We start from the raw sequence: 55,922 nt of genomic DNA on the forward strand, positions 1-55,922 counted from the left end.
GACCGTCCTGTCCCTGGCGGTCTTCGTCGGCCTCGGCTTCGGCGCAGAGAAGCTCTATTGGTGGCTGTCTGCCAGCTTCCGCCGTCGGCTGATCGGCACCCAGCTCGATACCCTGCATGGCCGGCTGCAGGCGGTGTGGCTGCGCTCGGTCTATGGCCTCGGCCTGATCTTCGTCTTCGCCCTGGCCAGCATCGGCGCCTTCCTGCTGTTCGACTGGCCGCCGTTGCTGCAGGAGATCGTGCTGGCCTACCTGCTGCTGGTGCTGATCGTCCGGGTGACGGTGGTGCTGGGGCGCATCATTCTGGCCCCGGGGGCGGAGAAGTTCCGGCTGGTGCCGATGGCGACGCCGACCGCGCATTTCTGGTTCATCTGGTCGGCGATCCTGGTCGGCTGGTTCTTCTTCGTGCAGTTCACGCTCGATGTCCTGGCGACGCTGGGGCTGCGACTGGAATCCTGGTACCTGGTCGGCCTGGCCTGCGGCGTGGTGCTGCTGGGCCTGACCCTGACCGCGTTGTGGCGCGCCCCGACCTTCGACGGGCGCGACCGGATCGGCCACGACCACCGGATCGGCACCTGGCTGCTGACCCTCTACATCGTCGGGGTCTGGCTGGCGCTGTTCACCGGCTCGGTCGCGCCCTTCTATGTCGGCGTCATCCTGTTGCTGCTGCCGATCGCGATCCGCGGCACCCATCTCGCGGTCAAGCATGTGCTGCGCCCGCCGGGCGCGGCGGCGGCGGAGGAGGTGCCCTCGGTGCTGGCGGTGTCGCTGGAGCGCGGGCTGCGCGCGCTCCTGGTGATCGGTGGGGCGCTGGCCATCGCCGGCGTGCTCAGGCTCGACCTCAGCGCCCTGACCATGCGCGACACGCTGACGACGCGGCTGCTGCGCGGCGCCATCAACGCCGCGATCGTATTCCTGGTGGCCGATTTCGCCTGGCACCTGCTGCGCGCCTGGCTGGACCAGCGCATCGTCGCCGCCAATTCGGCCGGCCATGGTACCGGCGACGACTCCCGGCGCAGCGCCCGGCTGCGCACCCTGCTGCCGATCCTGAAGAACGTGCTGTTCGTGGTGCTGGCGGTGATGGCCGGGCTGATCGCCCTGGCGGCGCTGGGGGTGGAGATCGGGCCGCTGGTCGCCGGCGCCGGGGTGGTCGGCCTCGCCGTCGGCTTCGGCGCCCAGACCCTGGTGAAGGATGTCATCTCCGGCATGTTCTTCCTGTTCGACGACGCCTTCCGGATCGGCGAGTACATCGAGAGCGGCAGCATCCGCGGTACGGTCGAAGGGTTCTCGCTGCGCTCGCTCAAGCTGCGCCACCACCGCGGCGCGCTGCACACCATCCCGTTCGGCGCGCTGGACAAGATCACCAACTATTCGCGCGACTGGGTGATCGACAAGATGACCATCAGCGTCACCTACGACACCGACCTCGACAAGATCAAGCCGATCGTCAAGGAGATCGGCAAGGCGCTGCTGGCCGATCCGGAATTCGCGCCGCACATCCTGGAGACGCTGAAGATGCAGGGGGTGGAGCAGTTCGGTGACTTCGCCGTCCAGATCCGGCTGAAGATGATGACCAAGCCGGGCGAACAGTTCGTGATCCGGCGCCGCGCCATGGCGATGCTCAAGAGAGCCTTCGACGCCAACGGCATCGCCTTCGCCTTCCCGACCGTCACCGTGGCCGGCGGCGGGGGCGCAGCGACCTCGGCCGTGGCCCAGCACGCCCTGGACCGCGCCAAGCCGGCAGAGGAGGCGCGCTGAAAGGACGGGGCTCGTTGCGTTCCTCCCCCCGCAAGCGGGACTCTTTCAGAACAGCAACTCATCCCTTTGCCGTCATTCCCGCGAAAGCGGGAATCTCTGTCCGGTCAAAGCGTCACAAGATCCCCGCTTTCGCGGGGATGACGGATTGTGGGATTTTGTGAAGGTCTCGGAGGCCTCAGAAGAACGTCGACCGGGCGCTGGCGGAATGCTCCTTCAGCACGGCGTTGCTGGCCGGGTCGATCTCCTTCAGCAGCACGTCGTAGCCCCACAGATCGGCCATGTGCTGCAGCACCTGCCTGGTGTCGTTCTCGGCCAGCAGGATGCCGTTCACCACGCTGTGGTGCACGATCAGGCGGCGGTCGCCGGCGAGGTCGACATCGACCACCTGGATGTCCGGGTCGATCCAGGCAACGTCGTAGTGGCGGGCCAGCGCCCGGCGGATCCGGCGGTAGCCGTGCTCGTCGTGGATCGCGTCCACCCGCAGCTCCGGCTGGCCGGAATCGTCCTGCAGGTGAAACATCCGCCACTGCCGGATCAGCCGCGGGCTGAGGAACTGCGACACGAAACTCTCGTCGCGATAGTTCGCCCAGATGTCCTGCAGCACGCCGGTGGCGTCGCCCTTGCCGGCGATGTCCGGGAACCACTCGCGGTCCTCGTCGGTCGGGTCGACCACAATCCGCTCGATGTCCTGCATCATCCCCAGGCCGAGGGCGTAGGGGTTGATGCCGTTATAGTGCGGGTCGTTGAACTCCGGCTGGTACACGACATTGGTGTGCGACTGCAGGAACTCCAGGAAAGCGCCGTCGTTCAGGGCGCCCTGCTCGTGCAGCGTGGTCATGATCTTGTAGTGCACCCAGCAGGCGCAGCCCTCGTTCATCACCTTGGTCTGCGACTGCGGATAGAAGTACTGCGCCACCAGCCGGACGATGCGCAGCAGCTCGCGCTGCCAGGGCTGCAACCGTGGCGCCGATTTCTCCAGGAAATAGAGGATATTCTCCTGCGGCAGCTCCAACAGGGCACGGCGGCGTTCCTCGCTCAGCACCGGCCCTGACTTGGTCGGCGCGGTCGGCAGGGTGCGCCACAGGTCGTTGAACACCTGCTCCTGGTATTGCAGCCGCTCCTTGGCCCGTCGCTCCTCGGTCTTCAGGTCCGGCCGCCGCGGCCGCGGATAGCGGTGCACGCCGTGGCTCATCAGCGCATGGGCGGCATCCAGCAGCTGCTCGACCGCCACCTGGCCGTAGCGCTCCTCGCATTGCGCGATATAGCTCTTGGCGAATTCGAGATAATCGAGGATGCCCTCGGCGTCGGTCCACTGCTTGAACAGGTAGTTGGTCTTGAAGAAGGTGTTGTGGCCGAAGGCGGCATGGGCGATCACCAGCGTCTGCAGGGTCGCGGTGTTCTCCTCCATGATGTAGCTGATGCAGGGGCTGGAATTGATCACCAGCTCATAGGCCAGGCCGCGCAGCCCCTTGCGGTACAGCACCTCGTTCTGGGCGAACTGCTTGCCGAAGGACCAGTGCTTGTAGAACAGCGGCATGCCGATCGAGGAATAGGCGTCGAGCATCTGCTCGGCGGTGATCACCTCGATCTGGTTAGGGTAGGTGTCGAGCCTCAGCTCCTTGGCCACCTGTCCGACCCGGTCGTAGATCCGCTGGATCGTGCCGAAGTCCCAGTCGGTGCCCGGGAAGAGCAGTGCATCATCCGTCATTCGGCCCCCGCGGTCTGCACGTCCCGGCGCTGGAACAGCTCGCGGAACACCGGATAGATGTCACGGCGGTGCCAGACCTTGCGCATGGCGAAGGGCGCATCAGCCTTCCGCACCCGGTCGTAGGTCTGCCACAGGTCGGTCTGGCGCGGCACCACGCCGGAGGACATCGGGTCCTCGTCGCGGCCGACCTCGAGATAGGCGAAGTACTGGCACAGCGGCAGGATCTCGTCGCCCAGCAAGGCCGCGGATTTGGCGCTGTCGCTCGACAGGTTGTCGCCGTCCGAGGCCTGGGCGGCATAGATGTTCCAGTCCTCCGGCCGATAGCGCTGGGCGACGATCGACGCCATCATCTCCAGCGCGGTGGAGACCACCGTGCCGCCGCTCTCGGTCGAGTAGAAGAACGTCTCCTCATCCACCTCCTCGGCCTGGTGGGTGTGGCGGATGAAGACGATCTCGACATGCTTGTAGCGGCGCTTGAGGAACAGGTGGAGCAGGGCGAAGAAGCGCTTCGCCAGGTCCTTCATGTGCTCGGTCATCGAGCCGGACACGTCCATCAGGCAGAACATCACCGCCTGGGCCACCGGCTTGGGCGTTGCCTCGAGCCGGCGGTAGCGCAGGTCGACCGGGTCGATATAAGGGATGCGCCGGGTGCGCCGCAGCAGATGGTCCAGCTGCTCCTGCAACTGGTCGATCTTGTCCTGGTCGGTGTCTTCCCCGCCCTCCAGCGCCGCGATCTCGGCTTCGACGTCCTTGATCTCGCCCGGCTTCGGGCGGCGCAGCGCGATTCGCCGGGACATCGCCCGCTGCATGGTCCGGGTCACCGCCAGGCTGGCCGGGGCGCCGGTGGTGGAATAGCCGGCCCGCCGCCAGCCGACGCTCTCGGACGCGACCAGCTTGCGCTTGGCCAGGTCGGGCAGCTCCAGATCGTCGAGGAAGAGCTCGAGATACTCCTCCTGCGACAGCACGAAGCGAAACTCGTCCTGGCCGTCGCCGTCAGGCGCGCCCTCGCTGCCGCCACCCCCACCGCCGCGCTTCGGCCGCTGCAGGGTGTCGCCCTCGACGAACTCCTTGTTGCCCGGCAGCACATGGTCGCGCAGGCCGCCGGAATTGGAGCGGTGCAGCCGCGGCTCGTTCACGCCGGTGACCGGGATCGAGACCTCGCCGCCCTGCTCCAGGTCCTTGATGCTGCGCTCGCGCGAGCTGTCGCGGACCGCCCGCTGAACCAGGGCCTTGGCCCGGCGCAGGAAGCGCTGGCGGTTGACGAGGCTCTTTCCCCCCGGATTGAGCCGCCGGTCGATGATGTGCATGGACATCGTGTATCGCTTCCGACCTCCGTCTTCAGCCTGCCTGCTTCACCCGCATGTACCATTCGACCAGGCGCCGGACTTGCCGCTCGGTGTAGCCGCGGCTGACCATGCGCAGGACGAACTCCTCGTGCTTCTTCTCGGTGTCGCCGTCCTTCTTCGAGCCGAAGCTGATCACCGGCAGCAGCTCCTCGACCTGGCTGAACATCCGCCGCTCGATCACGTCGCGGATCTTCTCGTAGCTGGTCCAGCTCGGGTTGCGGCCCTCGTTGCCGGCGCGGGAGCGCAGGGCGAACTTGACCACCTCGTTGCGGAAGTCCTTCGGGTTGGCGATCCCGGCCGGCTTCTCGATCTTGGTCAGCTCCTGGTTCAGCAGGTCGCGGTTCAGCAGCTGGCCGGTGTCCGGGTCCTTGAAGTCCTGGTCCTCGATCCAGGCATCGGCATAGTCGACATAGCGGTCGAACAGGTTCTGGCCGTAGTCGTGATACGATTCCAGATAGGCCTTCTGGATCTCGTGCCCGATGAACTCGGCGTAGCGCGGCGCCAGCTCGGCCTTCAGGAACTCCAGGTAGCGCTTCTCGGTCTCGGCCGGCAGCTGCTCGCGCCGCACCATCTGCTCGACCACATAGATCAGGTGCACCGGGTCGGCGGCGACCTCGTTGGTGTCGTGGTTGTAGGTCGCGGCCAGAGCCTTGAAGGCGAAGCGGGTCGAGACCCCGTCCATGCCCTCGTCGACGCCGCCGGCGTCCTTGTACTCCTGCAGGCTGCGGGCGCGGGGATCGACCTCGCGCAGGCTCTCGCCGTCATAGACCCGCATCTTGGAATAGACGTTGGAGTTCTCATGCTCGTGCAGCCGCGACAGCACCGAGAAGCGGGCCAGCATCTCCAGCGTGCCGGGGGCGCAGGGCGCGTCGGCCAGCTTCGAGCTGCGGATCAGCTTGTCGTAGATCTTCTGCTCCTCGGTCACCCGCAGGCAGTACGGCACCTTGATCACGTAGATCCGGTCGATGAAGGCTTCGTTGTTCTTGTTGTTCTTGAAGCCCTGCCACTCGGACTCGTTGGAATGCGCCATGATGATGCCGGTGAAGGGCAGGGCGCCGATGTTCTCGGTGCCGACGTAATTGGCCTCCTGCGTCGCCGTCAGCAGCGGGTGCAGCATCTTGATCGGCGCCTTGAACATCTCGACGAATTCGAGCAGGCCCTGATTGGCGCGGTTCAGGCCGCCGGAATAGCTGTAGGCGTCCGGGTCGTGCTGCGGCAGCGTCTCCAGGCTGCGGATGTCGACCTTGCCGACCAGCGAGGAGATGTCCTGGTTGTTCTCGTCGCCCGGCTCGGTCTTGGCGATGGCGATCTGGCGCAGCCGCGACGGCTGGAGCCGCACCACCTTGAAGCGCGAGATGTCGCCGCCGAACTCGTCCAGCCGTTTCAGGCACCAGGGGCTTACCAGCCCGGTCAGGCGCCGCCGCGGGATGCCGTAGCGCTCCTCGAGTTCGGCGCCCATCGTGTCGGGGTTGAACAGTCCGAGCGGGCTCTCGAAGATCGGGCTGATGTCGTCCCCGGCCTTCAGCGCGTAGATGGGGTGCACCTCCATCAGCGCCTTCAGCCGTTCGGCCAGCGAGGACTTGCCGCCGCCGACCGGGCCGAGCAGGTACAGGATCTGCTTGCGCTCCTCCAGCCCCTGGGCCGCGTGCAGCAGGAAGCTGACGATCCGCTCGATCGTCTCCTCCATGCCGTAGAACTCGGAGAAGGCCGGATAGACCCGGATGGTGCGGTTCATGAAGATCCGCCCCAGCCGGGCGTCGCGCGCGGTGTCCACGATTTCCGGCTGGCCGATGGCGTTGAGCAGCCGTTCCGGCGCGCTCGCATACATCATCGGGTCGCTGCGACACCCCTTCAGGAAGTCTTCGAGGGACATCTCCGCCGCGCGGCGGGCCTCGTAGGATTTCGCATAGCTGGTGAAGAGATCGTCGGTCGGTGCCATTGCCACCCGCCAAAGGTTGGAGGATCGAGACTCAACCTAGTCCGTCGTTTCTACCGCAGCTCCTGGGCGTTTGTTGCCGGCCCATGATGGTCCGGGATTTGCGGCGAGATTCGGGTGGCCGATGGGGTCCTGCACCATCCCTCCCGCCCGCAGGCCCGCGGAGGGCTGCGCAGTCGGGAACCGGATGAGGCGCAATATCTGACACTACCCCTTCTCCACCGCTCGCTCTGGTTATCAATATAGGATCGAAACTGACCGATAATACTACTGCCTTAATTTTTATCTGGTCCCGGTGCCTCGTCGATCGAGGTCTTGGCGCGGCCTGTCATCCAGGCCCCACGTCGCATCAGTGGTACCAGGGTATGCCCAGTTCGCGAGAAAGGCGATGCGGCTTTTCAACCGACTCGCCCTAAGCATGATATATGTCGCTGCATGATCGAAAAAGCCGATCGATTCGGCATTTACACATCGTCGGAACGATTGATCACAGGGTGCGCGAGGCCTGCGCCGCGGTCGCCATGACGCCCGTGGCCGCCATGGACTCGGATACCGATTCGCGTGCAGGTGGCCCGTCCGGCTGCGCTGAGAGCGTCGCATGACTCTGGAGCAGCTCCGGATCTTCGTCGCCGTCGCCGAGCATCTGCACGTCACCCGTGCGGCGCAGGCGCTGAACCTGACCCAGTCCGCCGCCAGCGCTGCGATCCAGGCGCTGGAGGCGCGCCATGCCACCAAGCTGTTCCACCGGGTCGGCCGCGGCATCGCCCTGACCGATGCCGGAACCGCCTTCCTGCCGGAGGCGCGGGCGGTGCTGGCCCGCGCCGCCCTGGCCGAGCGCGCGCTCGACGACCTGTCCGGGCTGCGCCGCGGCCTGCTGGCGCTGCACGCCAGCCAGACCATCGGAAACTATTGGCTGCCGGCGCTCATGCACCGGTTCCGGACGGTGCATCCCGGGCTGCAGCTCGACCTCACCATCGGCAACACCACCCAGGTGGCCGAGGCGGTGCGCGAGGGCCGGGCCGATATCGGCTTCGTCGAGGGCGATCTCGACCTCGCCGGCTTCGAGCATGCCAGCGTGCCGGGCGACCGGCTGGTGCTGGTGGTCGGGGCCGGCCATCCCTGGGCCGGGGAGAGGATGATCGCGCCGGCCCGCTTCGGCGACAGCGCCTGGGTGCTGCGCGAGCGCGGCTCCGGCACCCGCCAGGTGTTCGAATCGGCCCTAGGGCGGCTCGGCGTCGACCCCGCCACCCTGCCGGTGGCGCTCGAGCTCGCCAGCAACGAGGCGGTACGGGCGGCGATCGAGGCGGGGGCAGGGGCGGGGGTGCTGTCCAGCCTGTCGGTCGAATCGGGGCTGCGCTTCGGCACGCTGCACCAGCTCGACCCGCCGTTCCCGGCCCGTCGCTTCCGGGTGCTGCGCCACCCGGACCACTACCGCAGCAAGGCGGTGGAGGCCTTCCTCGACATGCTGGATCTCGGCTAGGCGGGGGGTGCCGCGCCGCGGACCCTCCATGCCGGATCGGCATGCCGGCGGGGTTTAGCCCTTCGCCTGCTGCGCCGTGGCGCGGATCTGGCTCAGGCTGGCGCGCGGGGTGATCGCCTCGGGGTCCAGCTTGATCCAGATCAGGGCCGGCCGGCCGGCGGCGACCGCGCGCTCGAAGGCCGGCGCGAACTCCTCGGTCCGGTGCACCGTCTCGGCATGGGCGCCATAGGCCAGGGCCAGCTGCGCGAAATCCGGGTTCTGCAGGCCGGTGCCGCTGATCCGGGCCGGATAGTCCCGCTCCTGGTGCATGCGGATGGTGCCGTACATGCCGTTGTCGATCACCAGGAACACCACGGCGGCGTTGTACTGTGCCGCGGTCGCCAGCTCCTGCCCGTTCATCAGGAAGCAGCCGTCGCCGGCGGCGGCGATCACCACCCGCTCCGGATGCTGCAGCTTGGCGGCGACGCCAGCCGGCACGCCGTAGCCCATCGACCCGTTGGTCGGCGCCAGCTGGGTGCGCCAGCCGCGGTAGCGGTAGAAGCGGTGGAACCAGGTGGCGTAGTTGCCGGCGCCGTTGCAGATCATGGCATCGGCCGGCAGCCGGTCGACCAGCCAGCGCACGATCTCCGACATCTGCACCGAACCGGGCGACACCACCGGCTGCTGCCACGCCTCGTAATCGGCGCGGGCGCCGCGCACCCAGTCCTGCCGGGCCTGCAGGTCGCCGGCCGGGGCCAGGCCAGCCAGCGCCGCGGCGACGGCGGCGGAGTTGGCATTGATCGCCAGCTCCGGCTGGTACACCCGGCCCAGTTCTTCCGCCCCGGCATGGATGTGCACCAGCCGTTGCGCCGGCACCGGCAGGTTCAGAAGGGTGTAGCCGCCGGTGGTCATCTCGCCCAGCCGGGCGCCCAGCACGACGAGCAGGTCGGTGGTCTTCACCCGCTCGGCCAGCTTCGGGTTCGGGCCGATGCCGACGTCGCCGGCATAGTGGGTGTGGTCGTTGTCGACGTAGTCCTGGCAGCGGAAGGAGACGGTCAGCGGCACCTCCCAGGCTTCGGCGAAGGCCTGGATGTCGGCGCGGGCCTGGGCGCTCCATCCGCCGCCGCCGATCAGCAGCAGCGGCCGCTTCGCCTCGGCCAGCAGGTCGCGCAGCCGGGCCAGGGCCCCGACCCCGATGCCGGTCTCGACCGGGACGGCGGGGCGGGCGTCCGGCGCGTCGGTCTCTTCGACCAGCATGTCCTCCGGCAACGCCAGCACCACCGGGCCCGGGCGGCCGGAAGTCGCCGTATAGAAGGCGCGGGAGACCAATTCCGGCACCCGGTCGGCGTCGTCGATCTGCGCCGCCCATTTGGTCATCGATCCGAACACCTTGCGGACATCGACCTCCTGGAAGGCTTCGCGCTCGAACATGTCGCGGCCGACCTGGCCCATGAACACAATCACCGGCGACGAGTCCTGCTGCGCCACATGGATGCCGACCGAGGCGTTGGTGATGCCCGGGCCGCGGGTGACGAAGCAGATGCCGGGCTTGCCGGTGGCCTTGGCATAGGCGTCGGCCATGTAGGCGGCGCCGCCTTCCTGGCGGCAGACCACCAGCTTGATCTCCGGCACGTCGTGCAGCGCGTCGAGCACCGCCAGGTAGCTCTCGCCCGGGACGCAGAAGATGGTGTCGACGCCGTTCAGGCGCAGGGTGTCGACCAGGGCGCGGGCTGCGGTGCGGGACATGATGGGGCGACCGTTTCTTATGGGCGTTGCGGCTGCCGGTCTAGCATGCGGCTTGCGCCCGTCCAACCCGCCCCGGTCTTGCCGCCTTGCCGCCCTCGTGCTCTAACGACGCCGTCCCCCGCGACGAGCCGTGTCCATGAGCCTCGAGACCCTCGCCGACCATGCTTTCGCTCCCGTGGCCCTGGCCCTGGAGGACGGCCGGATTCCGGGTGCGGCACTGGGCATCGCCACGGCGGACGGCCAGCGCGCGCTGCGCTGGGGCGGCGTCGCCACCACTTTGCCGAAGCCGGAGCCGCTGGCGCGCGACACTTGGTTCGACCTCGCCAGCCTGACCAAGGTCATCGTCACGGTGACCGAGATCCTGCGGCTGGTGGAGGAGGGGGTGCTGGACCTCGACGACCCGCTGGCCAAGCATTTGCCGGATGCGGCGCCGCTGCACGGCGCCATCACGCTGCGCCGGCTGATCGACCATTCCAGCGGCCTGCCGGCGCAGGAGCGGATCTATCTCTGGCCCGGCCCGGCCGACCAGCGCCGTACCGCGGTGATCCGCAAGCACTGGCCGGTGAAGGCCGAGCCCGTCTATTCCGACATCAACTACATGCTGCTCGGCTTCGTGGTCGAACGCTGGCGCGGCGTCGCCTTCAACCAGCTGCCGGTCGGCACCGGCCTGTCCTTCACCCCGGTGCCGGCGCAGTCGGCGGCGACCGAGGTCTGCTCGGTCCGCAATCGCCTGCTGCGCGGCGAGGTGCATGACGAGAACGCCTGGTCGCTGGGCGGCGCCGCCGGCCATGCCGGGCTGTTCGGCACCGTGCGCGGCGTGCTCGACTTCGCGCTGGAGTTGCTGCGCGGCCGGCTGCTGAGCCCGGCGGCGATGGTCGAGCTGTGCGCGCCGCAATCGATCCCCGGCCGGGCGCTGGGGTGGGAGCGGCGCCACCCCGGCTGGAAGGGCGGCAGCCTGTGCTCGCCGCGCACCATCGGCCATCTCGGCTTCACCGGCACCGGGCTGTGGATCGACCTCGACCGCGGCATTGCCTGGACGCTGCTGACCAACCGGGTGCATCCCAGCCGCGAGGTCGACACCGGCATCCAGGACCTGCGCCTGTCGGTCGGCAACCGCATCGCCGCCCGCTGGCGCGACTGGGCCTGACGGTCCCGCGATTTCCGATCATCAGGGTCCCGTGCCCCAAACCAACGGATAGGTTGGAACTCGCGGCGGGGGATTCCATTCTATGAACCGTAGCGCCGGACCTGAGTCAGGGCCGGATCGCTCCCCAAAACGAGGAGAAGGGTGATGAGCAAGGCCTCCAATACACCGGTCGTGGACGCGCTGAAGCAGGTGCTGGCCGATACCTACGCCCTCCAGATCAAGACCCAGAACTATCACTGGAACGTGGAAGGCCCGCAGTTCCGCTCGCTGCACCTGATGTTCGAGGACCAGTACAAGGAGCTGTTCGCGGCGGTGGACGAGGTGGCGGAGCGGATCCGCGCCCTGGGCGAGCCTGCGCCGGGCAGCTTCAAGGCCTTCTCCGAGCTGACCAAGGTGTCGCCGCCCAAGGACGGGATCGAGGGCTCGGCCATGGTCAAGGACCTGCTCAAGAGCCATGAGCTATTGTCGGAGCAGGCCAAGGCCGCCCTGGCGGTCGGCGAGAAGGCGGGCGACGATTCGACCGTCGACCTGCTGACCGACCGGATCACCTATCACGACAAGACCGCCTGGATGCTGCGCTCCACCGCGGCGTAAGCAGCCCGGCATCGGTCGGAGACGAAAGGCTCGGATCAGAAGGTCCGGGCCTTTTCTGTTGTAGCCGATCTTCCGACCATCGGCATGCTGGGCGGAGCGGGGGGCGTGATGCGGCGTGCGTCGATTTGTGGATTTCTGATGCTGGCGGCGCTGGCGGAGCCGACACGCCTCGCCGCCGCAGCGCCGGCTGACCCTGTGGATTGTCGGGTCTACTCATACAGCGACCAGCGGGATTTGCTGGTCCGGAAGCTCGGGCAGGACGGGTATTCGGCCGAGCAGTCGAAATTCCTGATGTGGCTGTCCGACCTGAAGGCCCGCAGCATCAAGCAAAGCTGCCTGACCGATGAGGGCCGGCAATGCGGGGCGGGCGGCATCAAGGGGATGATGCTGGAGTGCACTCGGAAGCTTCTCGACGAGGCCGTGGCCAAGGCCGGGATGACGCCGGCCTCGCCGGGGTTGGATCAAATAAAGCCGACGGCCCTGTATGGCAGGACCCAGTTTGCGGTTCGCGAGCTGTTGGCCCTGTCGATGATGGAGGCGTGCTCCGCCAGCGCTAAGGAGCGGTTCTTCAGCACGCCTCAGAGGGGCGATTGCCTGACGGACGTGAACGCCACGCCACCCTGACGGGCGCTGTGGCGCCCGTCTTGCCGGAGAACGAGGTGTCGGGCTTCGGGCGGGACCTCGCCGCTACAGCACGAAATCGGCGGCAGTCAGCGCGGTCGCCGTGACCACGTCGATCGCCATGTCCGCGACTTGGTCGCCCTCGCGGTCGCCATAGACCGTGGTCACGCCGCCATCCGCGACCACGATCAGCTCGCCGGCGAGGCCGGTGAAGGCGCCGCTCCCGGTGAAGGTGAACCTGCCGTTCCAGGAGCCGTCGGCGCCGATGCTGTGCAGGTTGATGCTGTCCCCCTCGGCCGCGGAGAAATCCTCGATCCGATCGCGCCCGGCGGCGTCCACGGTGCTGTCGCTGAACGCCCGGTAGATGAACCTGTCGGCACCGGCGCCGCCGGTCAGCACATCCGCGCCATACTCGGCGTCCATGCGGTCGTCGCCGCTGCCGCCGAGAAGCGTGTCGTCGCCGCCGGCGGCGACCAGCCAATCCGCGCCGTCCCCGCCTTCCATGCGGTTCGCGGCCCCGGTGCCGCCGAGCGTGTCGTCGAAGGCAGACCCGATCAGGTTCTCGACCTCCCGGATCTCGCAGGTCCGATAGGTCGGTTCGCCGCCGATCCGGACATGCACCCCGGCCGTCGCGTCGGCGAAGGTGACCGTGTCGATGCCGTCCCCGCCGATCAGCAGGTCCTTGCCGCCATGGCCGTCGAGCAGGTCGTCGCCGGCCTGGCCATAGAGGATATTGACCCCGGCATCGCCCGACAGCACGTCGCCATGGGCCGACCCGCGGAGATTCGCGATTCCGGCATAAGTGTCGCCCGCCGCATCGCCGCCCGACGCGGCACCGGTCGCGAGATCGATCGTCACCGCGGCGGCCGAATGCCGGTAGGACGCCACGTTGCTGCCGGCGCCGCCGTCGAGCGTGTCGGCCCCCGCTCCGCCTTCGAGGATGTCGTTCCCGGCGTCGCCGAGCAGGGTGTCGGCGCCGGTGCCGCCATAGAGCGCGTCGCTGCCGTCCCCGCCGGAGAGCGCGTCGTCGCCCGCCGCGCCCTGGATCCGGTCGCCGCCGCCGCTGCCGGTCAGGGTGTCGTCATGGGCCGATCCGAGCACCCTCTCGATCCCGGTCAGGACGTCGCCGAGCGCGTCGCCCGCGCTGCCTGTTCCGGTCGCGAGATCGACGCTCACCCCGGTCGCGCTGGTGTGGTACGAGGCCCAGTCCGCCTGATCGGCGCCGCCCACCAGCGTGTCGGCGCCCGGGCCACCGACCAGGATGTCGTCGCCCCAGCTGCCCTCGAGCCGGTCGTCGCCGCTGTGGCCGTAGAGCACGTCGTTGCCGACGCCGCCCAGGAGGGTGTTCGCCCCGGTGTCGCCGGCCAGCCTGTCGTCGTAGTAGGACCCCGTCAGCCCTTCGATGCCGCTGAAACTATCGCCCTCGGCATCCCCGCCGGTCGCGGTCCCGGGCAGCAGGCTGACGGAAACGCCGCCGCCGGATTGCTGATAGGACAGCATGTCGATCCCGGCCCCGCCCTCGACCCGGTCGGCGCCCGCGACGCCGTCGAGCGTGTCGTCGCCGCCATAGCCGTAGATCGAATCGTCGGTCTCGGTGCCGGTCAGGATATCGTCCTGCTCGGTCCCTTCGATAATCGCCATGCCGGTCCTCCCTTCGCAGGGCAGCGCCGGATATCATGAGACCCCAGCGCCGCTGAAATCCTCGGAGAGGATTTTGCAGAAGATTCTGCCAGGAGTCTTGAACTTAAATTCTTTCGACGGGGATCGGTAATTCTGTATCGAACAGGTTCTGCGACGACGCTCGGACGTTTCGACTGAGCGCCTCTCCTCCGGACTCTCGGCTGCGGCGGAGAGCGCCTGGCGGCGGTCGCGGGCGAGCTTGGGGCGACATTCCCAGGGAAATGCTGTTTCATGCATATCCGCATACGATCGTCGGAAGGGGGAATTGATGGTCGATATCGCCAAAGGAGCCGGCAGCACGCCGGCCGTGGAGCCGAGCCTGCATCGGGTGATGGGGCCCTGGCTGCTGCTGCTGTTCATCGTCGGCGACATCCTCGGCACCGGCATCTACGCCCTGACCGGGCAGGTGGCGAAGCAGGTCGGCGGCGTGGTCTGGCTGCCCTTCCTGGTGGCCTTCGCCGTCGCCCTGGTCACCGCCTTCAGCTATCTCGAGCTGGTGACCAAGTACCCGCGCGCCGCCGGGGCTGCGCTGTACACACACAAGGCGTTCGGCATCCATTTCATCACCTTCATCGTCGCCTTCGCGGTGATGTGCTCGGGCATCACCTCGGCCTCCACCGCCTCGCGCGCCTTCGCCGCCAACCTGTCGAGCGCCTTCAACCTTGGCCTGGGGGGCGGCGGCATCACCCTGATCGCCCTGGGCTTCATGGCGGTGGTCGCGGTCGTCAACTTCCGCGGCGTCGGCGAAAGCGTGAAGGCCAATGTCGTGCTGACCCTGGTCGAGCTGACCGGCCTGCTGATCATCATCTGCATCGGGCTGTGGGCAATCGGGATGGGCCAGGGCGACGTCTCGCGCGTCACCCAGTTCGCCACCACCGACCGCGGCGTGTTCTGGTCGGTGATCGCGGCCACCACCCTGGCCTTCTTCGCCATGGTCGGCTTCGAGGATTCGGTCAACATGGCCGAGGAGTGCCGCGAGCCGAGCAGCATCTTCCCGAAGGTGCTGCTGGCCGGGTTGTTCATCACCGGCGCGATCTACGTGCTGGTCTCGATCTCCGCCATCACCCTGGTGTCGCCGGAGCAACTGGGCGAGGGCGAGACGCCGCTGCTCCAGGTGGTACAGGCCGGCGCCCCCGGCTTTCCGCTGGAGATCTTCGGCTTCATCACCATGTTCGCGGTCGCCAACAGCGCCCTGATCAACATGCTGATGGCCAGCCGCCTGGTCTACGGCATGAGCCGCGAGCGGGTGCTGCCCGGCGTTCTGGGCAAGGTCCATGCCACGCGGCGCACGCCCTATCTCGCCATCGGCTTCACCACCCTCCTGGCCTTCGGCCTGATCGGCTTCGTCGGCGGCGTGCCGGCGCTGGGCGGCACCACGGCGCTGCTGCTGCTCTGCGTCTTCACCGTGGTCAATGTCGCCGTGCTGGTGCTGCGCCGCGACCCGGTCGAGCACAGCCATTTCCGCACCCCGACCGTCCTGCCGGTGGTGGGCGCCGTGACCTGCGCCTTCCTCGCCGGCCCCTGGACCGGGCGGGCGATGGAGCAGTACGCAATCGCCGGGGTGCTGCTGGCGATCGGCGTCGGGCTGTGGGTCGTGACCGTGCTGGTCAACCGCGCCACCGGCCAGACCGCCGCGGACCCGGCGATGGAGGATCTCGGCGGGGACGGGGCGGTCAACTGAGGCCGGCTGGGCTCAAGGGGTAAGCGGTCCCCGTCGCAGGTCGAAGCCCTTGGCGGCGACCGCTTTCGCTACCGCGTCGGAGACGGCTTCGGTCGCCGCCCTGGTCTGCTCGAAGGTCGCTGTGTAGAGGACGCGCAGCAGCGCGGTCTGCAGATGCAGGGCGTAGCCGAGGTCGCTGCGCTCCTCCGGCGTCATTCCGGCCACCGCCGGATCGCAGCGCAGCGCGGCGCGCAGCCGGGCCGCGAGCGGGCCGAGCCGGGCCTTGGCCGTCGCGACCGCCGGATTGGTGTCCGGCCATCCCAGCAGCGAGAACACGGTCAGGGTTGGGGCATGCCGGTCGTTGGTCGCGATCTCCTGCAGGCTCTGCCAGTAGACGGCGGCGGAATCGGCCAGGTCCTCGGCCTGCAGCCCCAGGGCCTTCATCGGCGCCGCGTCGGTGGCGATCGCATCGTGGACCGTCGCGACCCGATAGGCGCGGGCGGCGGCGTCTGCGGCCGCCCGGTCGGCCAGGGCGGTCAGCGCGATCAGATGCTGCCAGGCGCCGCGGCTGCGGCTGTCGTCATGATCGAAGGCCAGCGCCGCGCCCGGCGCCGGCGACCCGGCGGGGCAGGCGGTGCAGCCCTCCACGGTGCAGGCGGCCTTCAGGGCGGGGACGCCGGCCGGGCCGACCAGCGTCGCCTCCGCCGCGTCCATCACGGCGTCGATCGTGGCGGCACGCGCCGCGACGAGAGGGGCCGGGGCGAAGGGCAGGGCGAGCATCGCCAGGGCGAGAGCGAGGAAAYGCGGCCTCATAGAGCCTCCTGGATCGGATTCGCCGCCATTCTGCGGCCGATCGATGACAGGATGGTGGCAGCCGCCTAGGACGGCTCGTCCGGCGCGGCGGCGAGGAAGTCGCCGAGCCGGTCGAGCTTGCGATCCCAGCTCAGCCGCCGCTCGCTGAGCCATTGCTCGGCCGTGTGCAGCGCCTCCGGCTGGATCCGGCAGGTGCGCACGCGGCCGACCTTCTCCGACCGCACCAGGCCGCTGGCCTCCAGCACCGCCAGGTGCTGGACCACGGCCGACAGCGACATCGCGAAGGGCTTCGCCAGCTCGCTGACCGAGGCCGGGCCGCGGCTCAGCCGCTCCACCATCACCCGCCGGCTGGGGTCGGCCAGGGCCTGGAACATCAGGTCGAGCGGCTGCGGATGCTGAAGCATATGCTTCAGTACGCCCGATCGGCCGGTACCGGCAAGGTGCCGCGCATCAGGTCTATTGGCCGGATCGTTCTATGATCTTGTTGACGGTCTCCGATCCGAACAAAAGAACGGCCGCAATCAACATGACTATGCACGCATAGGGGATCAGAAGCAGGGCGTAGTCCAGCCCATACTGATATTCCGTCATATAGAATACGGCGCCCTTGAAGCTATAGGCCATGATCTGGCCGGTGACGGCATCTGGCTCCTTGGGCAGATAGATGTACTGGGTTTGCAGCCCCCATCTATAGAGGAACGCGGCAGCCCCGATCACAACGAGCAGCCAGTTCGTCACCGTCAGGGCGGTCCGCCACAATTGGCTTCTGATCCTGATCGCCATAGGCAGGTTCCTGCGCTGTCGGCACCGAGCCGGGTGGTTCTCTCAGCATAGCAGAGAACCACTCCGACGCCCTGCCGGGGCTCATCGTCTAGCGCCGGGTCCGCATCCTTTCGCCGCGGCGGCGCAGCGCCTCGATCGCGACCAGCATCAGGGTCGAGACCACGATCAGCACGCTGGCGGCGGCGGTGATGGTCGGGCTGATGCTCTCGCGGATGCCGTTGAACATCTCGCGCGGCAGGGTGCGCTGGCCCGGCCCGGCCAGCAGCAGCGCCACCACCACCTCGTCGAAGGAGGTGACGAAGGCGAACAGCGCCCCCGACACCACGCCGGGCAGGATCAGCGGCAGCGTCACCTTGAAGAACACGGTGGTCGGCCGGGCGCCGAGGCTGGACGCGGCACGCGGCAGGTTGCGGTCCAGCCCCTGCAGCGTGGCGCCGACGGTGATCACCACGAAGGGCGCCGCCAGCGCGGTATGCGCCAGGATCAGCCCGGCATAGCTGTTGGTCAGCCCGACCGCGGCGAAGGCGAAGTACAGGCCGACCGCCACGATCACCACCGGCACGATCATCGGTGACAGCAGCAGGCCGGTCAGCAGCCCGCGGAAGCGCAGCGGCGCATGGTTCAGCCCCAGCGCCGCCGGGATGCCCAGCGCCGTCGCCAGCACCGTGGTGGCGCCGCCCACGATCAGGCTGTTGGCCAGCGCCCCCATCCAGCGCTCGGAGCTGAAGAACTCCGCGAACCAGCGCAGCGACACGCCGTCCAGCGGATAGACCAGGAACGACCCGCCGTTGAAGGACAGCGGCATGATCGCCAGGATCGGCGCGATCAGGAACAGCAGCGTCGCGCCGCCGGTCAGCCACAGCAGGGCGCGCCAGAAGGCCAGGCTTTCGAACAGTCTCATGGCGTTCAGCCCAGCCGCATGCGGTCGGCGCCCACCAGCCGGGCATAGACCGAGTAGAGGGCGAGGGTGGCGACCAGCAGCAGGAGGCCGAGCGCCGAGGCCATGCCCCAGTTGACGGTGCTGGTGGTGTAGAAGGCGATGAACCAGCTGATCATCTGGTCCGCCGGCCCGCCGACCAGCGCCGGGGTGATGTAGTAGCCGAGCGCCAGGATGAAGACCAGCAGGGCGCCGGCGCCGATCCCGGGCAGGGTCTGCGGCAGGTACACCCGCAGGAAGGCGCCGACCGGCCGGGCGCCGAGCGAATAGGCGGCGCGCAGATGCGCCGGCGGGATCGAGCGCATGACGCTATACAGCGGCAGGATCATATAGGGCAGCAGCACATGGGTCATGGCGATCAGCACGCCGACCCGGTTGTAGACCAGCTGCAGCGGCTCCCCGGTCAGCCCCAGCCCGGTCAGGATCTCGTTGACCACGCCGTTGGTCTGCAGCAGCACCACCCAGGCGGTGGTGCGGACCAACAGCGACGTCCAGAACGGCAGCAGCACCAGGATCATCAGGATGTTGGCGATGCGCGGCGGCCGGGTCGCCAGCAGATAAGCCACCGGGAAGCCGATCACCAGGCACAGCGCGGTGACCGACAGCGCCACCAGGAAGGTGCGCAGGAACACGTCGCGGTAGATCGCCTCGTCGGGCGGGGATTGCAGGATCGTGCCGGCGGCGTCGCGGCGCAGGTCCAGCGCCGCCAGCAGGTAGAAATCGGTGGTCGGCCCGGCGGCGCGGGCGATCGCGCCCCAGATCTCGGTTTGGCCCCAGGCCGGGTCGAGCGCCGTCAGCGTCTCCCGCCAGCTGCCCTGCGGTTGGTCGGGCAGCTTGCGCGCGGTGTTGGTGATGACCGTGCGATAGCCGTTGCGGTCGTAGTTCAGCCGCCGCGCGGCCGCCGGCAGGGATTTGTCGGCGCGCGCCTGCGCCAGGTCGGCGGCCAGCGCGGCGAAGGCCGGTTCGCCCGGCAGCCCGTCGCCCTGCCAGCCGGCCAGGGCGGCGACGGTGCGCGGCATCACCGGGCCCACGTCGCGGTCGTCGATGGCGCGCCACAGCATGCCGCCGATCGGCGCCACGAACACCAGCAGCAGGAAGACGACCAGCGGCGCCAGCAGCAGCCACGCCTCGATCCGCCGCCTGCGCCCGGCCCGCCGCAGCGACCGGCGGATGGTGGTGCCGTCCTCGGCGAGAGTCGCGCTCACCATCGTTCGGTCCTCCCCCTCCCCTTGCGGGAGGGGGGCGGGGGGAGGGGGCTGTCGATCGAAGAGAGCAGACCCGACCGGATCGAGTGCACCTGCGGCGCCAAACCCCTCCCCCTACCCCCTCCCGCAAGGGGAGGGGGAGGACAGAAGGAGCGGCCGCCCCGAAGCTTCGGGGCCATCCCGCCTACTTCGCCGCCCAGGTGTTGAAGCGCTCGGTCAGGCTGTCGATGTTCTCCAGCCAGAACTCGGCGTTCAGCTGCACCGCCTGGGACATGTTGGCCGGGTTGGTCGGCAGGCCGGGCAGGTACTCGGTCGCGATCAGCGGCGTTGCCGCCTTGTTGGTGACGCCATAGGTGATCTTGGTCGGCAGCTTGGCCTGGTTCTCAGGCTTGCCCATATAGGCCAGGAACTTGGTGGCGGCGTCGACATTGGGCGACCCCTTCAGGATCACCCAGCTGTCGATGGTGAACAGGCTGCCGGTCCAGACGATCTTGAAGTCCTTCTTATCGGCGGTGTTGGCGGCGGCGATGCGGCCGTTATAGGCGGTGGTCATCGCCACGTCGCCGGCCGCCAGCATCTGCGGCGGCTGGGCGCCGGCGGTCCACCAGATCAGGTTCGGCTTCAGCTCGTCCAGCTTGCGGAAGGCGCGGTCCACGCCCTCGGGCGTTCCCAGCACCTTGTAGACATCGGCCGGGGCGACGCCGTCGGCCATCAGCGCGATCTCCAGGTTGGTCTTCGGCCCCTGGCGCATCGCCCGCTTGCCGGGGAATTTCTTCACGTCCCAGAAATCGGCCCAGCTCTTCGGCCCGTCTTTGAACTTGGCGCCGTCATAGGCCAGGATGAAGTTGTAGACGATGGCGCCGACGCCGCAGTCGTTCACCGCCGCCGGCAGATAGGCGTCGCGGCCGCCGATCGCGTCCCAGTTCAGCGGCTGGAACAGGCCTTCCTCGCAGCCCAGCGCCAGCTCCTCGGATTCGACCTGGACCACGTCCCAGCTCGAATCGCCGCCCTCGACCTTGGCGCGCAGCACGCCGATGCCGCCGTCCCAGCTCTCGTCATGCATCGGGTTGCCGGCGGCCTTGAACGGCTCGAAATACAGCGCGCGCTGCGCGTCCTGATAGGCACCGCCCCAGGACACCACGGTCAGGTCGCGGGCCATGGCGGGGGCAGCCAAGCCGGCCGCGAGCACCACTGCCGCGGGCAGGAGGCGGGTGAAACGGATCATGACGGAAACTCCCTGTTTTCTTGTTCCGCCGAGGCGGGCGGCTCAGCGCCTAGACATGCTGGCCGCCGTTGATGTGCACCTCGGCCCCGGTAATGTAGGACGAGCCGGAGGTGCAAAGGAACATGATCGTTGCGGCGACCTCTTCCGGCTTGCCCAGCCGCTTCATCGGGATCTCGCTGTCGACCATCGCCTCGGTGCCCGGCGACAGGATCGAGGTGTCGATCTCGCCCGGCGCGATCGCGTTCACCCGCACGCCATGGGCGCCGAACTCATGCGCCATCTCGCGGGTCAGCGCCGCCAAGGCGGCCTTGGAGGTGGAATAGGCGGAACCGGCGAAGGGGTGCACCCGGCCGCCGGCGATCGAGGTGACGTTGATGATCGATCCCTTGGCCGCCTTCAGCGGCTCGAACAGCCCGCGGGCCAGCAGCGCGGTGGCGAACAGGTTGACGTTGAACACGTGCAGCCAGGTCGCGTAGTCGGTGGCCATCACCCCCATGCGCTTGCCGCCGGGCAGCTTGGGCGAGATGCCGGCATTGTTGACCAGCGCGTCCAGCTTGCCCAGCGGCAGCCGGGCCCGCAGCTCGTCCATGCCGCGCTCCAGGTCGCCGACGTCGGACAGGTCGAGCTGGACGTGATCCTCCTCGCCGGCATGCCACGGGCATTCCTTGGAGAAGGCCTGGCGCGACACGGTGATCACCCGCCAGCCGGCGGCGCTGAAGCGCTTCACCGTGGCGTGGCCGATGCCGCGGCTGGCGCCGGTCAGGATCAGGGTCTTCGGCTCTTCCGTCTGGGCCGTGTTGGACATGACTGTACCCGGGGTGGAGGGATCGATCCTGAGAACGGATCGCGATTGCGATCATGCGGCGCGGCGCCGCATCCGTCCAGGGGCGGGAAGGTGCAACAGCCGCTACCCCATGCCGCAGCGGCCCTCAGGGCTGGGCCAGGACGAGGCCTGGCGTCGCCTCCTTGGCATTCGGCAGGCGCGCCAGCTCGGGCAGCTCAGGCAGCGGCGCCTCGTCCTCGGCGTCGATGGCGCTCACCAGGCCCAGCGGGTGGTGGATCGTCTCGATCCCGGGCGCAGCCAGCAGGATCGGCGGATCGCCCTCGATCGTGAAGCCCGAGCGCCACAGCCGCAGCACCTGGCGGCTCGCGCCGCCGGCATCGGGCCGGATCAGGGTCAAAACCGGCATCCGCCCATCCTGCAGCACCGGCGGCACCGGCAGGGTCCGGGCGTCGGCCGTGCCGTCGAGGAACCGCACCGCAGTGGCGATGCTCCAGCCCGGCGGGGCGGTCCAGCCGGCCGGGGCGAGGGCGGCGGCCAGCGCCTCCGGCGGCCCGGCCCATTGCAGCCGGAAGGGCTGCTCGGACTCGCCTTCGAGGTCGACGCGGCGCTGCGGCAGCCGGCGCCAGCCCTCCACCCGCCACTCCGCGGCCGGCAGGGCGACCGTGGTGTCGCGGATCACATACATCGCCGCGGCGCCGTGATAGCCGGTCGCGACATGGGCGCCGCCGGCGACGGCCAGGGCCACCAGCAGCGCCACGGCGAAGCGGCGCGGCCGGATCCGCTGCGGGTCGGCCCGGCGGAAGGCCATGGCGAAGGCGATGGTCATGCCCAGGCCGAAGAGCAGCCCGGCGGCGACGTCCGACGGCCAATGCGCCGCCAGGTACACGCGTGAGGCGCAGACCAGCCCGATCAGCGCGGCGGCGACGCTCAGCGGCACCAGCTGCCAGCGTCCGGGCAGCCCGCGCGACAACAGCCAGCCCAGGATGCCGTACAGCACGGCGGAGAAGGCGGCGTGGCCGCTGGGGAAGCTGAAGGCGTCGGCGCCGCTGTACAGGTCGGTCGGCCGGGCGATCTGCAGCCGGCCCTTCACCAGCGGCACGAAGGCGGCGGTGATGGCGATGGCGATGGCCACGCCGCCGGCCCGGTGCCAGGCGCGGTACAGCAGCAGCCAGGCGACGGCGGCGATCACCAGCGCGGTGATGGTGATGCTGTCGCCGAGCATGGTGACGACGGTCAGGGCCGCATCGCCCCACGGCGTGCGCAGCGCCTGGACGAAGGCGCTGATCGCAGCATCGGCGCGGGCCATTCCGCCATGCGCGGCGACCAGGCGCAGCAGATTGACGAAGCCGGCGACCAGCACCAGCATCACGATGCCCAGCGCCGCCATGACCCGCAGATCCGGTTCCTCCGGATCGGCCAGCCGGGCCAGCAGGCGGGCCGGACGGCTGCCGCGGGCGGCGGCCCAGCGGTGGATCGCATGCTGGGCCCGGCCCAGCAGCGGCAGCAGCCGGCGCCAGACCCAGCGGGTGACGACGACCAGCAGCCACAGCGTCAGCGCCAGCACGGCCAGCAGCGCCACCAGCCGACCGCTGACGGCGCCGAGCGCACCCAGCGAGGCACCCAACACCGCGCCGCCCAGGATATGGGCCGGCGCCCAGACGATCGCCGAGGCGATGTTGACGATATAGAACAGCCGCGGCCGCAGTCCCAGCGCGCCAGCGACCATCGGGATCATCGGCCGCAGCATCGGCAGGAAGCGGCCCAGCGCGATGCTCTTGCCGCCATGCCGCCGGAAGAAGGCCTCGCCGCGCGCGACCAGCCCTGGATACCGGCTCATCGGCCAGGCGCCGAGAATGGTGCCGCGATGGCGCCGCCCTAGCTCGTAGGAGACGCCGTCGCCGATGATCGCCCCGGCGGTGGCCCAGACCAGCATCGGCCAGAGCGGCAGGTGGCCGAGTCCGACCACGGCGCCGATTCCGATCAGGATCGGCGAGCCGGGGATGAACAGCCCGACCACCGCCACCGATTCGGTCAGGGCGATCAGGAAGATCAGGATGCCCGCCCAATGCGGGTGCTGGCCGATGAACTCGATGACCGACTGCGCGATATCGGTCATGCCCCTGCCGTTCCCCTCGTCATTCCGACTCCATGCTTCGAACCGGTGTCATAGCTCGTGGTTTCCATGGTCTGGCGCAACCCCGGCGGTCGCCGCGGCGAAGCGGTTGCCGTCGGCGGCGAAGGCTGCCACATGAGACTGGTGTCGGATTGAGCGGAAGAAATGGCGATGAGGGGGAGGATCCTGACCCTGGCGGTGACGGGCCTGCTCGGCTGGTCCGTGGCCGGCTGCGCAGTGGCAACCGCCCCGGTGCGGCCCGCCCCGGCCCGGCCCGACGGCGGCGTCGTCCTGCTCGGCGAGACTCATGACCGCGTCGCCGATCATCACTGGCAGCTGCAGCGGATCGCGGCGCTGCTCGAGGAGCAGCCGGACCTCGCCATCGGGCTGGAGATGGTGCCGCGCAGCCGCCAGGCCGCGCTCGATGCCTGGACCGCAGGCCGGCTCGATGAGGCTGCTTTCCTGCGCGAGGTTGATTGGGACCGGTCCTGGGGCTTCGATTTCGGCCTGTACCGGCCGATCTTCGCCTTCGCCCGGATGCACCGCATCAAGCTGATCGCGCTGAATGTCGACCGCGACGTCGTGCGCGCGGTCGGGCAGGACGGCTGGGCGGCGCTGGAAGCCCGGCCGGACCTCGATCTCGGCCGGCCGGTGGCGCCGTCGCCCGACTACAACCGCTACCTCGCCGCCGCCTTCGCCGGCCATGGCCGTGGCGCGGAGGGCGACGCCCTCAACCGCGGCTTCCGCCGCTTCGTCGACATCCAGCTGCTGTGGGACCGGGCGATGGCCGCGCGCATCGCCGCGGCGCGGGCGGCCGGGACGCCGCTGGTTGTGGTGCTGGCCGGCAGCGGCCATGTCCGCGACGGCATCCCGCGCCAGCTGCGCGATCTCGGCTATCCCAGCACCGCGCTGGTCGCTCCGGGTGCCGGAGATGGGATCTGAGCCCACTTTGCGCCGATCGGGACGCATCCTCTTCATCGTCATGGCGCGGAGCGCAGCGACGTGGCCATCCGGAGTTCCGTACCGCTGGATGGCCACGCCCCTGCGGGGCTCGCCATGACGGCTTTGGGTTGGCGAAGATCGCTCATCACAGAATCCGGCGTCCGTACCGTCCATACTGCCTGAATTGTGACATGAAGTTGGGAGATCGTCCGGTCCAGTTGTTCTGAATATTGAAAGGCGACTGGCTTGATTACCCTCCGTCGTAGTGAATCCGATTCACTTTTCAGCAGGACGACTATCTCAATTCGACCGAAAGGCCTGGCCGTTCTGGCCGCCGCCGCCCTGGCCCTGCACCTGACGGCCGCGCCGGCCATGGCCGCGACGCCGTTGGAGCTGACGCAGAAGCATCTGTATGCCGGCTCGATCGCCGAGGGCGAGAAGGCGCTGGCCGCGATCCTGGCGAAGAAGCCGGACGATGCCGAGGCGATCGCCGGGCTCGGCCTGATCCGCCTGGCCAAGGCGACGGAGCATTTCAGCCAGACCCTGTACCGCTACGGCTACCGGCCGCCGGACGACCCGACGATATCGGTGCCGCTGCTGACCATGCCGGTGCCGCCGAACCCGAACCCGGAGGTGATCCGCTACGAGGACGCCCGCGCCATCCTGCAGGCGCTGGTCGACGACCTCGACGCGGTCGACCGCACGCTGCAGCCGCTGGGCGACCGGCCGGTGAAGCTGCCCATGGCGATGGGCCGGGTGAAGCTCGACCTCGCCGGCAACGGCCGGGGCCAGGCCACGCTGTACGACGTCTACAGCGCCGTGCTGCTGGGCGGGCAGGGCGATCCCGCCAATGCCGGCAAGCTGGTGATCGCCTTCGACACCGGTGACGTGCTGTGGCTGCGCGCCTACACCCATGTGCTGCGCGCGGGCGCCGAGTTCCTGCTGGCGCGCGACTGGCACCGCAGCTTCGACGCCGCCGCGCATCTCCTGTTCCCGCGGCCGGACTCGCCCCTCGCGGCGGCGCTGACCCTGCCCACCCAGGGCATGTTCCTGGGGGAGGAGGACGGGCGGATCGCCGACGGCATCGCCTGGATCCATCTGCTGAACTGGCCGGTGGCCGAACCCGACCGGCTGCCGCGGACCCGCGAGCACTTCCTGGCGGCGGCGAAACTCAGCCAGGAGATGTGGGCGTCGATCCGGGCCGAGACCGACGACGACCGTGAATGGCTGCCGAACGCGAAGCAGGCCAGCCTGATCCCGGGCATGACCATGACCGATGATCGCATCGACACCTGGCTGGCCTTGATGCAGGAATCCGAGGCGATCCTGAACGGCGAGAAGCTGCTGCCGCATTGGCGCTTCGATCACGGCTTCAACCTGCGCCGTCTGATGGAGTCGCCGCAGCCCTTTGACCTGGTGCTGCTGCTGACCGGCACCGACATGGTGCCCTATCTCGAGGACGGCCCGGTCAGCGACCGCTCGTTCTGGGAACAGGCCACCGGCGCCTTCGAGGGCGAGTTCCTCAGCTTCGCGGTCTGGATCAACTGACCCGGCTCAGTGCTGCAGGATGTTGACCAGCCGGCCGAACGGGTCGCGGACATAGAACCGGCGCACGCCCCAGGGCTCGTCGGCCGGGCCGTATTCGATCGCGAGGCCCATCGCCACGGCCTTGCGGTGCGTGGCGTCGACATCGTCGACCTCGATCGAGAGATCCGGAACCGGGGTGCCGGAGCCGCCTTCGGTCATGACGCTGAGCTGCGGCGTCATCGTCGCGTCGGCGGTGAAGGTCAGGATCCAGCCCATGTCCATGGCGAGGTGCAGCCCCAGCAGGTCGCCATAGAAGGCCTGCGCCTTGGCAACGTCGCCGGCGGCGATGTTGGTGACGATCCGCTTCACGGCCATGGGGTTCCTCCTGTTGTTGTCGCACACGGGCTCGATGGCTCAAGGCGATACCATACGCGTAGCCTCTCCCGCTTGCGGGAGAGGCTACGCTTTATCATTGACGCCTGTTCTGACGATCTGCCGCCACCGCATCACGCCCCCGCCGGCCTTCCAGCAGGTCGCGCTGGCGGGCCAGGGCGGCGGCCATGAATTCGGTGAAGGCGCTGACCCGGGCGGTGCGGCGCAGATCCTCATGGGTCAGCACCCACAGCGCCGCCTCCTCGGGCACCGTCGGCATGGCGATCCGCACCAGCCCGTCGGTGGCGTCGCCGAGATAGCAGGGCAGGGCGGCCAGGCCGATCCCGGCGTGGGCCGCACGGCAGACCTCGACCAGCGAATCCGCCCGCAGCGCAATCGCGGCGTCCGGCAGGGCCCGGCGCATCCAGCGGGCGACCGAGGTGCCGGCCAGGCTGTCGTCCGGCGTCACCCAGGGATGGGCGGCGACCGTGCCCGACCGCGCCGCCGGGTGGCTGGCCGCGGCATAGACGGCGAAGGCGATGCCGGCGACGCGGCGGCCGACCAGCGTCTCCGGCGGGTCCAGCACCGGCCGGATGGCGACATCGGCGTCGCGCCGGGTCAGGTTCGCCATCAGGTTGGCGGTCGTGACCTCCAGCACGATGCCGGGATGCAGCTCGCGGAACTGGGCCAGCAGCGGCGGCAGCAGCGATGTCGTCAGCGTGTCGGCCGTCGCCACCCGCAGCGTGCCCTCCAGGCGCAAATCCTGGCCGGCCAGGCGGCGCTCCAGCGCCTCGACTGTCGCGGCCATGCCGCGGGCCGCCGCCGCCAGCTCCTCGCCGCCGGCGGTCAGGGCATAGCCGCCGGGCAGCCGGTCGAACAGCCGCAGGCCCAGCCGCTGCTCGAAGCCACCAATCCGGCGCAGCACCGTGGTGTGGTTGACGCCGAGCCGCCGGGCCGCGCCCGCCAGCGAGCCGCAATCGGCCACCGCCAGCACGGTGTGCAGGTCCTCCCAATCAAGCCGGTTGTCCATGAGTTGGCCTGTGCGTGGACGCAGATGATCGCTGCAGTATCACAGATCGAACTGCGGCGATGCACGGATCATCTTCTCGGCAACGGCGGGGCTGGCCCGCCTTCCGGAGACACAACATGACCCCGATCCAACTCTACACTTGGCAGACTCCGAACGGGCACAAGGCCTCGATCATGCTCGAGGAGACCGGCCTGCCCTATGAGGTCCACCCCGTCGACATCGAGAAGGGTGAGCAGCGCGAGCCAGCCTTCCTGGCACTGAACCCGAACAACAAGATCCCGGTGATCACCGACCCCGATCGCGGCCGCACCGTGTTCGAGAGCGGCGCCATCTTGACCTATCTCGCCGAGCGCTCGGGCCGCCTGCTGCCGGCCGATGCCGGGGAGCGGCTGACGGCGCTGCAATGGACCCTGTTCCAGGCCGCGCATCTCGGCCCGACGCTCGGCCAGCTCTGGAACTACAAGGTCTTCGCCTCGGAGAAGATCCCCTATGTCATCGGCCGCTTCGAGGCCGAGGCGGCGCGGGTGTTCCGGGTGTTGGACGGCACGCTCGGCCGCCGCAGCCACCTGGCGGGCGAAGCTTACGGCATCGCCGATATCATGAGCTGGCCCTGGATCCATGCCGGGCTGGTGCATATCGGCCTCGACCTCGATTCCAACCCCAACCTGCGCCGCTGGTACGACGCCGTCGCCGCCCGGCCCGCCGTGCAGCGCGGACTGCGCGTGCCCGTCCTCGGCACCCGGGATTGACCGAACGATCGGTCGGAGAATTCGCCATGGAAACCCTGTTCGTCCCGATCTCGCTGCTGGCCGGCGGGCTGCTTGCGGTGCAGGCCGGCGCCAACGCCCAGCTCGCCAAGGCCACCGGCAGCCCCTTCGCCGCCACCACGCTGCAGCTCTCGGTCGGCAYCGCGATCCTGCTGGCCGCGGCACTCCTGACCGGCACGGTCTCGGCCCTCGCCGCCCTGCCAAGCGTGGTCTGGTGGCATGCGGTCGGCGGCGTCGGCAGCGCCGTCTATGTGGTCTCGACCATCCTGCTGTTCCCGCGGCTCGGCGCCGTGGTCAGCGTCGGGCTGTTCATCGCCGGCCAGATGCTGGCCTCGCTGGCGCTCGACGGCTTCGGCCTGCTCGGCGTCCCGGCGGCAGGCTTCGCGCCCGCAGCCTTGGCCGGAACCGCGCTGGTGCTGGCCGGGGCAGCGGCGATCGTGCTCGGCCAGTCCGGCGGCAGCGCCATCGCGACCCTGTCGCGGGCCGGCTGGATCGTGCTGGCGCTGGTGGCCGGCGCGGTGCTGCCGGTGCAGGGCGCGGTCAACGCGCTGCTGCGCCGCGACCTCAGCGCGCCCTTCGCCGTCGGCGCCGTCAGCTTCCTGGTGGCGACGATGGCGATGGCGGCGGTGGTGCTGTTGGTGCTGGCCCTGCCGCGGCAGCCGCGGCCTCGCCTGGAGGGCGTCGGGGCGATGCCATGGTGGGGCTGGCTCGGCGGCGTCGCCGGCGCCACCTACGTCACCACCGTCTTCACCGCGATCCCGGTGATCGGCGCCGCCGCGGCGGTCGGGCTGACCGTCGCCGGCCAGCAGGTCGCCTCGGTCTTCGTCGACCGCTATGGCTGGTTCCGCCTGCCGCGGCGCCCGGTCTCGGCCCTGCGCCTGGCCGGGGTGGCGGCGCTGCTGGCCGGCGTCGCCGCGATCAAGCTCGGTTGAGGAGGCGTCGATGTCGAACTCCCTCGCCTGGGCGATGCTGGTCCTGTCCGGCATCGCCGACGTGGTCTGGGCCGTGACCACCAAATACTCCGACGGCTACAGCCGGCTCGGCTGGACCGCGGCCTCGGTGGCGGCCCTGGTGGTCTTCCTCGGCCTGCTGACCCAGGCGCTGAAGGTGCTGCCGCTCGGCACTGCCTATGCGGTCTGGACCGGCATCGGCGCGGTCGGGTCGGTTACCGCCGGGCTGCTGCTGTTCGGCGAGGCGCTCGGCCCCGCACGCCTCGCCGCGATCCTGGCCATCCTCGCCGGCGTGGTCGCGCTCAAGCTGCTGCCGGGCTAAGGGTGCCCCAATTGGCCCACCGACTGGCGCAGTGTCTCGGCCAGCGCCCAGGCCGGCTCGGACGGGCCCGCGGTGCAGACCAGGAATTCCACCTCCGGCAGCGGCGGCAGACCGTCCTCCGGCCCCAGCACCCGCAGCCCAGGCCCGATCGCGCTCAGCGGCAGCGGCGTCACCGCCAGCCCGGCCAGGGCGGCGGCGCGGACGCCGGCGACGCTGGGGCTGACATAGGCGATCCGCCAGGGCCGCCGGATCCCGGCCAGCCCCGCCAGCGCCGCCTCCCGGTACGGGCACGGCTCGGGGAAGAAGGCGAGGGGGATCGGGTCGGGCAGGGCACCCAGATCCTTGGCGGCGGCCCAGGCCAGCGGCTCGCGCCACAGCGTCCAGCCGCGGCCGTCGCCATGGCAGCGGCTGCACAGGATCAGGTCCAGCCGGCCGGCCTCCAGCGCCTGGAACAGCGTGGTGGCGATGCCGACCTCGACCTCGATCCGCACCGCCGGATGCTGCGCCCCGAAGCGCCGCAGGATCTCCGGCAAGCCGGAGCCGGCGACATCCTCCGACGCGCCGATCCGGATGCCGCCGGCCAGCGACGAAGCCGACAGGCTGGCCCGGGCGTCCTGGTTCAGCCGCAGGATGCTGCGGGCATAGCCCAGCAGCGTCTCGCCGGCCTCGGTCAGCGCCACCGACCGGGTGCTGCGCCGCAGCAGCGGCCGGCCCGCCTGGTCCTCCAGGCGGCGGATCTGGGCGCTCACCGTCGACTGGGTGAGGTGGAGATGCTCCGCGGCGCGGGTGAAGCCCTGCAGCTCCGCCACCGTCACGAAGCTGCGCAGCAGCTCGGTCTCGAACATGACGGCAATCTATCGCAGTTCGCGCTCAATCATAGAGAATCTATTCGTTTATCCTCTGAACGACGAGCCGCTAGGTTGAGTCCAATTCCAACAGGAGATCCTCCATGACACGGCTGCTCTACGTCGAAGCGTCGCCCCGCAAGCAGCGCTCGGCCTCGATCGAGGTCGCGCAGGCCTTCCTCGCCGCCTATCGGGCGGCCCATCCCGCCGACGAGATCGAGACGCTCGATCTCTGGGCCATAGACCTGCCGGAGTTCGACGGCGCGGCGCTGGAGGCGAAATATGCCGGCCTCTCCGGCACGGCGCTGACCGCAGCGCAGGAGACGGCGTGGCACCGGATCCGCGCGCTGGCGCAGCCTTTCCTCGCGGCCGACCGGCTGCTCTTCGCCGTGCCGCTGTGGAATTTCGGCATTCCGTACAAGCTGAAGCACCTGATCGACGTGATCTCGCAGAAGGATGTGCTGTTCTCCTTCACCGAGCAGGGCTTCTCCGGCCTGCTGCCGGGCCGCAAGGCGGCGGTGATCTACGCCCGCGGGCTCGACTACGGCCCCTCGGCCTTCACCCCCGCCGCCGGCTTCGACTTCCAGCGGCCCTATATGGAAATGTGGCTGCGCTTCATCGGCATCACCGACATCGCCGCGATCACGGTCGAGAAGACGCTGTTCGGGCCGGAGGTCGACACCGAGGCCCGGGCCGAGGCGAAGCGCCGGGCGGAGGCGCTGGCGAAGGACTTCTGAGGCGGCCTCTCCGGATGGTTGCGGTGCCGAGCGCTCCGCTTGCGGTAGAATGGACGGAACGACAATCCGGGGAGGGCGGCATGGAGACGGAGCAGCAGGTCGCGCGACACTATAGCCGCAGCGGCATTGAGCAGGCGGTGATCGAGGTGCTGCGGGCGAGCGGCAAGGATGTCGACCGGCTCGCGCCCGGCGACTTGTCCGGAGCCGACGAATTCCATCTCGGCTGGCACGCCGCGACGGCGGAGCTGGCGCGGGATCTGGGCCTTGGGCCGGACCTGCATGTACTGGACGTCGGCTGCGGCATCGGCGGGCCGGCCCGCCATTTCGCCGCGGCACATGGCTGCCGCGTCACCGGTATCGACCTCACGGCGGAGTTCGTCGAGGCGGCCGAAGCCCTGACCCGGCGCTGCGGCTTGGCCAGCCTGGTGTCGTTCCGCCAGGGTAGTGCTCTGGCCATGCCGTTTCCGGATGCCGAGTTCGATGCCGCAACCCTGATTCATGTCGGCATGAACATCGCCGACAAGGCGGCGCTGTTCGCCGAGGTGCGGCGTGTGCTGAAGCCCGGGGCACGCTTCGGCGTCTACGACATCATGCGAATGGCGGAGGGCGAACTGCCCTATCCGATGCCCTGGGCGGCGACGCCTGACACCAGCTTCGTCGAACCGCCGGAGACCTATCGCCGGCTGTTGGCGGAGGCCGGCTTCGCCATCGAGGCGGAGCACGACCGCAGCGGCCTGGCGCTGCGTCTCGGCCGCGAGATGCGGGAACGCGCGGCCATTGAGGGCGCCCCGCCGCTCGGCCTGCACCTCCTGATGGGCCCAGCGACTCGGGAGCGCATCGGCAACGTCATGGCCACTCTGGAGCGCGGCCTGATCGCCCCGGTCGAGATGGTGGCGCGGGCGGGCTGAGGCCGGATCACATCCCGCCACGGGCGCAGACGGCTCGCACCAGGCGGTCGATCACGGCCGCTGTGTCGTTCTCGTCGCGGACGAACGGGACCGCCCAGCCGCAGCCCGCCAGCTCGAAGTGGGCCTCCCACTCCGGCCGGGCCTGCAGCGCCGCCAGGTCGAAGAACCGCGATCCGCCCATCTCGCCATGGCCGCCGCCGATCGACTCGCCCAGCGCGAAGGGCCGCGCCGTGAAGGGGTACAGGTGAACGGCGTAGACGTGATGGGTCGGATGCTGCGGCGTCGGCGCGCGGTTGCGGTAGCCGACCAGGAGGGCGTGACCGCTTTGCTCGGCCTCCGTCATCGGGTGCGACTCCCGGTGCAGGAAGGCGGCATCCAGCTCTCCGATCCCGGCCCAGCGCACCGCCTTCGCGTCATATGTCAGCGCCTTGAGCACGTCCGGGCGGCCGAGTGCGGAGAAGGGTCCCTGGCGGTAGACCCGCTCGGCCCGGAACAACCGGAGGCCTTCGCCGGCGAACTCGATCGCCAGCCGCCATTGCTCGTCCGGCACCACCCGGCGGAGAACGGGGGGCCGGCCAGCCGGCGCGAAGGGAAAATGGCGGAGAAGACGGTCCACTGATTGTCCTCGATCCGTGACCGGCCGACCTTCGCCTGCCCGCAAGCCGTCGGCAAGGGGAAGGTGCTAGCCCCGCAGGGCGGGGTCGGCCCGCAGCCCCTCGGCCAGAAAGTCGACCAGTGCCCGCACCCGGGCGGAGGCGCGGCGGCCCTCCTGGTGCACGACGTGGATCGGGATCGGCGGCGGCTCGAACTCCTCCATCAGGACCACCAGCTCCCCAGCCCGGATGGCGGCGGCCGCCTGGTAGGACATCACCCGGGTCACACCGCGCTCCGCCACGGCCGCCGCCACCGCGACATCGGCCTGGTTCACGATCAGCCGGGACCGCGGCGTGATCGTCTCGGTCTGAGGGCCGCGATGGAATGTCCAGTCCCGCATCGTCGAGCCTTGGAAGAACGGGATCGCCTCATGCTCCGCCAATTCGGCCGGGCTGCGCGGCGTGCCGTGCGCCGCCAGATAGGCGGGGGCGGCGCAGACGACCCTCCGCACCGAGCCGACGCGGATGGCGCTGAGGCCGGAATCCGGCAGCTCGGCGATGCGCACGGCGACGTCGTAGCCTTCCTCGGCCAGGTGGACGATGCGGTCGATGAAGAAGCTGCGCACCACCAGCCCCGGATAGCGGCCGGCGACGTCGAACAGCACCGGCGCCACATGCAGCCGGCCGAACAGCACCGGCGCGGTGACCGCGACCGGGCCGCGCGGCTCGGCATGCAGCCCGGCCGCGGCGGCCTCTGCCTCCTCGACCTCGGCCAGGATGCGGCGGCAATCCTCCAGGAAGCGGGTGCCGGCCTCGGTCAGCCGCACGATCCGGGTGGTCCGATGCAGCAGCCGGGCGCCGATCCGCTCCTCCACCGCCGCCACGGCACGGGTCACGGCGGGCGGCGACAGGGCCAGACGCCGGGCGGCCGGGGCGAAGCCGCCGGCCTCGGCCACGGCGACGAAGATGCGCATGCTGTCGAGCCGATCCATCCGATTATTCCGCTGGTTGAAATGGTGATCTGTCAAGCTTGCGCATTCTCCTCGAACCGAGGAACGGTCATCTTGGCAGTGTCAACTCTCTGCGAAAGGCCGCCGCCATGCCCGTTCCCGCCCAGCCCATCCGCCTCTACCGCTTCGGCCTGTCCGGCCACTCCCACCGGGTCGAGCTGTTCCTTTCGCTGCTGGGCCTGCCCTTCGAGGCGATCGACGTCGACCTGAAGGGCGGCGAGCACAAGACCCCGGGCTTCCTGGCGCGCAGCCCGTTCGGCCAGGTGCCGGCGATCGAGGACGGCGACGTCGCCCTGGCCGACAGCAACGCCATCCTGGTCTATCTCGCTGGCCGCTATGACGAGACCGGGCGCTGGCTGCCGCGCGACCCGCTGGCCGCGGCGGAGGTGCAGCGCTGGCTGTCCGTCGCCGCCGGCTTCCTGGCCTATGGCCCGGCGGCGGCGCGCCTCGTCACCGTGTTCAAGGCCCAGCTGGACCATGAACGCGCCAAGGCGATCGCTGCTCGCCTCTATGGGGTGATGGAGGTGCATCTGGCCAAGGGCGGCTTCCTGGCCGGCCCGCAGCCGACCATCGCCGACGTCGCGAACTACACCTACACCGCGGTGGCGCCAGAGGGCGGGGTGTCGCTGGAGCCTTACCCGGCGATCCGCGCCTGGCTCGCCCGGATCGAGGCATTGCCCGGCTTCGTCCCGATGCCGCGCGCCGCCGTGGCCGCCTGAACGCCATCCGCCTCATCGAGGTCGTCATGCCCAACACCATTGCCGCTCCCGCGCCGCTGCCCGGCTGGCCGCACGAGGCGCCGCCCTTCCATCCCGGCGAGGTGGCCGCCCAGACCCGGGCCGGGGTGCGCGAGCGCATGGCGGTGGGCGGGCGCCGCGCGATCCGCGGCATCATGCCGGACCAGCATCGCGAGTTCTTCGCCATGCTCCCCTTCATCGTGGTCGGCAGCCTGGACCGGCAGGGGCGGCCCTGGGCCTCCATCCTGTCCGGCCGGCCGGGCTTCCTGCAGTCGCCCGACCCGCGCACCCTGACCGTGGCGGCCCGCCCGGCCTATGGCGACCCGCTGGGTGACAACCTCGCCACCGGCGCGCCGGTCGGGCTGCTCGGCATCCAGCTGGAGACGCGGCGGCGCAACCGGATGAACGGCACCGTCAGCGAATGGTCCGATGGCCGCTTCGCCGTGACGGTCGGGCAGAGCTTCGGCAACTGCCCGCAATACATCCAGGCGCGCCGGCCCAGCTTCGTCGCCGAGCCGGACAGCCTGGGTGCGCCGCGTCCGGTGCATGCCGAAGGGCCGGTGCTGTCGCCGCGGGCGGCGGCGCTGGTCGCGGCGGCCGACACCTTCTTCATCGCCACCCGTTCGGCCGGAGCAGAGCAGGGCGAGGTTCCCTCCGAGGGCGTCGACGTCTCGCATCGCGGCGGCCGGCCCGGCTTCGTCCGGGTGACGGAGGAGAGCGGGCGCACGGTGCTGACCGCGCCGGACTTCGTCGGCAACTTCTTCTTCAACACCTTCGGCAATCTCGAGGTCGACCCGCGCGCCGGCCTGGTCTTCGTCGATTTCGACACCGGCGGCGTGCTGCTGCTGACCGGCACCGCCGAGGTGGTGTGGGACGGGCCGGAGATCGCGGCCTTCGCCGGGGCGGAGCGGCTGCTGCGCTTCCGGGTGGAGGAGGGGCGGTGGATCGAGGATGCGGTGCCGCTGCGCTGGTCGGCGCCGCAGCAGGCGGCGCAACTGGCCGCCACCGGCACCTGGGACGAGGCCGGCCGGGTGGCGAAGGCCGAGGCTTCGCGCAACACGCTGCGGCTCTTCACCGTGGCCGGGATCGTGGACGAGAGCGCGACCATCCGCTCCTTCGTCCTGGAGCCGGCGGATGGCGGCGGCGTGGTGCCGCACCAGCCCGGCCAGTTCCTGCCGATCGCACTCGACATCCCCGGCCGTGACCGGCCGATCCGCCGCACCTACACCCTCTCGGATGCGCCGGACGGGCGGACCTACCGGATCAGCGTCAAGCGTGAGACCGGGCTTGGCGGTCAGGCGGGCCTGGCCAGCCATTGGCTGCACGACCAGGTGCGGGTCGGCGACACGATCCGCGCCTTGGCGCCGCGCGGCGACTTCGTGCTCGACACGGACAGCCGCCGGCCGGTGCTGCTGCTGTCGGCCGGGGTCGGGGTGACGCCGATGATCGCCATGCTGAACGATCTCATCGGCCGCAACCCGGACCGGCTGCGTCATCCCGGCCGCGGCATCTGGTTCGTCCACGCCGCCCGCGACGGGGCCGAGCATGCCTTCGCCGCTCATCTGAAGGCACTCGAGGCGCGGGCGCCGACGCTGACCACCCATATCCGCTACAGCCGGCCGCGGCCGCAGGACGTGCCGGGGCGCGACTTCGACGACGCCGGCCACATCGACGCCGCGGTGCTGCGCCGGCTGCTGCCGCTCGACGACTACGACGTCTATCTCTGCGGCCCCGCCGGCTTCATGCAGGCGATGCGCGAGATCTTGTCGAATCTCGGCGTGCGGTCGGAGCGAATCCGCAGCGAGGCTTTTGCCGCCGGTTCGGCCGCGCCGATGGACCCGGCCACGCTGGCGCTGCCCGTGGCCGAGGCCGAGGTCGAGTTCCGCACCTCCGGCCGCCGCGCCGCGTGGGATCCATCGAAGGGCTCGCTGCTCGACCTCGCCGAGGCGGCCGGGATCGAGGCGCCATGGAGCTGCCGCACCGGCCTGTGCGGCACCTGCGCCGCGCGGGTGGCGGAGGGCACGGTGACCTATGCCGAGCCGCCCGCCGGCGCACCCCGACCGGGCGAGGCGCTGGTCTGCTGCGCCGTCCCCGCCAGCGGCCGCGTGGTGCTGGAGCTATAGCAACGCTTCATCGTCATCCGGCGCGCTGCGGCGCGAAGTGCCGCAGCGCCCGGGATGACGGCGCAAAGGTGATGTGGCCTGCGGGTTTCGTCGGACGGAACCAAATCCTGTCTCATGCGTTCGATCGGTCCTGTGGGTGGGGGAGCGCTTCGGCGCATCGGGATGTCGTTCGGACAGCGGCTTGGCGGACTGAAGGGCAGGACCGTGGTCTGGCTGACCACGAGCATCGGCGGCTTGCTGGCTGCCGGGCTTGCCCTGGGCATGACCATCGCCTCCTACCGCACCGACCAGCCGGTGCCGCGCTTCCCGGCCGGTGCGCCGATCGAGGCCGGGGAATGGCGCGTCGTGCCGCTATCCGCGCGGATCGACAGGGCCACTCCGGACGGCCGGCCGATCCGGGACGGTCAGAAGGCCCTGGTGGTCGAGGTCGAGCTCACCAACCGCACGGCTGCCTCCAGCAACAGCTTCTATCGTCTGCTGACCCCGGACCCGCCGGTCGGCGAGGGCCAGCCGGATGTCTTCCTGCTGCGCGACCGCGCCCGCGCGGCGGAGCTGCACCCTGACATGACGGAGCGGCTGGCGATGGTCTGGACCGTGCCGCAGGACGCGGCGGTGCCCCCGGTGCTGAAGCTGGCGGTCCATGCTTCGGTCTACAAGCGGCGCGACAATCTCTGGGGCCATTCCGGCTGGTACAATCCGCATGTGCTTGGCACCGTCGACATGCCCGTCCAGGCGCCGGATCCGGCATGATGCGGTGGCTCGGCCGTCTGGCGGCGCTGCTGATCGCCGGCCTCCTGCTGCTGGCGATGCAGTGGACCACGCCTCTCTATGACGAGATGATCGCGGCGATCCCGTCCGGCGGGCAGATCGGCGACACCGTGGCGGCGCGGAAGTTCACCATCCGGATCGAGACGATCCAGTTCGCCCGGCAGCTGCGCTTCAAGGCCTATGGCAAGGAGGAGGTTCGCGAGACCTCCGGTCTCTGGGTCGTCGTCACCGCAACCCTGGCCGCGCGGTCCGAGACCACCCTGGTGAACGACGCCTATTGGGAGGGGCCGACCGGGCTGCTCTACTCCCATAGCGATCGGCTGTCCGGCGTCAAATCCCTGCTGCCTGGCGCGACACTGCAGCCCGGCCTGCCGCGGCGCGGCTGGTTCATCTTCGAGATCCGCGAGGACCAGGCCCGCGGCGCCACCTTCGTGGCCCCGAATGCCGGCCTCGTCCCGCTCGATTCCATCGTCCGCGTCAGGCTCGGCGCCGGCGGCGGTGCCCTGCCGATCCTCGACAGCCTGGATCTCGACCGCACCCCGGGAGCGATCGAATGACGACGGCCGAACAGCCGGGCGAGGATGCCGCCGCCCTGGTTCCGACCGACCGCGGCGAGAGGCGGTGGCGCCGCCTCTGCCTGTGGGGGCTGCTGGTGGCGCTGCCCGCGACCTTCCTGATCACCGCCCGAGGGGATCTGGAGGAGTGGTGGCAGGGCCAGGAGCTGTTCGAGCTCGGTGTATCCGCTGGTCTCGAGGCCCGCTTCGCCGGCGCCGACTGGAAGCTGGAGACCGTGGAGGTCCTGCCGCTCAAGGACTCCGGCTGGCCGCGCTCCCAAGGGCAGGGCACGCCCGTCCGGGTCCGCTTCGCCGTGACCGTGCGCGAGCCGGACATCGACACGCTGTGGCGGCGCTGCCAGGTGGCGCTCCGGGACGATCAGGGCCGGCGCTGGTCGGCCGGCAGCTTCGGCGGGCCGCGCTCGACCGAAGGCACCATGACCTGCGGTGCCGCGACGCTGGAGCCGCGGGCGCCGGGGACGGTGCTGCGGATCGAGCAGGACTTCACCGTTCCGCACGATGTCGCCGGGACGGTCGAGCCGACCGTGAGCATGGACGGCGAGCGGCCCCGCTACCTGCGCTTCCACCTCGACTCCCGGTGAGGGCCGGTAGGGCCGGGGCGCCTGCCGGGCCTCTAGCCGGCCGCCGCCTCGGTCTCCGCCTCGGGCTCGGCCGGTGCCTGCGACCGGGCGAAGGCGGTCTCCAGCACCGCGGCGATCAGGCAGATGCGCAGCGGTTCGACCAGGATGCCGGGCGTGGTTCCGGACGGGCTGCCGAACAGCAGCGCCAGGCCGTCGCCCAGCACCTGCCAGAAATCGAGCGGGTGCGGCCCGATCACATGCGTCGCCCCGATCCACGCCCAATCCGCCGCCCAGCCGATGGCGCGCCAGCCGACGACGAAGACGAGGAGCAGGAACAGGTCGGCATGCAGCACCAGCCGGATGCTGTTGGCGATCGGCAAATAGCGGCTGCGGTACCCGCCGATGAAATGGCCGATGAAATCGCGCAGGAATTTCGGCAGCGCGGCGTAGCGGCTGCCGATGCGCTCCAGCCGCCGGTGCCGCAGCCAGCTCGGATCGGCCCGCAGGTCGTGGCCGTAGATCAGCGCCGCCATCACCAGCCAGATCAGCGGCAGCAGGGCATAGAAGAACAGTCCGGTGGCGACGGCCGTCGGGTCGGGCGGCGGCTGCTCGATCGGCGCGGCGGCGAAGGCGGTGGAGATCGGGGTCAGCACCGTCTGCAGGACCCGGTCGAGCCACTCCCAGGCGGCGCCGCTGGCCACCCAGGCGATGGCCTCGTCCTTCCACTGCGACAGCACGAACAGGCCGATGAAGACCCAGTTGGTCTCGCACAGCACGATCAGCAGCTTCCAGATCGGGGCGTCGGTGCGGTCGCGCAGCGCCTTGAACAGCCGGCGCAGGATCCAGGTGGCGACCACGGAGACGACGAGCCAGCGGGCGCCGATGGCGTCGAGCAGGTTGGCGCTCTCACCGAAGGGGGCGAGGTTCAGCGACAGCATCGAGTATTCGCGGATGGTGTCGTTGAGGAATCCCCAGGCCGCGTAGTAGGCGAAGAACGGCACCAGGGCGATGGTCAGGGTGGTGGCGAAGCCGGTCAGCCTCTGTCGGCGCGTCGGTGTGGTCGGGCCCGGCATGCCGACGGCGTCGGGATCGGGCCCGGTGATCGGCACCGCGGTTCCGGCCGACAGGGCCTGGGCGGCGGCGACGGCCGGCAGCGCCGGCCGCATCAGCAGGAAACCGAGGACGGTAACGACCAGCTTGGTCAGCACTACCAGGGCCAGCGCGGCGAGGCCGAGGGAGCTGTCGGCAAAGCCGATATGGACCGACAGCAGCAGCATCTGGTCGTTCAGCAGGATGCCGATCAGCACCAGCAGCGTCAGCTGTGGCCAGAAGCGCCACCACAGCCTTGCGGTCAGCGCCAGCGGCGCCAGCAACTCCCAATGCATCCGTTCCCCCCAACACGCCAACGGGCACACTAACGCGCGACCTGCGTCTTTGTGCCCTATCCGGCCAGGTTCCGCCCGCCCGACGGACCCGCACCGTCCGGCCGTGTAGCACGGCGGAGGGGGGCCGCCGGATTCAAGGTGACCGATCCATGGATGCTCGCGTCGAGGACCGACAGCGGCCGGTCGAGCAGAAGAAGCCGGCGCGGCGCCGCGGGCGGTTGGTGTGGGGGACTCTCGGCCTCGCCGCCGCCGCGCTGATCGCGGCCGCGACCTGGCATGTGGTCACCGCCCCCGGCGCGCCGCCGGCCCGCGGCGGCCGCTTCGCCGATGCCGCGCCGCAGCCGGTCGGCGTCGCCACCGTGGGCAAGGGCGATATCCGCATCACCCTCGACGCCCTCGGCACCGTCACCCCGCTCGCCACCGTCACGGTCAAGCCGCAGATCGCCGGCCAGCTGACCGAGGTCGGCTTCGAGGAAGGGCAGGTGGTGAAGAAGGGCGACTTCCTGGCCCAGATCGACCCGCGCCCCTATCAGGTGGCGCTGGAGCAGGACCAGGGCCAGCTGGCCAAGGACCAGGCGGTCCTCGCCCAGGCCCAGAGCGACCTGGCCCGCGACCAGCAGATGGCGAAGCAGAACGCCATCTCGCGGCAGCAGGTCGACGACCAGGCCTTCCTGGTGCAGCAGGACCAGGGCACCATCCAGTCCGACCAGGCGCAGATCGATGCCCAGAAGCTGAACCTCGACTACGCCCACATCATCTCGCCGGTCGACGGCCGGGTCGGGCTGCGCCAGGTCGACCCCGGCAACTATGTCCAGGTCGGGGACGCCCTGGTCATCGTCACCCAGCTGCATCCGATCTCGGTGGTGTTCTCGCTGCCGGAGGACGACCTGCCGCAGATCCAGGCCCGGCTGCATGCCGGCGCCAGCCTGCCGGTGATCGCCTTCGACCGCTCCGGCACGACCCAGATCGCGACCGGCACGCTGTCGACCCTCGACAACCAGATCGACACCACCACCGGCACGGTGAAGCTGCGCGCCGGCTTCGACAATGCCGAGGAGACGCTGTTTCCGAACCAGTTCGTCAACGCCCGGCTGCTGGTGGACACACAGCAGAACGTGGTCACCGTCCCGGTCGCCGCGGTCCAGCACGGCGCGCCGGGCGCCTTCGTCTATCTGGTCGGCGCCGACGGCACGGTGGCGGTGCGGCCCATAAAGTCCGGCGCCTCGGATGGCGGCATGGTCGCGGTCACGGACGGGCTGCAGCCCGGAGACCGGGTGGTGGTCGACGGCACCGACCGCCTGCGCGACGGCGCCCATGTCACGGTCGCCGGCGGCAAGGGAGCGGGGCAGGTGGTTCCGGCTGCTCCGGCGGAAGGCCAAGCCGGCCAGCGGCGCCACCGGCAGGAGACGGACGAAAGCGGTCAGGGCCAGCACCGCCGCCGCGACAACCAGACCCAGCAGCCTGCGGCGAACCCATGAGCGCCCATCTGCGAGAGGGCCACCGGTCGAAGAACGCGACCGATAGTTTGGGCCGACTCACACTTTCTACTCTCCCCCTCCCCTCGCGGGAGGGGGTAGGGGGAGGGGGTGTCGATCCAAGAGAACCGAAGCGAGATCGCTCAGGATCGCTGTCGGGTTGCGCCAGTCCTAGGACATCGGTTCTTGCGGCACCAAACCCCTCCCCCTGCCCCCTCCCGCAAGGGGAGGGGGAGGATGAAACACGCAGTGCCGATCTCCCCGCCGGAGGCCGGCCATGAATCCGTCGCGTCCGTTCATCCTGCGGCCGGTCGGCACCTCGCTCTTAATGGCGGCGATCCTGCTGGTCGGCGCCGTGGCCTACCGCTTCCTGCCGCTGTCGGCCCTGCCGGAGGTCGACTACCCGACCATCCAGGTGCAGACCTTCTATCCTGGGGCCAGCCCGGAGGTGATGACCTCCTCAGTCACCGCACCGCTGGAGAAGCAGTTCGGCCAGATGCCGGGGCTGAACCAGATGACCTCGGCCAGCTCGGCCGGCGCCTCGGTCGTCACCCTGCAGTTCAACCTCGACCTCAGCCTCGACGTGGCCGAGCAGGAGGTGCAGGCCGCGATCAACGCCGCCGGCAACCTGCTGCCGGGCGACCTGCCGGCGCCGCCGATCTACGCCAAGGTCAATCCGGCCGACGCGCCGATCCTGTCGCTGGCCGTCACCTCGAAGACCATCCCGCTGACCGACCTGCAGAACCTGGTCGACACCCGCCTGGCGCAGAAGATCTCGCAGCAGCCCGGCGTCGGGCTGGTCAGCCTCAGCGGCGGCRCCAGGCCGGCGGTGCGCATCCAGGTGAACCCGCAGGCGCTGGCCGCCTACGGCCTCGCCATCGACGACGTGCGCACCACGCTCGGCAACGTCAACGTCAACACGCCGAAGGGCAATTTCGACGGGCCGATGCGGTCGTCGACGATCAACGCCAACGACCAGATCACCCAGGCCCAGGACTACAACGACGTGGTCGTGGCCTACCGCAACGGCGCGCCGATCCGCTTGTCCGACGTCGCCACCGTGGTCAGCGGGCCGGAGAACGGCAAGCTCGCCGCCTGGGCGGACATGACGCCGGCGATCATCGTCAACATCCAGCGCCAGCCCGGCGCCAACGTGATCGCGGTGGTGGACGGCATCAAGGCGATCCTGCCGCAGCTCGAGACCAGCCTGCCGGCCGCGGCGGAGGTCGCGGTGCTCAGCGACCGCACCGTCACCATCCGCGCCTCGGTCGCCGATGTCGGCTTCGAGCTGATGCTGTCGGTGGCGCTGGTGGTGCTGGTGATCTTCCTGTTCCTGCGCACCGCGGCGGCCACCATCATCCCCAGCCTGTCGGTGCCGCTGTCCTTGGTCGGCACCCTGGCGGCGATGTACCTGCTGGGCTTCAGCCTCGACAACCTGTCGCTGATGGCGCTGACCATCGCCACCGGCTTCGTGGTCGACGACGCCATCGTCATGATCGAGAACATCGCCCGCTTCGTCGAGGCGGGGGAGCCGCCGCTGCAGGCGGCGCTGAAGGGCGCCGAGCAGATCGGCTTCACCATCATCTCGCTGACCGTGTCGCTGATCGCCGTCCTGATCCCGCTGCTGTTCATGGGCGAGGTGGTGGGCCGGCTGTTCCATGAGTTCGCGATCACCCTGGCCGTCACCATCGTGATCTCGGCCGTGGTGTCGCTGACCCTGGTGCCGATGCTGTGCGCCCGGCTGCTGCGCCACCGGCCGGAGGCCGAGCGCAGCCGCTTCGACCGCGGCGCCGAGCGCGCCTTCGACTGGATCGTCGGCCGGTACGGGCGGGCGCTGGGCTGGGTGCTCGACCATCAGCCGCTGACGCTGCTGGTCGCGGCGGCGACGCTGGGCCTGACCGTCGCGCTCTACGTCGTCATCCCGAAAGGCTTCTTCCCGGAGCAGGATACCGGGATGATCCAGGGCATCTCCGAGGCGGCGCAGACCATCTCCTATGCCGAGATGGCGAAGCACCAGTCGGCCCTGGCCGAGGCCATCCTGAAGGATCCGGACGTCGCCGGCCTCAGCTCCTTCATCGGCGTCGACGGCACCAACACCACGCTGAACAGCGGCCGCTTCCTGATCAGCCTCAAGCCGCTGGGCCAGCGCACGGCCAGCGCCGGCGCGGTGATCGACCGGCTGCGCGGCGAGGTCGCCGGCGTGGCCGGCATCACCCTTTACCTGCAGCCGGTGCAGGACCTGACGATCGATTCCACCGTCAGCCGCACCCAATACCAGTTCGTGCTGCAGAACGCCGATCTCGACCAGTTCAAGGACTGGGTGCCGAAGCTAATGCAGCGGCTGCAGCAGGTGCCGGAGATTGCCGACGTCGCCAGCGACTACCTGCAGCAGGGGCTGGCGGTCGACCTGGTGATCGACCGCGCCACCGCCGCCCGCTTCGGCATCACCCCGGCCACGGTCGACAACGCGCTGTACGATGCCTTCGGCCAGCGCATCGTCTCGACCATCTACACCCAGGCCAACCAGTACCGCGTGATCCTGGAGGCCGACCCGTCGCTGCAGCAGTCGCTGGACGGGCTGAAGGCGCTGTACCTGCCGTCCTCGCTGTCCTCGGCCGGGCAGGTGCCGCTCTCCGCCATCGTCAAGGTCGAGCAGCGGGCCGGGCCGCTGCAGATCACCCATCTCGGCCAGTTCCCGGCGACGCTGATCTCGTTCAACCTGGCCCCGGGATCGTCGCTCGGCGCCGCGGTCGACGCGATCCAGCAGGCCGAGACCGAGGTCGGCCTGCCCGACAGCTTCGTCACCGCCTTCCAGGGCTCGGCCGCGGCCTTCCAATCCTCGCTGGCCAACGAGGCGCTGCTGATCCTGGCCGCGATCGCGACCATGTACATCGTGTTGGGCGTGCTCTACGAGAGCTTCATCCACCCGGTCACGATCCTGTCCACCCTGCCGTCGGCCGGCGTCGGCGCGCTGCTGGCGCTGATGGCGGCGGGCGACGGGCTCGATGTCATTGGAATTATCGGCATCATCCTGCTGATCGGCATCGTCAAGAAGAACGCGATCATGATGATCGACTTCGCGCTGCAGGCGGAGCGCGAGGAGGGCAAGCCGCCGCGCGAGGCCATCTTCCAGGCCTGCCTGCTGCGCTTCCGGCCGATCCTGATGACCACCATGGCGGCGCTGCTGGGCGCCCTGCCGTTGATGCTCGGCACCGGCATGGGCTCCGAATTGCGCCGGCCCCTCGGCGTCGCCATCGTCGGCGGCCTCGTGGTCAGCCAGCTGCTGACCCTGTTCACCACCCCGGTGATCTACCTGGCCTTCGACCGGTTGGCCGAGCGCATGACCGGCCGCCGCCTACGCTCGCGGTTCAGCACGGAGGAGGGGGCGTGAACCTCTCCGCCCCCTTCATCGCCCGGCCGGTGGCGACGACTCTGCTGACCCTCGGCCTCGTCGTGGCCGGCCTCTTCGCTTACAGCAAGCTGCCGGTGTCGCCGCTGCCGCAGGTCGACTTCCCGACCATCTCGGTCTCGGCCTCGCTGCCCGGGGCCAGCCCCGAGACGGTGGCGGCCACGGTGGCCAGCCCGCTGGAGCGGCATCTCGGCGCCATCGCCGACGTCACCCAGATGACCTCGCGCAGTTCGGTCGGCCAGGCCAGCATCACCCTGCAATTCGGCCTGAACCGCGACATCGACGGCGCCGCGCGGGACGTGCAGGCGGCGATCAACGCCGCCCGGGCCGACCTGCCGGCCGCCCTGCGCAGCAACCCGACCTACCGCAAGGTCAACCCGTCCGACGCGCCGGTGCTGATCCTGGCGCTGACCTCGGAGACGCTGACCCGCGGCCAGATCTACGACGCCGCGAGCAACGTGCTGGAGCAGCGGCTGTCGCAGATCGAGGGCATCGGCCAGGTGACGCTGGGCGGCGCCGCCCTGCCGGCGGTCAGGGTCGAGCTGAACCCGCAGGCGCTGGCGCAATACGGCATCGGGCTGGAAGATGTCCGCGCCGCGTTGGCCGCGGCCAACGCCAACAGCCCGAAGGGATCGATCGAGGAGGCTGGCCGGCATTTCCAGATCTACAGCAACGACCAGGCCAGCCGGGCCGAGGACTACAAGCCGCTGGTGATCGCCGCCCGCAACGGCGCCACGGTGCGGCTGTCCGACATCGCCGACGTGCAGGATTCGGTCGAGGATCTGCGCAATGCCGGCCTGGCCGACGGCAAGCCGGCGGTGCTGGTGCTGCTGTTCCGCGAGCCCGGGGCCAACATCATCGACACGGTCGACCGGGTGAACGCCGAGCTGCCGCATCTGCGCGCGGCGATGCCCCGGGACATCGAGATCACCCCGGCCGCCGACCGCACCGGCACCATCCGCGCGTCGCTCAACGACACCCAGCTGACGCTGCTGATCTCGGTCCTGCTGGTGATGCTGGTGGTGTTCGCCTTCCTGCGCGACCCGCGCGCCGCGATCATCCCGGCGGTGGCGGTGCCGGTCTCGATCATCGGCACCTTCGGCGCGATGTACCTGGTCGGCTACAGCCTCGACAACCTGTCGCTGATGGCGCTGACCATCGCCGCCGGCTTCGTCGTCGACGACGCCATCGTGGTGCTGGAGAACATCTCCCGCCATGTCGAGGCCGGCATGCCGCGGCGCCAGGCGGCTCTGCGCGGCGCGCGGGAGGTCGGCTTCACCGTGCTGTCGATCAGCATCTCGCTGGTGGCGGTGTTCATTCCGATCCTGCTGATGGGCGGGCTGGTCGGCCGGATCTTCCGCGAATTCGCCCTGACCCTGTCGATCGCCATCGGCGTGTCGATGGCGATCTCGCTGACCACCACGCCGATGCTGTGCGCCCTGCTGCTGCGCCGCCGGCCGCGCCGGCCCGAAAGCGGGCCCGGCCCGCTGGCCCGGGTGATGCGGGTCTATGAGCGGAGCTTGGGCTGGGCCCTTCGCCACAGCGGCTTCGTGGTCCTGGTGCTGTTCGGCGTGGTCTGCCTGAACATCGCGCTGTTCGCGGTCATCCCGAAGGGCTTCTTCCCGGAGCAGAGCACCGGCCGGCTGGTCGGCGGCATCGTCGCGGACCAGAGCATCTCGTTCCAGCTGATGCAGCAGAAGCTGGCGCAGCTGATGGACATCGTCCGCGCCGATCCCGCGGTCGACAGCGTCGTCGGCTTCACCGGCGGCGGGGGCGGCGGCCGGTCGCAGACCAACACCGGCCAGGTCTTCGTCACGCTGAAGCCGCTGTCCCAGCGCGGCGTGGGCGACGACGAGGTGATCGCCCGGCTGCGCGACAAGCTGGCTGTGGTGCCGGGCGGCCGGCTGTTCCTGGTCTCGGCCCAGGACATCCGCGCCGGCGGCCGGCAGAGCAATGCCGCCTACCAGTACACGCTGCAGTCGGACTCCTCGCAGGAGCTGCAGGATTGGGGGCCGAAGCTGCTGCAGGCGCTGCAGGCCAGCCCGGTGCTGGCCGACGTCAACTCCGACCAGCAGCAGAAGGGGCTGGAGACCGACATCGTCATCGACCGCGATACCGCCTCGCGGCTCGGTATCACGCCGCAGCAGATCGACAACACCCTCTACGACGCCTTCGGCCAGCGCCAGGTCTCGACCATCTACAGCGCCATCAACCAGTATCACGTGGTAATGGAGGTGGCGCCGCAATACTGGCAGAGCCCGGAGACGCTGAAGGACCTCTACATCAGCACTTCGGGCGGCAGCGCCAGCGGCAGCGCGAACACCAATGCGGCGGCGCGCACCATCGGCACCGGCGCCGCCAGCCAGGCCGCGCAGTCCGCCGCCAACGCCGCCACCAACGCGCTGGCCAATGCCGGCCGCAAGGGCACCTCCAGCGGCGCCGCGGTCAGCACGGCGCAGGAGACCATGGTGCCGCTGTCGGCGATCAGCCATGTCGGCCCGGGCAACACGCCGCTCTCGGTCAACCACCAGGGCCTGTTCGCGGCGACGACGATCTCGTTCAACCTGGCGCCGGGCAAGTCGCTCAGCGACGCCGCGGCGGCGGTGCAGCAGGCGATGGTGGCGCTGCACATGCCGGCCACCATCCATGGCAGCTTCCAGGGCACCGCCCAGGTGTTCCAGAGCTCGCTCGGCAACGAGCCGATCCTGATCCTGGCGGCGCTGGCCGCGGTCTACATCGTGCTCGGGATCCTGTACGAGAGCACGATCCACCCGATCACCATCCTGTCGACCCTGCCTTCGGCCGGGGTCGGGGCGGTGCTGGCGCTGATGCTGTTCGACACCGAGTTCAGCCTGATCGCGATGATCGGCGTCATCCTGCTGATCGGCATCGTCAAGAAGAACGCGATCATGATGATCGACTTCGCGCTGGAGGCCGAGCGCAGCCGCGGCCTGGCCCCGCGCGAGGCGATCCTCGAGGCCAGCCTGCTGCGCTTCCGGCCGATCCTGATGACGACGATGGCGGCGATCTTCGGGGCGGTGCCGCTGGCGGTCGGCTTCGGCAGCGGCARCGAGTTGCGCCAGCCGCTGGGCATCGCCATCGTCGGCGGCCTCGTGGTCAGCCAGGTGCTGACGCTCTACACCACCCCGGTCTTGTACCTGGTGCTCGACCGCTTCCGGCACTGGGCGCGGGAACGATGGGCCCGCGCCTTTCCACGCCTCGCCGGTCCGGCACCGGGGGCGGCGGAGTAGGGGCGGGGCGTTGCGGATGCCATCAACGGCCAAACGAACTGTCATGGGCCGCAGGGGATCCGGCCGGCCCGCGCCGGCCCCCCGCCAGCGCCAGGCTGATCAGGCTGCCGGTTCCGGACAGCGCGATGACGCAGCCCATCGGCCAGGGCGTGCCGTCGGCGAAGGCACCGGCTGCGGCCGAGCCGATCACCCCGCTGCCGTACTGGATCGCGCCGATCAGGGCCGAGACCGCGCCGGCGCGCATCGGGAAGCTGGCCATGGCGCCGGCGACCGCGTTGGCGCTGATGAAGCCGTTCATGGCGGTAAACAGCCACAGCGCTGCTGCGAGGCCAAAGACCCCGCCCAGATCGGTCGCGGTCACCGCCGCCAAGGTCACGCCGCTCAGCGTTGCGCCGATCGTTCCCATCAGCAACATCCGATCGCTGCCGAGCCGTGCCACCAGCCGCGAGTTGACGAGATTGGCGGTCATCAATCCGATCGTCCCGACCGCGAACACCAGTCCGTAAAGCTGCGGCGAGAGGTGATGATAGTCGATATAGGCGAAGGAAGAGCTGGAGATGCCTGCGAAGACGCCGCTGTAGAAGAAGCCGATGGCGCCGGCATAGCCGAGCAGCCTGCGGTTGCCGATCAACTGTCCGTAGGCGATGAACGCGCTCGACAGCCGCTCCGTGTTGCGTCTCTCGGGGCGAAGCGTCTCCGGAACGGTGAAAAGGCCGGCGAGCGTGACCAGACCGATCAGGACCAGGGCCCAGAAGATCGCCGGCCACGGAGCCACCCTGAGGATCAGCCCGCCCACGCTCGGGCCCAGAAGCGGTGCGATGGCCATGACGGTCATCAGCGTGGACAGCACCCCGGCGGCCTGATCGCGATCATAGAGATCGCGCACCATGGCACGGCCGAGCGCGACGGCGGCGCAGGCCCCCAACGCCTGAACGACGCGGCAGCCGATGAGCTGCCAGACGTCGGTCGACAGGGCACATCCCGCGGAACCGGAGACAAAGAACAGCAGGCCGACGGCGATAGGGATGCGTCGGCCAAAGCGATCGCCGATCGGTCCCCAGAACAGCTGCCCGATGCTGAAGCCGATCAGATAGCCCGATACGGTGAGCTGGAGCGTGTTCTGGCTCGCACCCAGCGCGACGCTCATGGCCGGCATGGCCGGCAGGTACAGGTCGGTCGAGATCGATGCGAAAGCCAGCAGCGTGCTCAGGATGAGCAGGAACCGGAACTCGATCTTCCCGGACTTCGTTTCCCCCTGCATCCCGCCGCCCCGGACAACAGCGATCGGCGGCGCATCCACCGAGACGATGGGGCCGGAGCTCGCACCGGTGCCCGCGATACTGCCGTCGACGATCTGCTTCATGATCTGCCTGCCGCCTCAGCGGCCGGACAGCTTCAGGATGTCCTCGGGATACCGGGCTCCCTGGACCTCGATCCTGGAGGCGGCCTCCTCGATTTCGCGCAGATCGTCGGTCGTCAGCACCACGGAGACCGCGCCGAGATTCTCCGTCAGCCGATCCAGCTTCCGGGTGCCCGGGATCGGAACGATCCAGGGTTTTTGGGCCAGCAGCCAGGCGAGCGCGACCTGCGCCGGCGTCGCGCCCTTGCGGTCGGCGACCGAGCGGAGCAGCTCGACCAGGGCCTGGTTCGCCTGGCGGGCCTCCGGCTCGAACCGCGGGATGCGGCTGCGCAGATCCGCGCTGTCGAAGGTCGTGGCGTCGTCGATCCTGCCGGTCAGGAACCCTTTGCCCAGCGGGCTGTAGGGCACCAGGCCGATCCCGAGCTCCTCGAGCACCGGGATCACATCGGCCTCCGGCTCCCGCGTCCATAGCGAGTATTCGCTCTGCAGCGCCGTGACGGGCTGGACGGCATGTGCCCGGCGGATCGACTGCACGCCGGCTTCGGACAGGCCGAAATGCCTGGCCTTGCCCTGCTGGATCAAATCCTTCACCGCCCCGGCGACGTCCTCCATCGGCACCTCGGGATCGACCCGGTGCTGGTACAGCAGGTCGATGCGATCGGTCCGGAGCCGCCGCAGCATGCCTTCGACCGCGGCCTTGATGTGGTTGGGGCGGCTGTTCTGGCCGCCGAGGCGCCTGCCGGTTTCCAGGTCGATGTCGTGGCCGAACTTGGTGGCGATCACCACCCGGTCCCGGACCGGTGCCAAAGCTTCGCCGACGATCTCCTCATTGGTGAACGGACCATAGGATTCGGCGGTGTCGAAGAAGGTGACGCCGCGCTCGACGGCGGCCCGGATCAGGGCGACCAGCGCCTGCCTGTCCGCGATCGGGCCATAGCCCATGCAGCCCAGCCCCAGCGCCGAGACCTCGAGGCCGGCTTGTCCAAGTCTGCGCGTCTGCATGTCGTTCTCCGGTGAGTTGAGCCGGGCGTCGATCGTCAGCCTTGCGTTTCGCGCGGCGTGACCCTGACCGTCGCGGAGCGGGCCCGGGCGCCGATCATCGGGCCGAGATATGGGCTGCTGCGGTACTTCGCCCGGTAGGCGTCGTCGATGCGGTCGTTGATCGGCCCGTCGACGGGCTCGACGATGACCTCTTTCGTGATGCCGGCGGCAATGATCCGTCCGGCCTTCTGCCGCAGCGCCGCCTTGTACCAGCGGGAGGCCGGCCCGTTATAGGCGCGCACATACAGGTCTTCCCCGACCGCGACGGACCAGATCCAGGTCGGGGTGCCATAGGTGGTTCCATCCTCGCGGAACGGCGCGATGTGCAGATCGTCGGCCGTCGCGATCCTGTGCAGCTCGTCCTTCGGCCATGTCATCGTCGGACCTTCTCCAGTCTCCACCGTCGCGACGGTTGCCGCTTCGACCCCAAATCTAAGGCATCGCTCGTCTGCGACTAGGCGCTATAATCCGTAATAACCTATAAGCAAGGCCACTGAATGCAGCGCGGCAGCCTGGACGATCTCGTGGCCCTCGTCGCCGTCGCGCGGGAGCGGAGCTTCACCAAGGCGGCGGCGAAGCTGGGCGTCTCGCAATCGGCGCTGAGCCAGACCATCCGTCAGCTCGAGACCCGGCTCGGCATCCGGCTCCTGACCCGCACCACGCGCAGCGTCGGGCTGACCGAGGCGGGGGAGCGCCTGTTGCACACCGTGGCCCCGCGGCTGGAGGAGATCGAGGCTGGGCTCGCTGCGGTCAGCGAGCTGCGGGACAAGCCGGCCGGCACCATCCGGATCACCGCCGGCGACCATGCGATCCGGTCGATTCTCTGGCCGAAGCTGGAAAAATTCCTGCCCCGATACCCCGACATCAAGGTCGAGCTGGTCATCGATTACGGGCTGACCGACATCGTCGCGGAGCGCTACGACGCCGGCGTGCGCTGGGGCGAGCAGGTGGCCCAGGACATGATCGCGGTGCGCATCGGGCCCGATCTCGGCTTCGCCGTCGTCGGTGCGAAATCCTACTTCGCCAAGCGGCCGCCGCCCCGGACGCCGCAGGACCTGGTCGGGCACAGCTGCATCAATCTGCGCCTGCCGACCCATGGCGGCCTCTACGCCTGGGAGTTCGAGCGCGATCGCCGCGAGGTGAGGGTGCGGGTGGACGGCCAGCTCGTCTTCAACGGCATCTTCCAAATCCTCGACGCCGCGCTGGCCGGCTTCGGCCTGGCCCATGTGCCGGAGGATCTGGCGCGGCCCCACCTCGCCAGGGGCCGCCTGCAGCGCGTGCTCGAGGATTGGTGCCCGCCCTGGTCCGGGTACCACCTGTACTACCCGAGCCGCCGCCAACCCTCCGCCGCCTTCGCCCTGCTGGTGGACGCCCTGCGCCATCGCGGCTGACGCCGAGGGCCGTGGTCGGCTTTCGGCAGCGGGCTGGGCCAGCCGCTCGGCGTCGCCATCGTCGGCAGCCTCATGGTCAGCCAGGTGCTGACGCCGTACACCATCCGAGTGCTGTACCTGGCGCTCGATCGCTTCCGCCTGTGGCCGCGCCAGCGCTGGGCGCGCGCTCTCCAGTGTCTCGCCGGCCCGGCGCTGAGCGCGGTGCAGTAGGGGGCAACGGACCGCATTCGACCCAAAGCCGACCTTGCCGTCTGGCAACGCGGCGAGTGACAGGAAACGCTTGGTCCCGTAGTAACCCGCACCTGAGCAGGTGCAGACGGAGCCTTCCCTTGCAGGTAGCTGAGGTTTCGCGGGCGGTGGCCGCGGCCATGTCGATCGCCTCAGCGCTTGGCCTGACGGTCAACGACACGGTCGTTCTGCAGAATTCGAACAAGCTCGCCGTGCGCCTGCTGCCTTGTGACGTCCTTGCCCGGGTGGCGCCTCTGGCGCGGCAGGTGGCGCAGTTCGGAATCGAGCTTGCCCAATGGCTCGCCGAGACCGGGAGCCCGGTGGCTGCGCTCGAGCCTCGCGCGGCGCCGCGCGCCTACGAGCGTGACGGCTTCGTGGTGACGCTGTGGACCTACTACGCGCCTGTGACGGCTCGCGGGGTGGCGCCGGCCGACTACGCGAAGGCGCTTGCGCGGCTGCATGCCGGCATGCGCAAGCTCGATGTCGCCACGCCGCACTTCACGGATCGGGTCGCGGAAGCTCAGCAACTCGTGGCGAGCCGCGACCAGACTCCGGCGCTCGCCGACGCGGACCGTGAGCTTCTCGGCAGCACGCTAGGGAGCCTGAGACGAACGATCGTCGACCGCAGCGCCGCGGAGCAGCTGCTGCACGGCGAGCCGCACCCCGGCAACGTGCTCAGCACGAAGAACGGGCTGCTGTTCATCGATCTCGAGACATGTTGCCGCGGACCGGTCGAATTCGACCTCGCCCATGTGCCCGAAGAGGTCGTCGAGCACTATCCGGACGCCGATCAAGATCTGCTCGGCGAGTGCCGGGCCCTCGTTCTTGCGATGGTCGCGGCGTGGCGGTGGGATGCAGGCGACCAGTTCCCGAACGGGCGAGGAGCGGGCCGCGAACTCCTCAGGACCATACGCAGGGGTCCGCCGTGGCCAACGCTCGAAGTCGTGATGCGGCGAGTAGCTGGTCCGTAGGCTAACAGGCATCACCAGTCCTGGGACTCTGGAGTGAAGTCAGCCGCGTTGCCCTTTTGAAGCGTGGCCCCTTCGTCCGCTCGCCTGCTTCCGCGGGCGCCAGGTCCGGGGCCGGCGCTATGGCAAATCGACGATCTCGACCCAGTTCGCGTCGCGGCCCACCGGATACCGGCCCACCGGCGTCAGGCTGCCGCTCGCCTTGTCGATCCGGTAGACCGACAGCCGGTCCGATTTCTCGCCCGACGCGACGAGCCAGGTGCCGCTCGCATCGATCCGGATGCCGCGCGGCTGGGTCTCGGTGGCGTAGTTGCCGACATAGGCGAGCTCGCCGGTGGCGGGGTCGACGGAGAGCAGCGCGATCCGGCTGGTCGTCCGCTCGGTGGCGTAGAGGAAGCGGCCGTCGGGCGTGGCCTGGAGGTCCGCGGCCCAAATCTTCGGCTTGTCGCCGGCCGGGACCCCGGGCGGCGTCCCGGGCACCAGGCCGGCCTCCGTCGGCACGGTACCGGTGCTGTCGAGCAGGGTCAGCCTTCCCTTGTCCGGGTCGACCGCGAAGCGGAGGACGTTGCCGGACAGCTCGCACAGCACGTAGAGCTGCTTGTCGTCCGGCGACAGGAGCGGATGGCGCGGGCCGTCGCCGGCCGCCGTCTTCACCACCGGCGGATCGTTCGGCGTCAGCTTGCCGGTCGCGGCGTCGAAGCGGAACTGGACGATCTGGTCGCTGCCGAGATTGGTCGCATAGACGAAGCGGTTGGTCCGGTCGGCGCGGATCGCATGAGCGTTCTTGCCGGTCGGGATCACCTGGCCCGCCTCCGCCTTGACCAGCCCATCCGCATCGATCGGGCTGACCGCGACCTTGTCGCCGCCATAGGAGGCGGTGAACAGGAAGCGGCCGGCGGCATCGGTCGACACATAGGCCATGCTGTCGGGCAGCGGCGCGCTCGCCTCCTGCCACAGCGCGCCGCTGGCGGGATCGATGGCATAGGTCAGCACGGTGAAGGGCTCCGACCGCAGCACGGCATAGAGATGCCGCTTGTCCGGGCTGAGCGTCATCGGCATCACCTTCGGCCCGGCCTGGGTCTTGCCGAGCGGCGTCAGCGCGCCGGTCGCCGGGTCCAGGGCATAGCCGTCGATGTTTCCGTCATCCGCATTGGAGACGTAGACGAAGGACTTCGCGGCCGCCGGCGCCGCGCCGAAGGCCGTGAGCGATGACGCCATGACGAAGACTCCTGCGAGCAGCTTCAACGCACTGTGCATGATCCCTCCCTGAGAGGCGACGGGCACCTCGGTGCCTCTATTCCCCCCTCGGCAGGGTCTATGGCCGCAGCCGCGCCGTCCAAGCCGAAACGGGTATCGATCGATGCCGTCCGCGCATCGATCCGGGCCGGGGTAGGGCCGGGATCACTCCGGCAGGCCGGCTGTCCGGAACCCGTCGAGAACCATGTTGCGGGACGTAGCGTCCCGCAGCGGCAGGCATTCCCGCAGCGCCGAGACGGTCATTCCGGGCGCCAGGGGCAGGAACCTGCCGAGCGCCGCCTGCGCCTCCGGCAGCCGGTCGAGCTGGACACAGGCGGGGATCAGGGCCCAGTAGGCCGAGTCCCAGCCGGGGTTGAGCGCGGCCGACCGTTGGGCGAGCTCCAGGGCCTTGGCCGGGCGGCCGCTGAACAGATGGGCCAGCCCGGCCACCGTCAGGAATATGAAATAGCTGGGATCCAGCGGCCCCAGCGCCATGGCCCGCTCGGCCAGCACCAGGCCGGCCTCGGGATCGCCGCCGCAGGTCAGTGCGGTGCCGGCGAGGAAGTTGACCTGCCCCGAACCCGGGTTCCGCTCGACCGCGCGACGCACGCCGTCGAGGCCAGGGCCATAGTCCCGCCCCGCCATGACGAGGACGAAGCCGGCGAGGGCCATCGACAAGGGATCGTCGCTGCCGGCTGCAGCGGCCCGGCGGGCCAGCGCGACGGCGGTTCCCAGATCGTCGGCGCCGGCGGCCGGCCACGCCCGCGACAGCCGCTGCTCCAGGCACCATGCGGCATGGGCCAGCGCCGGGGCGAAGCTCGGCTCGAGCTCGACCGCCCGGGTCAGCAGGCCATAGCCCAGCAGGTTCTCGTCCGGGCGCATGGCGTACACATGCGGCAGCGCCTGCAGATAGAGATCATAGGCGTCGAGATTCTCGGCCGGCTTGCGGCGCGCGCGCTCGATCTCCGCCTTCAGCACCGTCGGTTCGATCGCGCCGACGACGCTGGCGGTGATCTTGTCCTGCAGGTCGAACACATCCTGCAGGTCGCCGTCGAACCGCTCCGCCCACAGATGGGCGCCGGTCGCCGCGTCGACCAGCTGGCCGGTGATGCGCAGCCGGTTGCCGGATTTGCGGACGCCGCCTTCGAGCACGTAGCGCACGCCCAGCTCGCGCGCCACCTGGCGCACATCGACCGCCCGGCCCTTGTAGATGAAGGTCGAATTGCGCGCGATCACCGCCAGCTGGTTGAAGCGCGACAGGGCGGTGATGATGTCCTCGACCATGCCGTCGACGAAGTATTCCTGCTCCGGATCGCCCGACATGTTGGTGAAGGGCAGCACCGCGATCGACGGCTTCCCCGACGGCGCCGCCGCGACGGCGGGCGCGGCCGGCCTGGGTTGCGGCGCGGGATCGGCACCCGCGGCGGCGGCGACCTGCAGCGAGTAGATCCGCATCGGGTCGGTGATGTTCTTCAGCTGGGTGCTGCCGAGATCGCTGACCGAAAGGTCGAGCCTGGTCTTGACCTGGCGATAGGCGTCCTCGGACAGGCAGATGGTGCCCGGCGCCGCGACGCTCTGCAGCCGCGAGGCGATGTTCACCCCGTCGCCCATCAGGTCGCCGTCGCTCTCCTCGACGACGTCGCCGAGATGGATGCCGATCCGGAACACGATCCGCCGGTCCTCCGGCACGCCGGCATTGCGCTCGACCATGGCGCGCTGCACCTCGATCGCGCAGCGCACGGCGTCGACGACGCTGCGGAACTCGACCAGCGACCCGTCGCCGGTGCGCTTCACCACGCGGCCCTGATGCACGGCGATGGTCGGGTCGATCAGGTCGCTGCGCAAGGCGCGCAGCCGCGCCAAGGTGCGGTCTTCGTCCGCGCCGGCGAGCCGGCTGAA

At 69.8% G+C, this 55,922-nt stretch carries 48 protein-coding genes (2 of these 48 running past the window's edge); 24 read left to right on the top strand and 24 right to left on the bottom strand.

The features are described 5' to 3' along the window. Window positions 1-1,756, top strand: partial view of a mechanosensitive ion channel domain-containing protein gene (locus tag AB4Z01_RS02005; protein ID WP_441689984.1) — the 3' portion only. The gene continues 359 nt to the left of window position 1, outside the view; 1,756 of the gene's 2,115 nt are visible here — the last part of the coding sequence; its start codon lies off the left edge, out of view; it ends in the stop codon at window positions 1,754-1,756. Between the two features lie 175 nt (window positions 1,757-1,931). Here AB4Z01_RS02005 and AB4Z01_RS02010 read toward each other — a convergent pair whose 3' ends face one another. The 3 genes from AB4Z01_RS02010 to AB4Z01_RS02020 are packed head-to-tail and all read right to left on the bottom strand — an operon-like array spanning window position 1,932 to window position 6,749. Then, on the bottom strand, window positions 1,932-3,464 hold the full coding sequence (locus AB4Z01_RS02010; protein ID WP_441689987.1) for a SpoVR family protein: 1,533 nt from the start codon (window positions 3,462-3,464) through the stop codon (window positions 1,932-1,934). After that, entirely contained in the window at window positions 3,461-4,771 is a 1,311-nt protein-coding gene (locus AB4Z01_RS02015) for a YeaH/YhbH family protein (RefSeq protein ID WP_429232468.1), read from the bottom strand. The genes AB4Z01_RS02010 and AB4Z01_RS02015 overlap by 4 nt, the downstream gene beginning before the upstream one ends. 31 nt (window positions 4,772-4,802) lie before the next feature. Further along, window positions 4,803-6,749, bottom strand: coding sequence for a PrkA family serine protein kinase (locus tag AB4Z01_RS02020; RefSeq protein ID WP_441689990.1), 1,947 nt, complete (start codon window positions 6,747-6,749; stop codon window positions 4,803-4,805). A gap of 595 nt (window positions 6,750-7,344) precedes the next feature. Between AB4Z01_RS02020 and AB4Z01_RS02025 the strand changes: the two genes are divergently transcribed. Further along, window positions 7,345-8,226 carry a LysR family transcriptional regulator gene (locus AB4Z01_RS02025; RefSeq protein WP_441689993.1) on the top strand — a complete coding sequence of 294 codons (882 nt, stop codon included), beginning with the start codon at window positions 7,345-7,347 and terminating at the stop codon, window positions 8,224-8,226. Between the two features lie 54 nt (window positions 8,227-8,280). Here AB4Z01_RS02025 and AB4Z01_RS02030 read toward each other — a convergent pair whose 3' ends face one another. After that, complete coding sequence (locus AB4Z01_RS02030; RefSeq protein WP_441689996.1) at window positions 8,281-9,951, bottom strand: thiamine pyrophosphate-binding protein; 1,671 nt, start codon at window positions 9,949-9,951, stop codon at window positions 8,281-8,283. A 136-nt stretch (window positions 9,952-10,087) separates the two neighbouring features. Here AB4Z01_RS02030 and AB4Z01_RS02035 point away from each other — a divergent pair, with 136 nt between their 5' ends. From AB4Z01_RS02035 to AB4Z01_RS02045, 3 genes are all read left to right on the top strand, one after another. Then, the gene (locus tag AB4Z01_RS02035; RefSeq protein ID WP_441689999.1) at window positions 10,088-11,098 is read left to right on the top strand and encodes a serine hydrolase domain-containing protein; all 1,011 of its coding nucleotides are present in this window, start codon (window positions 10,088-10,090) and stop codon (window positions 11,096-11,098) included. Window positions 11,099-11,242: 144 nt separating this feature from the next. After that, entirely contained in the window at window positions 11,243-11,692 is a 450-nt protein-coding gene (locus tag AB4Z01_RS02040) for a Dps family protein (RefSeq protein WP_441690002.1), read from the top strand. A 138-nt stretch (window positions 11,693-11,830) separates the two neighbouring features. After that, on the top strand, window positions 11,831-12,316 hold the full coding sequence (locus tag AB4Z01_RS02045; protein ID WP_441690005.1) for a hypothetical protein: 486 nt from the start codon (window positions 11,831-11,833) through the stop codon (window positions 12,314-12,316). Window positions 12,317-12,379: 63 nt separating this feature from the next. Here AB4Z01_RS02045 and AB4Z01_RS02050 read toward each other — a convergent pair whose 3' ends face one another. Continuing rightward, window positions 12,380-13,954 (bottom strand): calcium-binding protein, encoded by a 1,575-nt coding sequence (locus AB4Z01_RS02050; RefSeq protein ID WP_441690007.1) that lies wholly within the window; start codon window positions 13,952-13,954, stop codon window positions 12,380-12,382. 307 nt (window positions 13,955-14,261) lie between these two features. Between AB4Z01_RS02050 and AB4Z01_RS02055 the strand changes: the two genes are divergently transcribed. Then, window positions 14,262-15,674 (top strand): APC family permease, encoded by a 1,413-nt coding sequence (locus AB4Z01_RS02055; protein ID WP_441690009.1) that lies wholly within the window; start codon window positions 14,262-14,264, stop codon window positions 15,672-15,674. A gap of 12 nt (window positions 15,675-15,686) precedes the next feature. On the opposite strand, the gene AB4Z01_RS02060 is transcribed toward AB4Z01_RS02055, so the two are convergent. The 8 genes from AB4Z01_RS02060 to AB4Z01_RS02095 all read right to left on the bottom strand — a co-directional run bounded on the left by AB4Z01_RS02060 (window position 15,687) and on the right by AB4Z01_RS02095 (window position 23,516). Further along, window positions 15,687-16,466: a hypothetical protein gene (locus tag AB4Z01_RS02060; RefSeq protein WP_441690011.1), complete on the bottom strand. Its 780-nt coding sequence runs from the start codon at window positions 16,464-16,466 to the stop codon at window positions 15,687-15,689. Window positions 16,467-16,531: 65 nt separating this feature from the next. Continuing rightward, window positions 16,532-16,870, bottom strand: coding sequence for an ArsR/SmtB family transcription factor (locus AB4Z01_RS02065; RefSeq protein ID WP_441690014.1), 339 nt, complete (start codon window positions 16,868-16,870; stop codon window positions 16,532-16,534). 52 nt (window positions 16,871-16,922) lie between these two features. Beyond that, complete coding sequence (locus AB4Z01_RS02070) at window positions 16,923-17,249, bottom strand: hypothetical protein (RefSeq protein WP_441690017.1); 327 nt, start codon at window positions 17,247-17,249, stop codon at window positions 16,923-16,925. An 88-nt stretch (window positions 17,250-17,337) separates the two neighbouring features. Then, entirely contained in the window at window positions 17,338-18,150 is an 813-nt protein-coding gene (locus AB4Z01_RS02075) for an ABC transporter permease (protein WP_441690020.1), read from the bottom strand. Window positions 18,151-18,155: 5 nt separating this feature from the next. Continuing rightward, window positions 18,156-19,394 carry an ABC transporter permease gene (locus tag AB4Z01_RS02080; RefSeq protein WP_441690023.1) on the bottom strand — a complete coding sequence of 413 codons (1,239 nt, stop codon included), beginning with the start codon at window positions 19,392-19,394 and terminating at the stop codon, window positions 18,156-18,158. Window positions 19,395-19,575: 181 nt separating this feature from the next. Continuing rightward, window positions 19,576-20,616, bottom strand: coding sequence for an ABC transporter substrate-binding protein (locus tag AB4Z01_RS02085; protein WP_441690024.1), 1,041 nt, complete (start codon window positions 20,614-20,616; stop codon window positions 19,576-19,578). A gap of 49 nt (window positions 20,617-20,665) precedes the next feature. Next, complete coding sequence (locus AB4Z01_RS02090; protein WP_441326279.1) at window positions 20,666-21,421, bottom strand: SDR family NAD(P)-dependent oxidoreductase; 756 nt, start codon at window positions 21,419-21,421, stop codon at window positions 20,666-20,668. Window positions 21,422-21,545: 124 nt separating this feature from the next. Continuing rightward, a complete protein-coding gene (locus tag AB4Z01_RS02095) occupies window positions 21,546-23,516 on the bottom strand; it encodes a VTT domain-containing protein (protein WP_441690027.1) in 1,971 nt (656 codons plus the stop codon). Between the two features lie 168 nt (window positions 23,517-23,684). Here AB4Z01_RS02095 and AB4Z01_RS02100 point away from each other — a divergent pair, with 168 nt between their 5' ends. Together AB4Z01_RS02100 and AB4Z01_RS02105 are read left to right on the top strand one after the other, a co-directional pair. After that, entirely contained in the window at window positions 23,685-24,455 is a 771-nt protein-coding gene (locus AB4Z01_RS02100; protein WP_441690029.1) for a ChaN family lipoprotein, read from the top strand. A 372-nt stretch (window positions 24,456-24,827) separates the two neighbouring features. Continuing rightward, window positions 24,828-26,003: a hypothetical protein gene (locus AB4Z01_RS02105; RefSeq protein WP_441690032.1), complete on the top strand. Its 1,176-nt coding sequence runs from the start codon at window positions 24,828-24,830 to the stop codon at window positions 26,001-26,003. A gap of 6 nt (window positions 26,004-26,009) precedes the next feature. On the opposite strand, the gene AB4Z01_RS02110 is transcribed toward AB4Z01_RS02105, so the two are convergent. Further along, a complete protein-coding gene (locus tag AB4Z01_RS02110) occupies window positions 26,010-26,357 on the bottom strand; it encodes a VOC family protein (protein ID WP_441690035.1) in 348 nt (115 codons plus the stop codon). Window positions 26,358-26,451: 94 nt separating this feature from the next. Next, window positions 26,452-27,384 carry a LysR family transcriptional regulator gene (locus AB4Z01_RS02115; protein WP_441690037.1) on the bottom strand — a complete coding sequence of 311 codons (933 nt, stop codon included), beginning with the start codon at window positions 27,382-27,384 and terminating at the stop codon, window positions 26,452-26,454. Between the two features lie 116 nt (window positions 27,385-27,500). Here AB4Z01_RS02115 and AB4Z01_RS02120 point away from each other — a divergent pair, with 116 nt between their 5' ends. The 3 genes from AB4Z01_RS02120 to AB4Z01_RS02130 are packed head-to-tail and all read left to right on the top strand — an operon-like array spanning window position 27,501 to window position 29,423. After that, window positions 27,501-28,133: a glutathione S-transferase family protein gene (locus AB4Z01_RS02120; RefSeq protein WP_441690040.1), complete on the top strand. Its 633-nt coding sequence runs from the start codon at window positions 27,501-27,503 to the stop codon at window positions 28,131-28,133. 26 nt (window positions 28,134-28,159) lie between these two features. Beyond that, a complete protein-coding gene (locus AB4Z01_RS02125; RefSeq protein ID WP_441690041.1) occupies window positions 28,160-29,083 on the top strand; it encodes a DMT family transporter in 924 nt (307 codons plus the stop codon). A 10-nt stretch (window positions 29,084-29,093) separates the two neighbouring features. Continuing rightward, on the top strand, window positions 29,094-29,423 hold the full coding sequence (locus AB4Z01_RS02130; RefSeq protein ID WP_441690044.1) for a DMT family transporter: 330 nt from the start codon (window positions 29,094-29,096) through the stop codon (window positions 29,421-29,423). Here the strand turns inward: AB4Z01_RS02130 and AB4Z01_RS02135 are convergent. Continuing rightward, window positions 29,420-30,268 (bottom strand): LysR substrate-binding domain-containing protein, encoded by an 849-nt coding sequence (locus tag AB4Z01_RS02135; RefSeq protein WP_441690047.1) that lies wholly within the window; start codon window positions 30,266-30,268, stop codon window positions 29,420-29,422. The two genes, AB4Z01_RS02130 and AB4Z01_RS02135, sit on opposite strands and share 4 nt — an antisense overlap. Before the next feature lie 104 nt (window positions 30,269-30,372). Here AB4Z01_RS02135 and AB4Z01_RS02140 point away from each other — a divergent pair, with 104 nt between their 5' ends. Both AB4Z01_RS02140 and AB4Z01_RS02145 read left to right on the top strand, forming a co-directional pair. Further along, window positions 30,373-31,005, top strand: a complete 633-nt coding sequence (locus AB4Z01_RS02140; RefSeq protein WP_441690050.1) for an FMN-dependent NADH-azoreductase — start codon at window positions 30,373-30,375, stop codon at window positions 31,003-31,005. An 80-nt stretch (window positions 31,006-31,085) separates the two neighbouring features. Then, window positions 31,086-31,913 carry a class I SAM-dependent methyltransferase gene (locus AB4Z01_RS02145; protein ID WP_441690052.1) on the top strand — a complete coding sequence of 276 codons (828 nt, stop codon included), beginning with the start codon at window positions 31,086-31,088 and terminating at the stop codon, window positions 31,911-31,913. Window positions 31,914-31,920: 7 nt separating this feature from the next. Here AB4Z01_RS02145 and AB4Z01_RS02150 read toward each other — a convergent pair whose 3' ends face one another. Beyond that, entirely contained in the window at window positions 31,921-32,529 is a 609-nt protein-coding gene (locus tag AB4Z01_RS02150; RefSeq protein ID WP_441690055.1) for a hypothetical protein, read from the bottom strand. A 66-nt stretch (window positions 32,530-32,595) separates the two neighbouring features. Continuing rightward, complete coding sequence (locus AB4Z01_RS02155; RefSeq protein ID WP_441690058.1) at window positions 32,596-33,498, bottom strand: LysR family transcriptional regulator; 903 nt, start codon at window positions 33,496-33,498, stop codon at window positions 32,596-32,598. A 107-nt stretch (window positions 33,499-33,605) separates the two neighbouring features. Between AB4Z01_RS02155 and AB4Z01_RS02160 the strand changes: the two genes are divergently transcribed. From AB4Z01_RS02160 to AB4Z01_RS02180, 5 genes are all read left to right on the top strand, one after another. Continuing rightward, on the top strand, window positions 33,606-34,235 hold the full coding sequence (locus tag AB4Z01_RS02160) for a glutathione S-transferase family protein (protein ID WP_441690061.1): 630 nt from the start codon (window positions 33,606-33,608) through the stop codon (window positions 34,233-34,235). A 26-nt stretch (window positions 34,236-34,261) separates the two neighbouring features. Next, entirely contained in the window at window positions 34,262-36,376 is a 2,115-nt protein-coding gene (locus AB4Z01_RS02165; protein ID WP_441690064.1) for a pyridoxamine 5'-phosphate oxidase family protein, read from the top strand. A 162-nt stretch (window positions 36,377-36,538) separates the two neighbouring features. After that, complete coding sequence (locus tag AB4Z01_RS02170; RefSeq protein WP_441690066.1) at window positions 36,539-37,126, top strand: hypothetical protein; 588 nt, start codon at window positions 36,539-36,541, stop codon at window positions 37,124-37,126. Beyond that, window positions 37,123-37,701 carry a hypothetical protein gene (locus AB4Z01_RS02175; RefSeq protein ID WP_441690069.1) on the top strand — a complete coding sequence of 193 codons (579 nt, stop codon included), beginning with the start codon at window positions 37,123-37,125 and terminating at the stop codon, window positions 37,699-37,701. The genes AB4Z01_RS02170 and AB4Z01_RS02175 overlap by 4 nt, the downstream gene beginning before the upstream one ends. Next, a complete protein-coding gene (locus tag AB4Z01_RS02180) occupies window positions 37,698-38,300 on the top strand; it encodes a hypothetical protein (protein WP_441690071.1) in 603 nt (200 codons plus the stop codon). Before AB4Z01_RS02175 ends, AB4Z01_RS02180 begins: the two co-directional genes overlap by 4 nt. Before the next feature lie 32 nt (window positions 38,301-38,332). Here the strand turns inward: AB4Z01_RS02180 and AB4Z01_RS02185 are convergent, their stop codons facing one another. Further along, window positions 38,333-39,664 (bottom strand): hypothetical protein, encoded by a 1,332-nt coding sequence (locus AB4Z01_RS02185; RefSeq protein WP_441690074.1) that lies wholly within the window; start codon window positions 39,662-39,664, stop codon window positions 38,333-38,335. Between the two features lie 149 nt (window positions 39,665-39,813). Here AB4Z01_RS02185 and AB4Z01_RS02190 point away from each other — a divergent pair, with 149 nt between their 5' ends. From AB4Z01_RS02190 to AB4Z01_RS02200, 3 genes are all read left to right on the top strand, one after another. After that, a complete protein-coding gene (locus tag AB4Z01_RS02190) occupies window positions 39,814-41,142 on the top strand; it encodes an MdtA/MuxA family multidrug efflux RND transporter periplasmic adaptor subunit (RefSeq protein WP_441690076.1) in 1,329 nt (442 codons plus the stop codon). A 274-nt stretch (window positions 41,143-41,416) separates the two neighbouring features. Continuing rightward, window positions 41,417-44,530 (top strand): MdtB/MuxB family multidrug efflux RND transporter permease subunit, encoded by a 3,114-nt coding sequence (locus AB4Z01_RS02195; protein WP_441690079.1) that lies wholly within the window; start codon window positions 41,417-41,419, stop codon window positions 44,528-44,530. Then, the gene (locus AB4Z01_RS02200; RefSeq protein ID WP_441690081.1) at window positions 44,527-47,799 is read left to right on the top strand and encodes an efflux RND transporter permease subunit; all 3,273 of its coding nucleotides are present in this window, start codon (window positions 44,527-44,529) and stop codon (window positions 47,797-47,799) included. Before AB4Z01_RS02195 ends, AB4Z01_RS02200 begins: the two co-directional genes overlap by 4 nt. 22 nt (window positions 47,800-47,821) lie before the next feature. Here the strand turns inward: AB4Z01_RS02200 and AB4Z01_RS02205 are convergent, their stop codons facing one another. The 3 genes from AB4Z01_RS02205 to AB4Z01_RS02215 are packed head-to-tail and all read right to left on the bottom strand — an operon-like array spanning window position 47,822 to window position 50,577. Then, window positions 47,822-49,162, bottom strand: a complete 1,341-nt coding sequence (locus AB4Z01_RS02205; RefSeq protein WP_441690084.1) for a multidrug effflux MFS transporter — start codon at window positions 49,160-49,162, stop codon at window positions 47,822-47,824. A gap of 15 nt (window positions 49,163-49,177) precedes the next feature. Continuing rightward, window positions 49,178-50,161 carry an aldo/keto reductase gene (locus tag AB4Z01_RS02210; RefSeq protein ID WP_441690087.1) on the bottom strand — a complete coding sequence of 328 codons (984 nt, stop codon included), beginning with the start codon at window positions 50,159-50,161 and terminating at the stop codon, window positions 49,178-49,180. 35 nt (window positions 50,162-50,196) lie between these two features. After that, window positions 50,197-50,577, bottom strand: coding sequence for a DUF2255 family protein (locus AB4Z01_RS02215; protein ID WP_441690090.1), 381 nt, complete (start codon window positions 50,575-50,577; stop codon window positions 50,197-50,199). A 120-nt stretch (window positions 50,578-50,697) separates the two neighbouring features. On the opposite strand from AB4Z01_RS02215, the gene AB4Z01_RS02220 reads away from it, so the two are divergent. From AB4Z01_RS02220 to AB4Z01_RS02230, 3 genes are all read left to right on the top strand, one after another. Then, window positions 50,698-51,591, top strand: coding sequence for a LysR family transcriptional regulator (locus AB4Z01_RS02220; protein ID WP_441690092.1), 894 nt, complete (start codon window positions 50,698-50,700; stop codon window positions 51,589-51,591). Between the two features lie 72 nt (window positions 51,592-51,663). After that, the gene (locus AB4Z01_RS02225; RefSeq protein ID WP_441690095.1) at window positions 51,664-51,801 is read left to right on the top strand and encodes a hypothetical protein; all 138 of its coding nucleotides are present in this window, start codon (window positions 51,664-51,666) and stop codon (window positions 51,799-51,801) included. Between the two features lie 158 nt (window positions 51,802-51,959). After that, window positions 51,960-52,790, top strand: a complete 831-nt coding sequence (locus tag AB4Z01_RS02230) for a phosphotransferase (protein WP_441690098.1) — start codon at window positions 51,960-51,962, stop codon at window positions 52,788-52,790. Between the two features lie 117 nt (window positions 52,791-52,907). Here AB4Z01_RS02230 and AB4Z01_RS02235 read toward each other — a convergent pair whose 3' ends face one another. Next, window positions 52,908-54,005, bottom strand: coding sequence for a lactonase family protein (locus tag AB4Z01_RS02235; RefSeq protein ID WP_441690101.1), 1,098 nt, complete (start codon window positions 54,003-54,005; stop codon window positions 52,908-52,910). 183 nt (window positions 54,006-54,188) lie between these two features. Next, a protein-coding gene (locus AB4Z01_RS02240; protein WP_441690104.1) for an adenylate/guanylate cyclase domain-containing protein crosses the window boundary here: on the bottom strand, window positions 54,189-55,922 show its 3' portion. 51 nt of this gene lie beyond the right edge of the window; the window shows 1,734 of its 1,785 coding nt (coding positions 52-1,785); its start codon lies beyond the right edge, outside the window; its stop codon occupies window positions 54,189-54,191.

Source organism: Inquilinus sp. YAF38 (genome assembly GCF_052113205.1).
In the GTDB taxonomy this organism is placed as follows: Bacteria; Pseudomonadota; Alphaproteobacteria; order DSM-16000; family Inquilinaceae; genus Inquilinus.

Excerpts from the sequence above, each read along its gene's own strand:
- AB4Z01_RS02010 (WP_441689987.1), bottom strand. The coding sequence starts at position 3,464 with ATGACGGATGATGCACTGCTCTTCCCGGGCACCGACTGGGACTTCGGC.
- AB4Z01_RS02015 (WP_429232468.1), bottom strand. The coding sequence starts at position 4,771 with ATGCACATCATCGACCGGCGGCTCAATCCGGGGGGAAAGAGCCTCGTC.
- AB4Z01_RS02020 (WP_441689990.1), bottom strand. The coding sequence starts at position 6,749 with ATGGCACCGACCGACGATCTCTTCACCAGCTATGCGAAATCCTACGAG.
- AB4Z01_RS02025 (WP_441689993.1), top strand. The coding sequence starts at position 7,345 with ATGACTCTGGAGCAGCTCCGGATCTTCGTCGCCGTCGCCGAGCATCTG.
- AB4Z01_RS02030 (WP_441689996.1), bottom strand. The coding sequence starts at position 9,951 with ATGTCCCGCACCGCAGCCCGCGCCCTGGTCGACACCCTGCGCCTGAAC.
- AB4Z01_RS02035 (WP_441689999.1), top strand. The coding sequence starts at position 10,088 with ATGAGCCTCGAGACCCTCGCCGACCATGCTTTCGCTCCCGTGGCCCTG.
- AB4Z01_RS02040 (WP_441690002.1), top strand. The coding sequence starts at position 11,243 with ATGAGCAAGGCCTCCAATACACCGGTCGTGGACGCGCTGAAGCAGGTG.
- AB4Z01_RS02045 (WP_441690005.1), top strand. The coding sequence starts at position 11,831 with ATGCTGGCGGCGCTGGCGGAGCCGACACGCCTCGCCGCCGCAGCGCCG.
- AB4Z01_RS02050 (WP_441690007.1), bottom strand. The coding sequence starts at position 13,954 with ATGGCGATTATCGAAGGGACCGAGCAGGACGATATCCTGACCGGCACC.
- AB4Z01_RS02055 (WP_441690009.1), top strand. The coding sequence starts at position 14,262 with ATGGTCGATATCGCCAAAGGAGCCGGCAGCACGCCGGCCGTGGAGCCG.
- AB4Z01_RS02065 (WP_441690014.1), bottom strand. The coding sequence starts at position 16,870 with ATGCTTCAGCATCCGCAGCCGCTCGACCTGATGTTCCAGGCCCTGGCC.
- AB4Z01_RS02070 (WP_441690017.1), bottom strand. The coding sequence starts at position 17,249 with ATGGCGATCAGGATCAGAAGCCAATTGTGGCGGACCGCCCTGACGGTG.
- AB4Z01_RS02075 (WP_441690020.1), bottom strand. The coding sequence starts at position 18,150 with ATGAGACTGTTCGAAAGCCTGGCCTTCTGGCGCGCCCTGCTGTGGCTG.
- AB4Z01_RS02080 (WP_441690023.1), bottom strand. The coding sequence starts at position 19,394 with ATGGTGAGCGCGACTCTCGCCGAGGACGGCACCACCATCCGCCGGTCG.
- AB4Z01_RS02085 (WP_441690024.1), bottom strand. The coding sequence starts at position 20,616 with ATGATCCGTTTCACCCGCCTCCTGCCCGCGGCAGTGGTGCTCGCGGCC.
- AB4Z01_RS02090 (WP_441326279.1), bottom strand. The coding sequence starts at position 21,421 with ATGTCCAACACGGCCCAGACGGAAGAGCCGAAGACCCTGATCCTGACC.
- AB4Z01_RS02095 (WP_441690027.1), bottom strand. The coding sequence starts at position 23,516 with ATGACCGATATCGCGCAGTCGGTCATCGAGTTCATCGGCCAGCACCCG.
- AB4Z01_RS02100 (WP_441690029.1), top strand. The coding sequence starts at position 23,685 with ATGAGGGGGAGGATCCTGACCCTGGCGGTGACGGGCCTGCTCGGCTGG.
- AB4Z01_RS02105 (WP_441690032.1), top strand. The coding sequence starts at position 24,828 with ATGGCCGCGACGCCGTTGGAGCTGACGCAGAAGCATCTGTATGCCGGC.
- AB4Z01_RS02110 (WP_441690035.1), bottom strand. The coding sequence starts at position 26,357 with ATGGCCGTGAAGCGGATCGTCACCAACATCGCCGCCGGCGACGTTGCC.
- AB4Z01_RS02115 (WP_441690037.1), bottom strand. The coding sequence starts at position 27,384 with ATGGACAACCGGCTTGATTGGGAGGACCTGCACACCGTGCTGGCGGTG.
- AB4Z01_RS02120 (WP_441690040.1), top strand. The coding sequence starts at position 27,501 with ATGACCCCGATCCAACTCTACACTTGGCAGACTCCGAACGGGCACAAG.
- AB4Z01_RS02130 (WP_441690044.1), top strand. The coding sequence starts at position 29,094 with ATGTCGAACTCCCTCGCCTGGGCGATGCTGGTCCTGTCCGGCATCGCC.
- AB4Z01_RS02135 (WP_441690047.1), bottom strand. The coding sequence starts at position 30,268 with ATGTTCGAGACCGAGCTGCTGCGCAGCTTCGTGACGGTGGCGGAGCTG.
- AB4Z01_RS02140 (WP_441690050.1), top strand. The coding sequence starts at position 30,373 with ATGACACGGCTGCTCTACGTCGAAGCGTCGCCCCGCAAGCAGCGCTCG.
- AB4Z01_RS02145 (WP_441690052.1), top strand. The coding sequence starts at position 31,086 with ATGGAGACGGAGCAGCAGGTCGCGCGACACTATAGCCGCAGCGGCATT.
- AB4Z01_RS02155 (WP_441690058.1), bottom strand. The coding sequence starts at position 33,498 with ATGGATCGGCTCGACAGCATGCGCATCTTCGTCGCCGTGGCCGAGGCC.
- AB4Z01_RS02160 (WP_441690061.1), top strand. The coding sequence starts at position 33,606 with ATGCCCGTTCCCGCCCAGCCCATCCGCCTCTACCGCTTCGGCCTGTCC.
- AB4Z01_RS02165 (WP_441690064.1), top strand. The coding sequence starts at position 34,262 with ATGCCCAACACCATTGCCGCTCCCGCGCCGCTGCCCGGCTGGCCGCAC.
- AB4Z01_RS02170 (WP_441690066.1), top strand. The coding sequence starts at position 36,539 with ATGTCGTTCGGACAGCGGCTTGGCGGACTGAAGGGCAGGACCGTGGTC.
- AB4Z01_RS02175 (WP_441690069.1), top strand. The coding sequence starts at position 37,123 with ATGATGCGGTGGCTCGGCCGTCTGGCGGCGCTGCTGATCGCCGGCCTC.
- AB4Z01_RS02180 (WP_441690071.1), top strand. The coding sequence starts at position 37,698 with ATGACGACGGCCGAACAGCCGGGCGAGGATGCCGCCGCCCTGGTTCCG.
- AB4Z01_RS02185 (WP_441690074.1), bottom strand. The coding sequence starts at position 39,664 with ATGCATTGGGAGTTGCTGGCGCCGCTGGCGCTGACCGCAAGGCTGTGG.
- AB4Z01_RS02190 (WP_441690076.1), top strand. The coding sequence starts at position 39,814 with ATGGATGCTCGCGTCGAGGACCGACAGCGGCCGGTCGAGCAGAAGAAG.
- AB4Z01_RS02205 (WP_441690084.1), bottom strand. The coding sequence starts at position 49,162 with ATGAAGCAGATCGTCGACGGCAGTATCGCGGGCACCGGTGCGAGCTCC.
- AB4Z01_RS02210 (WP_441690087.1), bottom strand. The coding sequence starts at position 50,161 with ATGCAGACGCGCAGACTTGGACAAGCCGGCCTCGAGGTCTCGGCGCTG.
- AB4Z01_RS02215 (WP_441690090.1), bottom strand. The coding sequence starts at position 50,577 with ATGACATGGCCGAAGGACGAGCTGCACAGGATCGCGACGGCCGACGAT.
- AB4Z01_RS02220 (WP_441690092.1), top strand. The coding sequence starts at position 50,698 with ATGCAGCGCGGCAGCCTGGACGATCTCGTGGCCCTCGTCGCCGTCGCG.
- AB4Z01_RS02225 (WP_441690095.1), top strand. The coding sequence starts at position 51,664 with ATGGTCAGCCAGGTGCTGACGCCGTACACCATCCGAGTGCTGTACCTG.
- AB4Z01_RS02230 (WP_441690098.1), top strand. The coding sequence starts at position 51,960 with ATGTCGATCGCCTCAGCGCTTGGCCTGACGGTCAACGACACGGTCGTT.
- AB4Z01_RS02235 (WP_441690101.1), bottom strand. The coding sequence starts at position 54,005 with ATGGCGTCATCGCTCACGGCCTTCGGCGCGGCGCCGGCGGCCGCGAAG.